Below are 57,522 nucleotides of genomic sequence, written 5' to 3'. Positions count from 1 at the left end.
GACCCGGAGGCCTGGGACTACGTCGCCGCCGAGGTCATCCCGCGATTGCTGGCCGAACGTGGGCCCCACGACCCGATTCGGGTGTGGAGCGCCGGCTGCGCGTCCGGTCAGGAGGCCTACACGCTGGCCATGCTGTTGGCCGAGGCGCTGGGACTCGAGGATTTTCGGCAACGGGTCAAGATTTACGCCACGGACGTCGACGAAGATGCGCTCACCGAGGCGCGCGGCGCGTCCTACGACGCCAAGGCGGTCGAATCCGTACCGCCGGACCTGTTGGGGCGCTACTTCCAGCAGATCAACACCCGCTACGTCTTCCACAAAGACCTGCGGCGCGCGGTGATCTTCGGCCCCAACGACCTGGTCAGGGATGCGCCGATATCGCGTGTCGATTTGCTGGTCTGTCGTAATACGCTGATGTACCTCAATGCGGAAACGCAGCGAAAAGTCTTGGGGCGTCTACATTTTGCGCTTGCGCCCCAAGGCACCCTATTTCTCGGACACGCCGAGATGCTGCTTAGTCATGGCGACCGGTTCAAGCCGCTGAACCTCAAACACCGAATCTTCCGCAAGGCGGTGGGGACCCATGGCGGCGCCGACCGCTACGAACCGGCTGGGGGGTTCTACGAACGCCATGCCGATCTGCCGGGCCTGGCGACGGTCCGTGATATGGCGTTTCGTGCCAGCCCGGTGGCTCAGATCGTGGTGACCGGCGAGGACACCATCGCGATGATCAACCAGCAGGCGGAGACCGTCTTCGGGCTGTCGGCGCGCGACATCGGCCGGCTGCTGCGCGATCTCGAGGTTTCCTACCGTCCGGTTGAGTTGCGTGCCTACCTGGAACAAGCCAAGGTGGAGCGGCGTTCGGCGCGGATCCAGGACGTGAAATGGCAGCGCCCGGGTGCCGAGACGGTGTGGTTCGAGATCCACATCAATCCGCTCGTCGACGCCGAGAATGGCCTGCTCGGCGTGTCGATCGTGTTCTTCGACGTCACAGCGACGCGCGCCCTGCTGGACAAAGTCGTGCAAACCAACCACCAGCTCGAGGCGGCCTACGAAGAGCTGCAGTCCACCAACGAAGAACTCGAAACCACCAACGAGGAACTGCAATCCACCGTTGAGGAACTCGAGACCACCAACGAGGAACTGCAGTCCACCAACGAAGAACTCGAGACGATGAACGAGGAACTGCAGTGCACCAACGACGAACTGCAGACCATCAACGACATGCTGAGTGAGCGCAGTCTGGAACTGGACTACGCAAAGAACTTCCTGGGTTCCCTGGTCGACTCGGTCCGGAGCGGCATGGTGGTGGTCGACCGCGAAATGAACGTCATTTTGTGGAACCGCGGTTGCGAGGACCTCTGGGGGCTACGCGCCGAGGAGACGGTCGGGTCCAGGCTGACGGCACTCGACATCGGCCTGCCGCTCGACGGCGTGCGGCCATTGATCGGCACTGCCTTCGTCGACCCGGACAGTTCCGGTGAAGCGGTAGTGGATGCGGTCAACCGGCGCGGCCGCGCGGCGCGGGTGCGGGTCACGTGCACGCCGTTTCGCTCGAACGAGGGAACGGTCGGCGGAGCCCTGCTGCTGATAGATGTTCTGGACTAGCTGGCAAGACCCGCCGCCGCAACATGCCTCCGGTTGCGCCGTATGACCGCGTTCTGCCGGCTCGCCAGGGTCCAGCGGGCGAACTTTGAGCCTGCAAGCGAAGTGGTGATCTGGGCCGTTTCGCCGGCGCCCGCCAGTGGTATGTCTCCTGGTGTTGGCGAAGCATGTGCGCGGAGGGAATCGCGGTTGAGGATTGCAATTGTCAGCGGTGATGACGTCGTCGGGGAGGACCCCGAGCGGCTGTGCACCGCGTTGACGACCCAGGGACACGATACGACGGTCTGCCTGCGGCAAAGTGGTCGACGGCCGGCCAAAGCGGCCGCCGCCGGCTGCCGTCGTGTTTCGGTTCCCGTCGGCCCGAGCGCGCCGGCATCGCCGACGGACCTGTTGCCCTACGTCGGCGACTGGGCGGCAAAGCTTGAGCGCGTCTGGTCGAAGGAACGGCCCGACGTCGTGCATGCATACGGATGGTTGGGCGGGTTGGCCGCTCAACTGGCGGCGCGACGTCGACGCGTCCCGGTTGTGCAGACGTTCTTGGGCATGGCAGCGGCATCGCGTCCCCGTGGTGCGGCATCCACGCCCAAAAGCGCACGAGAGCGCATAGAGCCGCTTTTGGCGCGCAGCGCGACCTGGGCGACGGGTGAGAGCAGCGTCGAGGTCGATATGCTGGCCCACCTACGTCACAGTCGCGCGCGAGTGTCGGCCTTCACATGCGGTGTGGACTCCGCGCTGTACACCCCGAGCGGTCCGGAGGTTGCTCGGAACGAACGTCAACGCGTTCTATGTGTGGCACCAAATCCACTGCAGCATAACGGTTTTGATATCGCAATCGGCGCACTGTACCGGGTTCCCGGCGCGGAGCTGGTTATTGTGGAAACCGACGCGACCAACGCCGTGCACGACGACGCGCGAGCCCGGCTGCAGTACCTGGCCCGCGAATTCGAAGTCGCCGACCGCGTCCATTTTGCGGGCACAGTCGCCAGTGACGAATTGCCGATGTGGATACGGTCCGCCGACGTGATGGTGTGCACACCTCGCCATCCACCGCGTCCCACGACCGTGTTACAGGCCATGGCCAGTGGGGTGGTAGTGGTTGCGGCGACCGTGGGCGCCCTGGCTGACGTCGTACTCGACGACATCACCGGCGTCGTGGTGCCGCCGGAAAATCCCGTCGGGCTGGCGGCAGCTTTGAGAAGGCTTCTCGCCCAGAGCTTTCAATGCGAGAGCATGGGCGCGGCCGGTCGCAGTCGTGCACAGTCACGCTTCGCATGGCAGCGCATCGCGCTGGACGCACTGAACATTTACCACAGTGCGGGGGCGCAAGATCGGTCACCGACAGATCTGTCATCGCCGGCGCGCGTGATGCCATGACGAGGACGCCCACGGTCTTTCATCCGGGCCGGCCATGACTGCCATGACGAGCGCAACGGACGGGCAGTCGCAGTCCCCCCTGGGTGTGGTCGATTCCGCCGGCGAAGCGCCGGAGGCGCCTCGGGCCGACTTCTGTCCCGCCCGCCCTGTCCTCGGATGTGATCCGGAGTACGAGTTCCCTCCAGCCGCGGTGGAATACAAGCAGTTCCGCACCACTGATGGCCAGGCAGTGCGTCGATTTTTTGCATCGGCCTATCGGCCAGGTTGGCGGCTCCGCGCGCTTACCAATTATTCCGCGGTGTCGCACCGGCGCAGTGCTGCTGGTTCAATGATTTTCGACGAGGTGATGATTCAGGGGCGATCGACCCTTGAGGTTCCGGCGGACGACACCATTGTGGTGATCCAGCCACGCGCCGGGTCGCTGAGCGTCGAGGGCGTGCCCGCGACCGCGGACTCGCCGATTCTCGTCGCCCACAGCATGTCCTGCCTACTGCACTGCAACGGTGCGCGTTTCGATGTCGTCGCGATCGACGCCGAAGTGCTGCACAAAGTCACCGCGCACTGGCACAAGCCGGCGCAGCAGACGCGGTTCGTGAATTCGCGGCCGCGGTCCCGCGCTGCCGTGCGGGCGTGGCATCGGGCTTTGGATTATGTCATTTTGACGTTGGCTTCCGCGGATACCGCCCAGCAGCCGTTGGTTGTCGCGGGCATGGCCAACCTGCTCACCGGTGTGCTGCTCGAGTGCTATCCGTCCACCCTCACCGGGCAGGACGCGGCCAGCGAACTCGCATTACCGGCAACGCTCAAGGAAGCGGTGTCATTCATCCACCGCCATATCACCGACGACATCGGCATCAACGAGGTGGCCGCAGCGGTGCACCTGACGCCCAGAGCGGTTCAATACCTGTTCCGCCGCCAGCTCGACACCACCCCGACCGAGTACATGCGTCGTACCCGGCTCAGCCGCGCTCATCAAGAGCTGACAGCGGCAACGACATCTAACTCGACCGTCACCGAAATCGCCCAGCGATGGGGATTCGCGCACACCGGACGGTTCGCGGTGCTCTACCGACAGACCTACGGCCAAAGCCCCCACACCACGCTGCGCCAACAACCCATGCCGTGACTCGGGGTGGTCACCCCTTCACATGGTGCAGCAGTTGGTCCGCGGCATAGCGGCCGCTGAGCACCGCGCCACTCACCGTGGCCGGATTGTCAACGCCGACAGCCTCACCCGCCAGGTAGAGCCGGTCGCTGATCGGCTGTTGTAGTCGGCTCCGGTCGGCCAAGCCGGAACCGGGCGGGTGAAACGAATAGGCACCGAGTGCGTACGGGTCGACGGTCCAGTTCGACGTCCGTACATCCGCTAGCGAGATGTTGTCGCCGAAGAGCCGGCGGGCGGCCGTCAGCGCGCTGGTCAGCAGATCCTTGGGCGCGCACGACTCCACAAATCGCCCCCGCCCACCACCGTTGAAGGCCAACGCGATTGGACCCGCATCGCTCGGCAAGGTGAACCACTGCGACCACAGCCCGCCTTCCGGGGCGATGTACTGGTAGAAGGCATTGTCTACCTTCCAAGTTCGTTGGTCGAAGCGAAAGAAGCTCTTGGACAACGCCCCGAAGCCCAGGGCGCGTACGGCCTGGGCATGCCCCGGGGGGAGTGGCGGATCGAAAGCGATCGCACCGGATTTCAGCACCCCGAGGGGCACCGTGACGATGGCGGCCGGCCCCTGGAACGACTTGTCCTTGGTCCGCACGATGACGGCGCCGTCGCGCTGCACGATCGCGGTGACCGGCGTATTGAGCTCGATGGTAAGTCCGTCGGCAAGTAACTTCGGCAGGGCGTCATAGCCGTTCGTGATGACGTCTTGATCGCCGCCGGCATAGTCACCCTTGTCAAAGGTGCTGGCCGAGAGCTGATCTGCGTCGGCGGCGTATTCGTCCTCGATCTCGGTGGTGAGGTAGAACGCCAGCTGGGCGCGATCGGACGGGGAGAGCCTCGCGCCGTCGGCGGCGGCGTGCACCGCGGCGCCCAGACTTCCCGCGCCGTCCCGACTGCGCGCCCGTTCGACAAACGATCGCCAGGTTGCGCTCTGGTAATCCAACGGCGCCACGGCGGGATCGACCGCGAGCTTGACCCACCCGTAATAGTCGGTGCTGACCAGCTGCGCCCGCGCTCGCCGGGCCAGCTCGGTCACGGGGTTGTCCGTCGTGCCGTGGATCCACGACGCGCCCAACTCCAGCGGGGTGCCCCAGTCCCGGTCGGTGCAGACCCTGCCGCCGATACGGCCGCGGGCTTCGAGGACGCGTACCGACCGTCCCGCGTCGGCAAGGCTGCGTGCGGCGGTCAGCCCCGCCATCCCGGCGCCGACGACCAGGATCGACTTGGTGTCCGGTGCGGGCGGTGGTTCATCGGACGGACGCCCGGTTGCGCCCGTCGGTCGATTCGGCGCGCAGGCGGCCGCCAGCCCACCACCGGCCACGCCGGTCGCGGCCGCGATGAATGCCCGACGCGACAAAGGCACGGGTCTAAGCGTCTCATAAGAATCGTTTGCCGGATTTCGGTAAAAGCGAACCGAACTTAGGGATAAAATTGTCTCATCCTTAGCTGCGGCAACGGTGCCGCGTTCGAGGAGGGGGAGCGGCGATGAGTGCTCGACGATCGACTCGCACAGCTGACCCGTTCCCCGATGAGCTGCCGCCGAGCGAGACCGTGCCGGTTCGGGCGGCCGACGGCACCCGACTGCACGCGGAAGTGTTCGGCCCAGCCGACGGTTATCCGATTGTGTTGACGCACGGCATCACCTGCGCGATCCGGGCGTGGGCATACCAGATCGCCGACCTGTCCAACGACTACCGGGTGATCGCATTCGATCACCGCGGCCACGGTCGAAGTGACGTGCCCCGGGCCAAGGACTACAGCCTCAAACACCTTGCCTCCGATCTGGATTCGGTGCTGGACGCGACCCTGGCGCCGCACGAGCGGGCGGTGGTGGCCGGTCATTCCATGGGCGGCATCACCATCGCCGCCTGGTCGGAGCGCTACCGGCACAAGGTCTCCCGGCGCGCGGACGCCGTCGCGCTGATCAACACCACCACCGGTGATCTGATCCGCAAGGTGCAGCTGCTGCCGGCGCCGTACGGATTGTCGCCGGCCCGGGTTCTCGCCGGGCGAGCCCTGATCAACGCGTTCGGCGGGTTCGGAGTCCCGGGAGCCGCCCGCCTCCCCAGCCGCTATGTGGTGGCGATGCTGGCCACCGGGCGCGACGCCGATCCGAGTATCGCCAACCTCGTCTACGAGCTCTTCGAGAAGACGTCACCGGCGGGACGGGCCGGCTGCGCCAGGGCACTGGTCGCCTCCCTGGGCTCTCGGTATCTCAACCTGGACGGTTTGACCGTGCCGACGTTGGTCATCGGCAGTGAACGCGACCGGCTGACCCCGATCAGCCAGTCCCGCAGGATCGCGCGCACCGCACCCAACCTGATCGAGCTGGTCGAACTGCCCGGCGGGCACTGCTCGATGCTGGAACACCCGCGCGAGGTGAACCGCCAGTTGCGTGGCCTCGCCGAGATGGCGGTCCACAACGCGGCCACCCGCCGGATCAGCTCATAGCAGGGCGGTGATCTCGGCGGCCGCGCGCTGCCCTGATCTGATGGCCCCGTCGAGGAACCCCGTCCACTCGTCAGCGGTTTCGGTGCCGGCCCAGTGAATCGGCCCGACCGGTTCGCGCAGCCAGGGCCCGAACCGCGTCCACGACCCGGGCGGCACCGCAGCGGTGGGGCCGCCGGGCGCGAATTCCTCTACCCCCCAACGATGATCCACATAGTCCAGGGGTTTGAGCGCATCATCACCGAAAAGCGTTGCGAAGCAGCGCAACGCGTCGCGGCGGCGCTGATCGCTGGGTAGCGAGTCGAACGCGCGGGCGTCCACAAAACCCATCAGGATGCCCGGGCCGTCCGGGTGCGGACTGACATCGAAGGTGATGAAAACGGGGCCCTCGTCGGACAGCGCCTGCCCCGAAAACCCGTTGGTCCGCCAGAACGGCGTGGAATAGGCCGCGTAGGCCTTACTGAGCCGGCCCTGCGGCCAATGCCGGGCGAGTTGCTCATACTCGGCGGGCAGCGGGGGAGTGAACTCGATCGAGGCGCGATGGGCCGGCGGGATGGCCACGATGACAAACCCGGCCTCGGTCTCGCCGAGGTCGGTCGTGACGGTGACGCCTGCGCCGTGCCGCTCAATACGGCGCACCGGGGCATTGAGCATCACCCGGGTGCCCAGTTCGGCGGCCGCGGCCTCGGCGATCTGTTGCGTGCCCCCGGGGAAGCGGTCCTGTTGGGCACCGTCCTGCACATCGAGAAGCCGGTCCAGTCCGCCGGCCGCGTGCGCATAGCGCGCGGCGTGCAGCATCGACACGTCGTCGGGTTCACATCCCCAGGTCACCCGCGCCACGATTGCCAGCAGGTCATGCGAGGAAGCGGTCGCGCGCACCGAGCGCAACCAGCCGCCGAGCGACAGGCCGTCGAGTTCGCGCGCACGGCGGGCATTCCAGGGCGCCGCCAGCGGAATGCTGCGGGCAATCCTGTCGAACTGCCACCGCAGCCGACCGATGTCCAGGAGTCCGGTCAGCGAAAGCTTCGGAATGGTGCCGTGATACGCGTGCGTCCACCCACGCCAATGGATCAGGTTCTTACCGTCGTGGTGTGTCGGGGTGGTCGGTACGTCGAGTTCGGCGGCCATCGCCAAGACGGCGTCTTGGGTGGGCCCGACGAAAGTCCCGCCCAGATCTGCCGGTAATCCGGCGACACTGCCGGTCAGCGACCGTCCGCCGACCCGGTCGCGGCCCTCGAAGACCGCCACGTCATGGCCTTGCTGTGTCAGCTCGCGCGCCGCGGCAAGTCCGGCGAAGCCCGCACCGACCACGACGACGTCGACCATTCGCGGCGGTTTTGACACGCGGTCTAGTGAACCGCATTTCTGCGGTTTTCACGGCGAATTCTGCAAGCTAAGGGGCGAACCGCCCGGCGTTCGCATCACGGAGATGGCAAACATATGCCGACCTCGCTATGTTAATTACGCTGCGACCACGTGCTTCCCACACGTCCTGCCCCCAGTCCGACCAGTTCGGCCGCGGCCGCCGGCACCACGCCCAACCTGCGCACCCGGGGGGCTACCGGCCACGGCGCGATCGTTGAGTTGCTACGGCGCGACCGTCAACCAGTCGGTGAACCCCGACGGGTCGTGCCGGCCCAGCGCCCCGTGCTCGTACAGGCCCCAGCCCTCGACCGGCTCGCCGCCGCCGTCACGGCAGACCGCGCGGCCGACATGGTCTATCACGCCGAAGCCGGCGCGGCCGACGATGGCCGGGTCAGTCATGTCGTAAGTCAGGCGCTCGGCGAACTTTTCGCCCTTCCAGGTGCCGTGTATCCAGTCGGAGTCGCCGCCATAGCCGCCGCCGACGTGGATGGGCACCGGCAGCCTGGACTCGACGTCGAAATGGACCGGGGTTCCGTCGGGGGTGGTGGCGTCGATCGTCGCGCCGGTCGGGATGCGGGTGCCGGAGCGGTAGTGGATCTTGACTCGCGGCCAGCCCAGCTGCTCGACGCGGCCGTCGCGCCAGATCCGGGTGCAATCGTTGAGCGAGCGGAACCCCTTGGGCTCCTCCTGGATGATCAGCACGATCGCGAAATCCTCGAAGGCCATGGGTACATAGAGCCACCACATGCCCTCGAAGGGCGGGTCGGCGGGTCGGCCCGCGGGCTCGGCCTCGCCGATCGGACGGATGCCCCAGGACCGGTCGCGGCTGCCCAACCAGGTATTGGGGTCGACGGTGACTTCCTCGCCGTCGATGACGATGTGCCCGCTCCAGCTGCCGAGCTGTGCGAAGCGCTGCGCATCCAGGGTGACCCGGTTGCCCGACCGCAGGATGTGCGGCTGCTCCTGGACGACGTCGAACAGGCCATTCCAGGTGAGATCGGCTGCGATGCCTTCGGTTTCGTCGAGTACGATCCGGAGCTTGTGCAGCGGTTCGATGACCTCGACGCGGTAACCGTTGACGTGCTGGTTGAGCCGGTCTTGATCGATGGCGTCCGAAAGATGCACGGCGGTCTGGGTATCTGCGCGCCTGATGAGCAGGAATGCATCCTTGACCCCGAGGTTGGGGTAGTAGCCGATGCCGCTGATCACGAAGATGTTCCCGGTGCGGTCGTGGGCGTTGAAGTAGGAGCGGTCGTAGAAGTTGCGGTCCGAGGGGCCCGGCCAAGCGATCGGCTGGGGAATTTGGTGTACCGGGAACTCGTCGAGCGGTCCGAGCATTACTGGTCCTCTCCGATTAACCTTCGCATCAATCCGGCGTGATAGAACAACGATTCGACGTCGTCGGGCTTTTCGGTTTCGCCGAAGTGCACCCGGCGGGCTCCGGTGCGCATGAACACACACGCCCACATCACGCCGGAATACACGTAGAACCAGTGCAAGTCGCCGACTTCGACGCCGGCCACCCGCGCATAGGTGGCGCGCACGTCCTCCTCTCGCATCACTTCGGGCAGCCCCGGTAGCGTCGCCAGGCCCGCGAGTTCTTGAAAGACCATGTGTGCGAATATCATCCACGCCACATCGAGCTCGCGCGGGCCCAGCGTCACCATCTCCCAGTCCAGCACCGCCACCGGCCGGAAGTCGTTGTACAACACGTTGCCGATCCGGGCGTCGCCCCACAGCAGCACCGGCTCGGCGGCGGCCGCCTCGGCCGGCCAGTGGGCTTCCAGCCAGTCGAAGGTCCGCTCCAGCAACGGCGATCGCCCGATGTCGGGTACCGCGAAGTCATACCAGGACCGCACCCAGTTGAAGTGCCTGCGCATCGCGGTGTCACCGGATTGGCCCTCGGTGAGGAAGCCAAAGGTGTTCTGCGCGTCCGGAATCGAGTGCAATGTGGCCAGGACGCCGACGGTGGCGTCCTGCAGTTCGCGCTGCCGCTCGGCGGGCGCGTCGGCGAACCAGTTGCCGCCGAACGTATACGGCATGACGTCGGGCGGCACCTCACCCTCGACGTAGTCCATCACGAAGAACGGCGTGCCGAGCACGGCACCGGTGTTCTCCAGCCAGCGCACCCGGGGCACCGGCACGTCGGTCAGCTCGCCCACTTTGCGGATGACATCGAATTGGTGGTCGAGCCGATAGGTCGGGAAGACCTGCACATCCTCGGCGGTGGGCGCCACCCGCGCCACCAGCTTCTGCTGCCTCGGCTGCCCGTCCTCGTGCCAGCGGGTGGTCAGGATGATGGTCTCCGACGACATGCCCGTCGAGTCCACGCCGCTTTCCACGGTCACCTCGGGTTTTGCGGCGTCCGGCAGTACGGTGGAGAGCCAGCGTGACATGACCGTCGGCAACGTCGTGACGTCGCGGCTGGAGCGCTGGAGCCGGTCGACCTTGTCAAGCGCCGGTTCTGTTGCCATAAGGTGCCTCCTTCGTTGAGGCAATTACGATACGGTAGGTAGCGTTATGAAAGCAGACCCGTCCGGCCTTGACAAGGCCTCCGGCGCCGGCCGCCCGCGCGATCCGCGTATCGACTCGGCCATCCTATCGGCGACCGCGGAACTGCTTGTCCAAACGGGCTATTCCAACATCAGTCTGGCCGCGGTCGCCGAGCGCGCCGGCACCACGAAGTCCGCGCTCTACCGGCGGTGGTCGAGCAAGGCCGAACTGGTGCACGAGGCGGCCTTCCCGACCACCCCGACCGCGCTGGAGTCGCCGGCCGGGGATATCGCTGCCGACATGCGGATGATGATCGAGGCCACTCGTGACGTCTTCACCACCCCGGTAGTCCGCGCCGCGCTGCCCGGTCTGGTTGCCGACATGACGGCCGACCCCGCGCTCAACGCGCGAGTGATGGCGCGATTCGTGGACTTGTTCACCGCGGTGCGGGTACGGCTGCGTGAGGCCGTTGACCGGGGCGAAGCCCATCCCGACGTGGATCCGGACCGATTGATCGAGTTGATCGGGGGATCGACGATGCTGCGCGTGCTGCTGCGTCCGGGAGAAGACCTCGACGATGCGTGGGTGGAGCAGACCACGGCCATCGTCGTGCACGGGGTACGGCGATGACGGGACGGCTTGCGGGCCGCGCCGCGATCGTCACCGGCGGTAGCCGTGGGCTGGGACGGGCGATCGCGTTGACCCTGGCGGCCGACGGTGCCGCGGTGGCGGTTGCCGGGCGTACCGAAGAAGTATGGGACGAGCGGTTGCCGGGAACCATCGGCGAGACGGTCGCCGACATCGCGGCGGCGGGCGGGCGGGCCGTGTCGGTCCGGGCCGATTTGACCGACCGCGATCAAATTGTCCGGTTGGTCGAATCGGCGCGAGACGCATTGGGTCCCGTAGGGATTCTGGTCAACAACGCGGCCTTTACCGCACCCGGCCGACCACCGGGGCCGGGCACGCAACCGCGCGAAAAGGCCGCCAAGCCACGGGGCTCCGCCGCCAAACCCGGCTGGCCGGGATTCGTCAGCACGCCCTTGCACGCGTATCGCCGGCATTTCGACATCGCGGTGTTCGCGGCCTACGAGCTGATGCAGATGGTGTGCCCCGACATGATCGAGGCAGGTGGCGGCTCGATCATCAACATCACCTCGGTCGCGTCCCGGCTGCCCGGCGATGGCCCGTACGCCGACCGCCGCGGCGGGGTGCTGCCCGGGTATGGCGGATCCAAGGCCGCACTCGAACACCTGACCCAGTGCGCGGCATTCGACCTCGCCGACCACAACATCGCGGTCAATGCGCTGTCGCCGTCGAAACCGATCCTCACGCCGGGGCTTTCCTACTATGCCCGCAACTTCGATGACACCGCGTCTGCGGACGAATTCGCCCGTGCAGCAGTCGAATTAGCTCTGGTCGATCCCGGCAAGGTCACCGGCCGCACCATCGGTCACCAACAGGTCCTTGACGGCAGTTTCCGGCCCTTCGCGGTGGACTAGACCGGTGCGGTCGCTGTCACCGCGTGGACATCGCGATAGGGCTGCATAATCTTTGTGCGGATGATCATTCGCGTTCGGGTGGGTCAGGATCGCCGCGCAGGAGCTCATCGGGATGGTGTGCGTGGTTGATGTCGGGCGGTCCCTTCCCATCGGTCCAGCCAAGTCGCCCGTTGCCGGCCACCACGGTGCTCCATTCGCCGCGGCCCACCGCGCTGTGGTCGGATCCGCAGGCGAAAAACAGCTTGTCCGCATCCGTCCGGCCGCCGTCTGCCCATTCGGGTGCGTGGTGAACCTCGCAGTGATAGCCAGGTTCGAGGCAATCGGGGCGGGTACATCCGCGGTCGCGTGCATAGCAGATGAGGCGTTGATCCGCGGTGGCGATGCGCTTTTGGCGGCCCAGATACAACGGCCGGCCGGTGTGGTCGTCGAACACGGCAAGATAGTGAAGGGCCTTGGCGGCCATGCGAATCAGATCCGGCATGGGTAGTCGGGAACCGCCGCCGGTGCGTGCGGGAGCGGGCATCGGAACTGACGAGTCGACCACCGCGTGCGCGGCCTGGTCGAGTTCGGCCAGCGTGGTAGTGGCGATCACAGTGACGGGATGCCCACGGTGCGCCCCGAGATCGCCGGAGGCGACGGCGGTTTCGAGACCGACCTTGAGGGCATCGTGACGGCGTTGGCCCGGTGTGCGGTCATCGCACGCCTGCGGATCGCTGTCGGGACCGCCGGGTCGATGACGGCCGGGCCGCACCGCCGCTTCGAGGGCTTCGAAGTAAGCGCGGGCCTCGGGATCCAGCAGACCGGACAGCCGCGACATCCCGTCGGGCCCTTGTGGGCTCAGGTGCAGCCCACGGCGGCGGGCCCGATCGACTTCGGTGAAACGGCCATCGGGATTGAGATAGTCGGCGATCCGGTGGCCCAGCTGGGTAACCACGGCGGCATCGAGTCTGGTCGCGTGCCGCACCAGCGTGCGCTCGGCGTCCGACGCATCTGAGGGGGAGACGCAGGACGGCAACGTGTCCACAGCGGTACACACGGCGCGGATGTGGTCCTCACCGACCGCGCCGGCGGCCACAGCAGCCGCCAAAGCCGGGAATTCGGCTGCCAATGGTGCACCCGTCAGCGACCGGCGCGGCCGAAGACGGGCCGCGAGCCTGAAGCGGCGCGTGACCTCCTTGGGCGTGATGCGAAGCCGCGCCCACAGCGTGCTGCGCACCACGGGTACGCGCCCTGCCTCGTCCGACGGGTCGGCGATTTCGCCGAAAATCCGATACATCAGCCCGCGATTGACGCGGTCCTGGGACTCCAGCCGTTCGGCAACGTCGACCCGAAAGGCGTTGCCGACCACCTCCGATGAGGTCTGACGCAGCACCTCGTGAGCCGCATCGACCGCGTCGAGCGCGGCGCAGATTCGCTCCCGCGCCTGTGCCGCGTTCAACCAAGGACCCACACCGCCACGGTATCGAACACGCGTTCGAGTTAAGGGCGGAGACGGGAAATATGTGGATGAACTGGCCACTGTGGATAAGCCGCCACGCCCGTCCTGGCCCTAGGGCAGCCTGACGTGCAAGTATGGGGAAAGTCAGTGCCGCAACGGCGGCAGGCAACCAATCGAGTGGTGTGCCAATGCCTGGTATGGACAAGCCGACAGGGCGGGTTGTTGCCCTGATCGTTCTGCTGCTCGTGGTCGCCGCCGCCCTGCGCGGCTACCTTCCCGCTCGCCACGATGTGATGCGCAGCGAGTCGGGCGGCCGGGCGGCGCTGGCCTTCGTGGTGGCGGCTCTCGCCGTGACGCTTGCGCTGATCGCGGTCGCCGTGGTCGCGCGGTTGCGAGATCCACGCGCTCCCGCGCCGGGTGCCGGTGCACTGTCCGACACGCTCGGCACCGGTAAGGGACGACCGAGCTGGCGCGTGTTGTTGATCGGACTCGGCGTGATCGTGGCCTGGCTACTTGTCGCGATACTGCTGGCGCGGCTCTGGCCGCACGGCCTCGCTCCCGCCCCCTCACCACCGCAGCGCGGCGCTGCGCCGGCGACGCACGCGCCCGCACCGCCCCCACAGCAGCATTCACGTCGTCCCCGTGACGGCTCGCAGAACATGCTGGGGATACTGCTTGCTTGCACCGTCGCCATGTTGGTGATGTTGGTCGCCGGAACGGTCGCCACGGCCCGGCGGCGCTGGCGTCCGGCGGCGACCGGCGTCGCCGACGCGCCGGTGGAACCCCCAGCGCCGGCGGCGCGTTCGGAGTCACTGGCGCGGGCGGCCGAACGCGGACTGGCCGAGATGACAGACCTGAGCCGCGAACCGCGCGAGGCGATCATCGCCTGCTATGCCGCGATGGAACGTGAACTCGCACATGTTCCTGGCGCCGTCCCCCAGGAATTCGACACTCCGACCGAGGTACTGGCCCGCGCGGTCGAGCACCACGCCCTGCACGCCGACAACGCTGTCCAGTTGGTCAACCTGTTCGCCGAGGCACGGTTCAGCCCCCACGTGATGAACGAGGACCACCGCGACATCGCGGTGCGCGTCCTTCGATTGGTCCTCGACGAGCTGGGTTCGCGGAGTTTCGCATGAAAAAGACCACGACACTGGGCGTTTTCCTCATCATCGGCATAGAACTGCTGGCCCTGACGCAGCATGATCGACGCTGGGTACTGGCGGCATCCGGTGTCGGGCTGGCTGTTGTGCTGCTGAGCCTCCGTCGTGCCCTGGCGCGTGGATTCGATGCCGACACGGAACCCGGTGCCGACGATCTCGGGGATTCGTTGCGGCGCTGGCTTTCCACCACCGAGACGACGATCCGGTGGTCGGAGTCCACCCGGGCCGACTGGGACCGGCATCTGCGCCCGATGCTCGCGCGCCGGTACGAGATGACAACTGGCCAAAGGCAATCCAAAGACCCGGCGGGTTACCACGCAACCGGGCGCATGCTCTTCGGTGTGGAGCTGTGGGAATGGGTCAATCCCAACAACGTCACCCGCAGCGGTGACCGCGAACCTGGTCCGGGCCGTGCGGCGCTGCAAGACATTCTGCAAAAGTTGGAGCAGGTATGACAGGAGGCGCGATCCGAACATGACGCTGCCGGCCGCAACCACGACCGCCCATTGCGAGGCGATTCTCGACGAAATAGAACGGGTGGTGGTGGGAAAACGCTCCGCGCTGCGGCTTATCCTCACCACGGTCCTCGCGCGCGGTCACATTCTCATCGAAGACCTGCCCGGCTTGGGCAAGACGCTCATCGCGAGATCCTTCGCCGCCGCGCTGGGTCTGCAATTCACTCGGGTGCAGTTCACACCCGATCTGTTGCCCGCGGACCTGCTCGGCTCGACGATCTACGACATGCAGTCCGGTCGCTTCGCGTTCCGGCCCGGCCCCATCTTCACCAACTTGTTGCTGGCCGACGAGATCAATCGCACGCCGCCGAAAACCCAAGCCGCGCTGCTGGAGGCGATGGCCGAAGGCCAAGTCAGCATCGACGGCGAAACACACCAACTGCCAAAGCCTTTCATTGTGTTGGCCACCGACAACCCGATCGAGTACGAGGGCACGTATCCGCTTCCCGAGGCGCAACTCGACCGGTTCGCGATCCGGCTGGAATTGCGCTATCTGAGCGAGCGGGACGAGACGTCGATGCTGCGCCGCCGCCTCGAACGCGGTTCGGCAGAACCGACGGTCAACCAGGTGGTGGATGCCCGCGACCTGGTGGCCATGCGTGAATCGGTCGAGCAGGTGACCGTGCACGAAGACGTCCTGCACTACGTGGTGTCGCTGGCCAACGCGACGCGACACCATCCGCAGGTTGCTGTCGGGGCCAGTCCCCGCGCCGAATTCGATCTGGTGCAACTCGCCCGTGCCCGCGCGCTGCTGCTGGGCCGCGACTACGTCATCCCCGAGGATGTGAAGGCGCTCGCTATCGCGGCGGTCTCACACCGGATCACCCTGCGCCCGGAAATGTGGGTACGAAAGATCCAGGGCGCCGACGTTATCGGAGAGTTGTTGCACCGCCTGCCGGTGCCGCGAACCGGCGCCAGTGCTCAAGAGCCCGGATGAGCCAGGCGTGACTCATAGCGTTGGAGCCGAATTCCGCTGGCGCGCATCGGAATTGACGAAGGCGATCGCCACTTGCGCGGGGTTTGCGATGGCCGCCGCCGTGATCGGCGCCCAGTGGCAGCTGATGGCCTTCGCGGCGCCACTGCTCGGCGTGTTGTGCTCGATCAGTTGGCAACGGCCGGTCCCGACGATTCGGGTGCACGGTGAACCCGACACCCAGCGTTGTTTCGAAAACGAGCAGGCACACGTCAGGGTATGGGTGACGGAAGAAGACGGGGCCTCGGCCGTGCAGCTCACCGTTGCGGACATCGCGGGCATGGAGATCGAAATCACCGAATCCGATGCGGGCCAAGCGAAAACCGTCGCGGCAACCGTGCAGCGCTGGGGTCGGTATTCCATCGCGGTCCGCATCGACGTCGTTGCCCGCGGTGGGCTGCTCACCGGAACGGCCGTCGTCGGGGCCGCCGAGGTCATCGTGTTTCCGTTGACACCGCCGCAACCCACTCCCATTCCGCAGACCGAACTGCTCGACCGGTTGGGTGCCCACCTGACCCGCCATATCGGTCCGGGTGTGGAATACGCCGACATTCGCCTTTACGTGCCCGGTGACCAACTGCGCGCGGTGAATTGGCCGGTGAGTGCGCGTCGCGGCCAACTGCACGTGACACAGCGGTTGACCGACCGCGCCGCCGACGTGGTGGTGCTGATCGATGGGTATCGGCAGCCCGCGGGTCCGGCGACCGAGGCCACCGAACGAGTCGTTCGGGGCGCGGCGCAAGTGGTGCAAACCGCGTTGCGGCACGGTGACCGGGCCGGCATTGTCGCCCTCGGGGGAAACCACCCGCGCTGGCTTGGTGCCGACATCGGGCAGCGCCAGTTCTATCGGGTGCTCGACACCGTCCTTGGCGCCGGTGACGGCTTCGAACACACCACGGGTACGTTGGCGCCGCGCGCGGCGGTTCCCGCCGGGGCGATAGTCATCGCGTTCTCCACCTTGCTCGACACCGAATTCGCCTTGGCGTTGATCAATCTGCGCAAGCGGGGCCATATCGTGCTGGCCGTCGACATTCTCGATAGTTCGCCGTTCGAAGACAAACAGGATCCCTTGGTGGATCGGATGTGGGCGCTGCAGCGCTCCGCCATGTATCGGGACATGGCCACCATCGGCGTGGACATCGTGTCGTGGCCGGGGGATAGCGGACTGGAGCAGTCGATGGGTGTGTTGCCGGATCGACGTCGGCGGGTGCGGGGGAGGTTACGTGGATAGCGGCGGCGTGGTGACGTTGGCACGGGTAGGGGCACCCGTGTTCGCGACGGGTTTCGGTCTGCTGATGGTGGGACTGGCCGCCGACGGGTGGCACGGATCCGCCGTTATCGCCTGGGTGGCGGCGCTGATTGCGGTCGCCGTTGGCACGGTATTGCGTCGCGCCGCAACGGTTGCCGTACTGCTGGCGGCGGTTACCGTCGCGCTGTCCAGCCCGCCGGTGATGTTCGTCGCGCTGTCCGGCTTGTGCGCCGCCGCCTACCTGGTGTGCCGCCACGCGGACGGTACATCCGCCCCGGTGGTGCTGGACAGCTGGCCGACCGCGGTTGGCGCCCTGGGGTTTACGTTCGCCGGATTGGTTGCGACGTCGTTTCCCCTGCAATTGCCGTGGTTGCCGTTGGTCGCCCCGCTGGGGGCGTTGGTGATTTACCTGCTGGCGATCCGGCCGTTCATGAGCTGACCGCTGACGCCCGACGTCAGCGTCAGTGCAGCAGCACCGCGGCCCGGTCGGCAAGATCCAGCAGCGGCTGCGGGAAGATACCCAGCACCACGGTGACCGCGGCGCACACCGCGATCGCGGCCTTGCTCAAGATGCCCGGCGCCACCACGTGCGGGGTGTGCTCGGTCGCTTCGGTGAAGAACATCGACACGATCACCCGCACGTAGAAGTAGGCGGCGACCCCGCTGGCGACCACGCCGACGATCACCAGAGGCGCGGCGCCACCCTGGGCGGCGGCCTTGAACACGGCGAGCTTGCTGACGAATCCACTGGTCAGGGGGATGCCGGCGAAGGCCAACAGGAACATCGAAAACATCACGCCCACAATGGGTGAGCGCTGCCCCAGCCCCGCCCAGTGCGAGAGGGTGGCGTCCTCGACCCCGTCGGCGTCGCGGATCAGGCCGACGATGGCGAACGCGCCGACGGTGCTGAAGCTGTAGGCCAGCAGATAGAACAACGTGGCGGACAGGCCCGTGTGGTTGTCGGCGATGACTCCGGTGAGGATGAATCCAACGTGGGCGACCGACGAATAGGCCAGCATGCGTTTGACGTCGGTCTGGTTCACCGCGGTGATGGTGCCCACCGCCATGGTCAGGATGGAGATGGTCCACAGCACCGGGCGCCATTGATCGTGCAGCGGCGGCAGCGCCACGTAGATCACCCGAAGCAGCGCACCAAAAGCCGCGACCTTGGTGGCGGCGGCCATGAATCCGGTGATGGGGGTGGGCGCACCCTGGTACACGTCGGGAATCCACGAGTGGAACGGAACGGCGCCGACCTTGAACAGCAGACCGACCGACAGCAGCGCCACACCGACCAGCGCCATCGACGTGTCGCCGCGCGCGGCAAGGGCATCGCGGATACCGGTCAGCAGCAGCGTGCCGGTCGCGCCGTAAAGCAGTGCCACGCCGTAGAGGAAGAACGCCGACGAAAATGCGCCCAGCAGAAAGTATTTCATCGCCGCTTCCTGCGAGAGCAGGCGGCGATGACGGGCCAGGCCGCACATCAGGTACAGCGGCAGGGACAACACTTCCAGCGCGACGAACATGGTCAACAGGTCGTTGGATGCGGGGAAGACCATCATGCCGCCGACCGACAGCAGCGCCAGGGGGAACAGCTCCGTCTGGGCGGCTCCGGCCCGCTCGGCCTCCCGCTCGGCGTCGCTGTCGGGCACCGCCGATGCCTGCGAGGTAAAGGAGTCCAGGCCACCCGAGCCGGCCGTGCCGACGCCCACGGAGATCTTGCTGTCCGCCGTGGCTTGGGTGCGTTCGGCGATGAAGATGACCGCCATCACCGCGACCAGCAGCACGGTGCCCTGCAGATACAGCGTCGGCCGGTCGATGGCCATGGCGCCCAAAACCGCGGCGCGCCCGGAGCTCTGAATCGAGCGGCTCACGGCGATGACCGCGACGAACGCCGCGATCAAGCCGCCGAGGGCGAGCGTCACCTGCGCGGCGTAGCGAATTCGCCTGGGCAGGAACGCTTCCGCGAGGACACCCACCACAGCGACGCCGAACACGATGAGTGTCGGGCACAGCAGGAAGTACTCGATGCTCGGGGTAGGGAGGGTCATCGCGGTCCTTCAGCGGTCCGGGGTACGTCGACCGATCTGGGTGTTCCCATCGGGACGGTCGGCTTGGGGTCGTGCTGGCCGATGGTGGTCATGGTGTTCTCGACGGCGGGATTGATGATGTCGAGTACGGGCTTGGGGTAGATCCCGAGCACCAGCAGCAGCGCGATCAACGGTGCGACGACAACCAATTCGCGTGCGCGCAGATCGCCGATCTTCTCGTTGCCGGCGGCCACCGGTCCGGTCATCACCCGCTGGTACAACCACAACATGTAGACGGCCGAGAGCACCAGCGCGGTGACCCCGAATCCGGCGGCCAGCCAGTACCGGTTGAAAGTTCCCAACAGGACCAGGAATTCGCTGATGAACGGCGCGAGGCCGGGCAGTGACAGAGTGGCCATGGCAGATACCAGGAAGGTGCCCGCCAACACGGGCGCCACCTTCTGCACGCCTCCGTAGTCGGCGATTGCCCGGCTGCCGCCGTGCCGCGATATCAGGAACCCGGCGATCAGGAACACCGCCGCCGTGGACAGGCCGTGGTTGAGCATGTAGAGCGTCGACCCGCTCTGCCCCTGGCTGGTCATCACGAAGATGCCCAGGATGATGAATCCGAAGTGCGAGATCGAGGTGTAGGCGATCAGGCGCATGATGTCGGTCTGGCCGATGGCGACGATCGCGCCGTAGATCACCCCGATGACCGCCAGCACGACGATCAGCGGCCGGAAATATGTTGAGGCGCCGGGGAACAGCTGCAGGCAGTAGCGCAGCATGCCGAAGGTGCCGACCTTGTCCATCACCGCCATCATCAGCACCGCGGTCGCCGGGGTGGCCTCGACCGCGGCGTCGGGCAGCCAGCGGTGGAACGGCCACAGCGGGGCCTTGATCGCGAACGCGAACATGAAGCCCAGGAACAACGCCTTGAACACCGCGGAGTCCGCGCCATAACGGCCGGAAGCGACACCGGCCACGATCTCGCGGAAGTCGAAAGTGCCCGAACCGTGCTGCGAGGTCACCACATACAGCCCGATGACCGCGGCCAGCATGATCAGCCCGCCGAACAGGTTGTACAACAAGAACTTCACCGCGGCGCGTGACCTGCCCGAGCCGCCGCCGAAACCTCCGATCAGGAAGTACATCGGGACGAGCATGGCCTCGAAGAACACGTAGAACAGCAACACGTCCAGGGCGACGACCGAGATCAGCACCATCGACTCGATGGCCAGCGTCAGCGCGATGTAGGCCTGCACGCTGCGGCTGCGCTCGCCCCCGTCGTTCCAGCCGGCCACCTGTAGCACCGGAATCAGCACCGCGGTCAGCAGCACCAGCACCACCGCGATGCCGTCCACTCCCAGGGTGTAGCCGGCACCGAAAGCCGGTATCCACTGGTGGCTTTCGACGAATTGATACGGCGCGCCACCGGACTTGAACCCGACGGTGACGACGACCGCCACCGCCAGGGTCAGGACGCCGAAGACCAGACCCGTCCACTTGGCGAGCTGTCGCAACCCGGGCGGCATGAGGATGATCAGCACGGAGCCGGCCAGCGGCACCAGCCACAGCACGCTCAGCCACGGAACGTTATTCACCGGCGCCGCTCCTCTACATCGCTTCGCTTCGCGTGGTCGTCGGCCCGGCTCACCACAGTTTCACCGCCAGGATCAGCGCGACCACCAGCACCGCGCCCGTCAGCATCGACAATGCGTAGTTGCGGGCGAAGCCGGTTTGCAGCCCCCGCAGCCGATTTGACGTCGAACTCACCAGTGCCGCCAGCGCGTTGACCGAGCCGTCGACACCCGCGTTGTCGACGTCGACAAGCGCGTGAGTCAGTTGCGCGCCGGGTCGCATGAACACCTCCTCGTTGAAGGCGTCGCCGTAGAAGTCCTTGCGCACCGCCGTCGTCAACGCGGAGACCGAGAGCGGAGCCACCCGGGGGATCGGTGTGTTCGCGTACAACCGGTAGGCCACCGCGATGCCGATGACGACCACACCCAGTGCCAGCGCGGTGCTCACCCAGGCCGGGGCGGCGTGGGTGACTTCTTCGTGCTTTCCGACGACGGGTTCGAGCCAGCGTTGCAGGGTGCCGCCCACCGCCAGCAGGCCACCGGAGAACACCGAGCCGAGGGCCAGCAGGATCATCGGCCACGTCATCAGGCCCGGCGCCTCGTGGGGGTGGGCGCCCGGCGCCCAGCGCTTCTTGCCGAAGAAGGTCATCAGCATCACGCGCGTCATGTAGAACGCGGTGACGCCGGCACCCAGCAGCGCCGCGCCGCCCAGCAGGTAGCCGCGGATGCCGCCGGTGCCGAGCGCGGCCTCGATGATGGCGTCCTTGGAGTAGAAGCCGGCGAACGGCGGCACACCGATGATGGCCAGGTATCCCAGACCGAAGGTGACGAACGTGATGGGCAGCGCCGCACGCAGTCCGCCGTAGCGGCGCATGTCCTGTTCTTCGTGCATCGCGTGAATCACCGCGCCGGAGCCGAGGAACAGGCCGGCCTTGAAGAAACCGTGGGTTAGTAGGTGCATGATCGCGAAGGCGTAGCCCGCCGGACCCAGGCCGGCCGCGAGCACCATGTAGCCGATCTGGCTCATCGTCGATGCCGCCAGCGCCCGCTTGATGTCGTCCTTGACGCAACCGATGAACGCTCCGAGCAGCAGCGTGACCGCACCCACGATGACCACGGCCAGCTGCGCATCGGGGGACAGGTTGTACAGCGGGTTGGACCGCACGATCAGATAGACCCCGGCGGTCACCATGGTGGCGGCGTGGATCAGCGCGGACACCGGCGTCGGGCCCTCCATGGCGTCACCCAGCCAGGCCTGCAGCGGGACTTGCGCGGACTTGGCGCAGGCGCCCAACAGCAACAGCAATCCCATGGCGGTCAGCGCGCCGCGCCCGGCCGCCGGTGCGCCGGCGAAAACCCCGGCATACGACAGGGTGCCGAAGGTGCTGAACATCAAGAACATTCCCAGGGCCAGCCCGGCGTCGCCGACCCGGTTCATCACGAATGCCTTCTTGGCCGCGGTGGCCGCCGTCGGCTTGTGGTACCAGAACCCGATCAGCAGGTACGACGCCAGCCCGACGCCTTCCCAGCCGACATAGAGCACCACGTAGTTGTCGGCGACGACCAGCAGCAGCATCGAGGCCAGGAACAGGTTGAGATAGCCGAAAAACCTTCGGCGGTCTAAGTCTTCGGCCATATAGGCGACCGAATAGATGTGGATCAGTGACCCGACCCCGGAGATCAGCAGTACGAAACACACCGACAGCTGGTCGATTTGCAACCCAAGGTCCACCCGGAGCTGGCCGACGGGGATCCAGCTGAACACCGTCTGGTGGATGAAGCGGTGGTCGGCGGCGCGGCCGAGCAACTCGCCCAGCAGACTCAGGCCCACCCCGAATGCCGCGAGCGCGGTAGCGCAGCCCAGCCAATGCCCCCACCGGTCGGTGCGTCGCCCGCCGAACAGCAGGATTGCGGCGCCAGCCAATGGCAGCGCCACCAGCAGCCAGGTGGATTGAGTCCCAATAAGGTTCGTCACTGTGGCGCTTCTCAGCCTTTGAGTAGATTCGCGTCGTCGACGGACGCCGATTTGCGGGTACGGAAGATGGTCATGATGATTGCCAGGCCGATGACCACTTCGCAGGCGGCGACGACCATCGTGAAGAACGCGATCATCTGCCCGTCCAGGTGGCCGTGCATCCGCGCGAACGTGACGAACGCGAGGTTGACCGCGTTGAGCATCAGCTCGACGCACATGAACATCACGATGGCGTTGCGGCGCAACAACACACCGGAGGCCCCGATGGTGAACAGCAGCGCCGAAAGATACAGGTAATTAGCCGGATTCACGACGTACCGCCTTGGGAGAGACTCGGGCTCGGCTCGGTGGACGGGGTCTTCTTGCCGTCGGCGCCGCGGCTTTGCAGTATCGGCGACACCGAAAGCTTCGAGTACGAGCCGTCCGGCAGCAACGCGGCCACGTCGACGGCGTTGTGGCGTGCGTAGACACCGGGGCTGGGCATCGGCGTGGGGTGCCCGCCCGGCTGGAAACGTTCCTGGGAGAACTCGCGCTGCGTCTTGCGGCGCTCGAACCGCTCGCGGTGCGCCAGCACCATTGCGCCGATGGCCGCCGTGATCAGCAGCGCGCTGGTCAGCTCGAATGCCCACACGTACCGCGAAAAGATAAGCGCCGCCAGCCCTTCCACGTTGCCGTTGGCGTTGGCGGTGGTCAGGCCGGCGAAACCGCCGGTGGCCACGTTGCCAATGGCGGCGATGAGCAGAATGCCGAACCCCATACCGGCCGCCACGCCGGCGATGCGCTGACCGCGCAGCGCCTCCTTGAGCGATTCCGCGGAGTCCACACCGATGAGCATCAGCACGAACAAGAACAGCATCATGACCGCGCCGGTGTAGACGACGACCTGAACTACACCCAAGAACAGTGCGTCCTGGATCATGTAGAAGACGGCCAGGACGATCATGGTCATCGCCAAAAACATCGCCGAGTACACGGCGTTGACCGCGGTTACCACCCCGATCGCGCCGATCACGGCCAGGACGCCCAGCACCCAGAAGGCGACCGCTTCGCCGGTGGACGTGCGGATGATGGTGTCTTCGGCGAAGCTGGACGCCACGGCAATGGCGTGGCCGGTCAATCCGGTCACCGGGAGTCTCCGGTCTGCTGGATCTCCCGCAAGCCCTGTGCGGTCACATTGCCCTGGTAATAGTCCTTGTCGGTGGCGCCGGCGGTCCTGGGGTGCGGTGGCGCGAGCATGTCTTGCAGCAGCGGCGCCAGCAGCCGGTCCTTTTCGTAGATCAGGTCGGCGCGGTTGTCGTCGGCCATCTCGTAGTCATTGGTCATTGTCAGCGCCCGGGTAGGGCAGGCCTCGATGCACAGTCCGCAGCCGATGCATCGCAGGTAGTTGATCTGGTAGACCCGGCCGTAGCGTTCCCCGGGCGAATACCTGAGTTCCTCGGTGTTGTCCGCGCCCTCGACGTAGATCGCGTCGGCAGGGCATGCCCAGGCGCACAATTCGCACCCGATGCATTTCTCCAGACCGTCGGGGTAGCGGTTGAGCTGGTGGCGGCCGTGATAGCGCGGTGCGACGGGGCCCGGCTTTTCCGGATACTCCTCGGTGACATTCTTTTTGAACATCGATCCGAACGTCACGCCGAATCCGGCTACGGCGTCCAAGAATTTAGCCACGTGCTTTCTCCTTGCTCGCGGCCGCCAGGGATTTCTGGGCTGTCGCTGGCAGCGGCGGTGTCGGGAATACCGAAGTGGGGCCTGGTGCGGCCGGGAGGTTCTTCGCCTCGCGGCGCAGCTGTTTCTCCAGCGCGCGAATACCCGGCGCGCTGAACGGCTTTCGCAGCACCAGCACGAGCACCGTGGCGAACACGATGCTGCTGGCCACCAGGATCGGGGTCCAATGCTGATAACCCTGGTTCTGCAGCGTGCGAATCACGGCGGCGATCAGCACCCAAACCAGTGAGGCCGGGATCAGCAGCTTCCAGCCCAACCCCATGAACTGGTCGTAGCGCAGCCGGGGCAGCGAGGCCCGCAACCAGAAATAGATGAACAGGAAGGTCCACATCTTCGCGGTGAACCACAACACCGGCCACCACCCGGTGTTGGCGCCGGCCCACATGTTAAGCGGCCACGGCGCGTGCCAGCCACCGAAGAACAGGACGGTGGCCAGCGACGAAACCGTCATCATGTTGACGTATTCGGCCAGCATGAACATCGCGAACTTCAGTGACGAGTACTCGGTGTGGAATCCCGCGACCAGCTCACCCTCGGCCTCGGGCAAATCGAAAGGCGCCCGGTTGGTTTCGCCAACCATCGAGATGAGGTAGATCACGAACGACGGGAGCAACAGGAACACGTACCAGACCCGGTCCTGGGCGGCGACGATCTGCGACGTCGACATGGAGCCGGCGTAGAGGAAGACCGCCGCGAACGACAGCCCCATCGCCACCTCGTAGGAGATGACCTGGGCGGTGGAGCGCACCCCGCCCAGCAGCGGGTAGGTGGACCCGGAAGCCCAACCGCCCAGCACGATTCCGTAGACGCCGATCGCCGAAAGCCCCAAAATGAACAGCACCGCGACCGGCAGGTCGGTCAGCTGCAACGGTGTGCGGTGACCGAACACCGACACCACCGGACCGAACGGAATGAAGGCGAAGGCGGTGAACGCCGGAATCGTGGAGATGACCGGCGCCGCGAAGTAGACGAACTTGTCTACCCCGCCAGGGGTGATGGTTTCCTTGAGCGCCAACTTGATTCCGTCGGCCAGGCTCTGCAGGACGCCCCATGGTCCCGCCCGATTGGGTCCGGGCCGCAGCTGCATCCAGCCGAGGATCTTGCGTTCGAGCAGAATCGCCACCAGCACGTTCAGCATGAGGAAGACGAAGATCGCCAGTGCCTTGCCGAGCACCAACCACCAGGTGTCGTGCCCGAAGGCGGTCAAGGCTGTCATTCGCCGGCTCCGATCTTGACTGTGCTGCCGGGGGATACGCCGAGTTTTCGGTGTACCGCCGAACCGGGCGAATGCATCGGAAGCCACACCACCCGGTCGGGCATGTCGGTGATCATCAGCGGCAGGCTGATGGATCCGTGCGACGTGCTGACCGTGACCGCGTCGCCGTCTGCGGCGCCGATTTCGGCGGCCGTATCGGCGGACAACCGGGCGAAGGGTTTGCGCGCGGTTCCCGCCAGATGTGGCTCACCGTCTTGCATTCGGCCGTTGTCCAGCAACATCCGCCAGCCGGCCAATACCGCCTCTCCCGCGGCGGGCTGGGCGGGCTCCGGAGCCGCGACGTCGGGGTTCGCGGCACGCTTGCCGTCCCAGTGCCGCAGCGCGGCCAGTTCTTCGCGGGCCGTCTCGAGGCTGGACATTCCCAGATACACGCCCAACTCGTCGGCCAGCGTATCGAGCACCTGATGGTCGGATTGGCTGGCGTGCTGTGCGGTGCCGCGCAGCGCCGCTTCAAACGGCCGCAAGCGGCCCTCCCAGTTGACGAAGGCACCGGCCTTCTGTGTCGTCGGCGCGACCGGGAACACGACATCGGCGCGTTCGGTGACCGCGCTGTGGCGTAACTCCAAGCTGACCACGAAGCCGACGCCGTCCAGCGCCGCCAGCACCGCTTCCGGATCGGTGAAGTCGTCGGGCTCGACACCGCCTACCAGCAGTGCACCCAGCGTGCCGTCGGTGGCGGCGGCCAGGATTGCGTCGGCGTCACGCCCACTGCCGGAGGGTAATTCGGACACGTTCCACGCCTGGGCGACCTGCGCCCGGGCGGTCTCGTCGTCGACCGGGCGGCCACCGGGCAACAGCCCCGGCAGGGCGCCGGCCTCCAGCGCGCCCCGCTCGCCGGCACGTCGCGGCACCCAGGCCACACGTGCACCGGTGGCGTCGGCAAGCCGGGCCGCGGCGGACAATCCGCCCGGTACCGTGGCCAACCGCTCGCCGACCATGATGACCGCGCCCGGGGTGGAGAGCAGATCACCCACCTCGCCGGTGGCCAACCCGTCCAGCGCCGAAGCTTCGGCGCCGGGAACGGTTTTGATCAGCCGCCCGGACATCTTGGTCAGCGCGCGGGTGGCGAACGGCGCGATCGCGTAGACCGGCAACCCGTTTTTGCGGGCCGCCTTGCGCAACCGCAGGAACACGATGGGCGACTCGTCTTCGGGCTCGAATCCGGCCAGGACGACTACCGGCGCCGATTCCAGATCGGCGTAGCTGACGGTGATCGGTTTGCCGGCGACCCGGGCGGCGAGGAAGTCGGCCTCCTCGGCAGAACTCGGGCGGGCTCGGAAGTCGATGTCGTTGGTGTCCAAGACGATCCGCGCAAACTTGGAGTAGGCGTAGGCGTCCTCCAGGGTCACCCTGCCTCCGACCAGCACACCCGTGCGGCCACGCGCCGCCTCGAGGCCCTTCGTCGCGATGGCGATCGCGTGCGACCACGAGGCCGGTTGCAGTGCGCCGTCGGCGTCGCGGATCAGGGGAGTGGTCAGCACATCGGTCTGGGTTGCGTAGGTGAACGCCCACCGGCCCTTGTCGCAGTTCCACTCCTCGTTGACCTCGGGATCGTCGCCGGCCAGTCGGCGCAACACCTTGCCGCGGCGGTGGTCGGTGCGCTGCGCGCACCCGGAAGCGCAGTGCTCGCAAACGCTGGGACTGGAAACCAGGTCGAACGGGCGGGCCCGGAACCGATATGAGGTTCCGGTCAGTGCGCCCACCGGGCAGATTTGCACGGTGTTGCCCGAGAAGTAGGAGTCGAACGGTTCGTTGGCGTAGATGCCGACCTGCTGCAGGGCGCCTCGCTCCTGCATGTCGATGAAGGGGTCGCCGGCGATCTGCTCAGAGAACCGCGTGCAGCGCGCACACAGAATGCAACGCTCCCGGTCCAACAGGACCTGCGAAGAGATGTTGATCGGCTTGGCGAAGGTGCGTTTGACGTCGGTGAAGCGAGAATCGGCGCGGCCGTTGGACATTGCCTGGTTCTGCAGCGGGCATTCGCCGCCCTTGTCACACATCGGGCAGTCCAGCGGGTGGTTGATGAGCAGCAGTTCCATCACGCCGTGCTGGGCCTTGTCGGCGGCCTCCGACGTGAGCTGGGTGCGCACCACCATGTCGTCGGTGGCGGCCGTGGTGCACGAGGCCATCGGCTTGCGCTGGCCTTCGACCTCGACCAGACACTGCCGGCACGCACCGACCGGTTCGAGCAGCGGGTGGTCACAGAACCGCGGGATCTGAATGCCCATCAACTCGGCCGCCCGGATCACCAGAGTTCCCTTGGGAACGCTGATCTCGTTGCCGTCGATGGTCAGCGTCACCATGTCCGGCGGACGAACCTCGTCGCCGGTTTCGGTTTTGGCCGCACTAGTCATGAGCGCCGCTCCTCCTCATCGCTTCGCTCTGCATCGTCACCGGCGCGGTCATGGGGGCGTCAAGCCTTTCCGTTCGCGCTCAGCATGGAGTCTCGTGGATCGAAGGGACATCCACCGCCCTCGACGTGCGCGATGTACTCGTCGCGGAAGAACTTGATCGATGACATCACCGGGCTGGCGGCACCATCGCCCAAGGCGCAGAACGACTTTCCGAGGATGGTGTCGGAGATGTCCAGCAGTTTCTCAATGTCCTCGCCGGTGCCCTTACCTGTTTCCAGCCGCTCGTAGATCTGGTCCAGCCAGAAAGTGCCCTCGCGGCACGGCGTGCATTTTCCGCAGGACTCGTGCTTGTAGAAGTACGTCCAGCGCCGCACGGCACGCACGACGCAGGTGGTCTCGTCGAAGATCTCCAATGCCTTGGTGCCCAGCATCGAGCCGACGCCGCCGACGCCCTCGTAGTCCAGCGGCACGTCGAGATGCTCGTCGGTCAGCAGCGGGGTCGACGAGCCGCCGGGTGTCCAGAACTTGAGTCGGTGCCCGGCGCGCACGCCGCCGGCGTAGGCGAGCAACTCCCGCAACGTTATTCCCAGCGGGGCCTCGTACTGGCCCGGGCGGGCGACGTGGCCGGACAGCGAATACAGCGTGAAGCCCGGGGATTTCTCGCTGCCCATCGAGCGGAACCAGTCCACGCCGTTGCCGATGATCGACGGCACGCTCGCGATGGTCTCGACGTTGTTGATCACCGTGGGGCAGCCGTACAGCCCGGACACGGCGGGGAAGGGCGGGCGCAATCGCGGTTGACCGCGGCGGCCTTCCAGCGAATCGAGCAGCGCGGTTTCTTCACCGCAGATGTAGGCGCCGGCACCGGCGTGTACCACGAGCTCGAGGTCGAAGCCCGAGCCGTTGATGTCGCGGCCCAGGTAGCCGGCGGCGTAGGCCTCGGCCACCGCATTCTGCAGGCGGCGCAGGACCGGCAGCACCTCCCCGCGCACGTAGATGAACGCGTGGCTGGCCCGGATTGCGTATGCGGCGATGATGACGCCCTCGACGAGGACGTGCGGTGTCGCCAGCATCAGCGGAATGTCTTTGCATGTCCCGGGTTCCGACTCGTCGGCGTTGACCACCAGGTAATGCGGTTTGGCGGCCGCGCCGGTGTCGCCCTGCGGGATGAACGACCACTTCGTCCCGGTCGAGAAGCCCGCACCACCGCGACCGCGCAGGCCGGAGTCCTTCACCATCCCGATCACTTCGTCGGGCTCCATCGCCAGCGCCTTCTTCATCGCCTCGTAGCCGCCGTGGCGGTGATAGGTGTCGAGGGTCCAGGACTCGGGATCGTCCCAGAATCGGCTGATCACCGGAGTCAGCGGCGTCGCCTGTGAGGTGTCAGAAGTTGTTGTCATTACTGGCCTTCCGGCGCGCTGGGCGCCTGCATGCCGTGTTCCCTGGCTACCTTCAGGCCGGCCAGGGTGGCGGCGCCGGCGCCACCCTGCCCCTGGTCGGGACGCTCGTCGGGCAGGCCGGCCAGGATGCGCGACGTGTCGCGGAAGACGCACAGCGGGGCGCCGCGAGTGGGTGGCTGGGGCTCGCCGGAACGCAGCGAGTCGACGAGTTCGCGCGCCGACTCGGGCGTCTGGTTGTCGAAGAACTCCCAGTTGACCATCACCACCGGTGCGTAATCGCAGGCGGCGTTGCATTCGATGTGTTGCAGGGTGACCGACCCGTCTTCGGTGGTCTCGTCGTTGCCGACGCCCAGATGCTCCTGCAGGGCGTCGAAGATGGCATCGCCACCCATGATGGCGCACAACGTGTTTGTGCAGACACCCACCAGATAGTCGCCGGTGGGACCGCGGCGATACATGGTGTAGAAGCTCGCCACCGCGGACACCTCGGCCCCGCTGAGTCCCAGCTGCTCACCGCAGAACTCCAGCCCCGCCGGTGTCAGGTAGGAATCCTGCGCTTGCACCAAATGCAGCAGCGGCAACAGCGCCGAGCGCTTGTTGGGGTAGCGGCCGACGATCTCTTTGGCGTCGACCTCCAGCCGGGCCCGCACCTCGGGTGGATACGTCGTGGGCGCGCCCTCGACGACGAAAGCGTTGGGCTCGTCGGGTGGAGGGCCGAGCCGGATGAAGACCGGCTGTCCCTGCGGCCCGGTCACCGGTCCACCCCGCCCATGACCGGGTCGATGCTGGCGACCGCGGTGATCAGGTCGGCGACCATTCCGCCTTCGCACATCGCCGCCACAGCCTGCAGGTTGGTGAATGAGGGGTCTCGATAGTGCACCCGGTAGGGGCGGGTACCGCCGTCGCTGACCATGTGCACGCCCAGCTCACCGCGCGGCGATTCGACCGCGGTGTAAACCTGGCCGGCCGGAACCCGGATGCCCTCGGTGACCAGTTTGAAGTGGTGAATCAACGCTTCCATCGAGCCGCCCATGATCTTGGCGATGTGTTCCGGGGAGTTACCCATGCCGTCGGGGCCCACCTTCAAGTCGGCCGGCCAGGCGATCTTGCGGTCCTCAACCATGATCGGCCCCGGCTTCAGCTTGTCCAGACACTGCTCGACGATCTTGATCGACTCCCACATCTCGTTGACGCGAATCATGTAGCGCCCGTAAGCATCACACGTGTCTTCGGTGATCACGTCGAATTCGTAGTTTTCGTATCCGCAGTATGGTTCGCTCTTGCGCAGATCGTGGGGCAACCCGGTGGCACGCAGGATGGGTCCGGTGATGCCCAATGCGATGCACCCGGTCAGATCCAGGTAACCGACGTCGCAGGTGCGGGCCTTCCAGATGGCGTTCTCGTTGAGCAGACCGCTCATTTCGCGCAGCACTTGCCTGAGTCCCTTGAGACCTTCGACGATCTCGGTCTCCACGTTGGGTGGTAAGTCCTGCGCCACACCCCCAGGGCGAACGTAGGCGCTGTTCATCCGCAAGCCGGTGATGGATTCGAACAGGGTCAGCACGATCTCGCGTCCCCGGAACCCGACGAACATCGGGGTCATGGCGCCCAGTTCCATGCCACCGGTGGCCAAGGCCACCAGATGCGACGAAATCCGGTTGAGCTCCATCATCATCACCCGGATGACGTTGACCCGCTCCGGTATCTGATCGGTGATGCCGAGCAGCTTCTCAACGCCCAGGCAGTACGCCGTCTCGTTGAAAAACGGTGCGAGGTAGTCCATCCGGGTCACGAACGTGACACCCTGGGTCCAGTAGCGGTATTCGAGATTCTTTTCGATGCCGGTGTGCAAATACCCGATGCCGCAACGGGCGTCGGTGACCGTCTCGCCCTCGATCTCCAGGATCAGCCGCAGCACCCCGTGCGTGGACGGATGCTGGGGCCCCATGTTGACGATGATGCGTTCGCCGGGGTCTGCGCCGCGGGCGGCTTCGACGACCTTGTCCCAGTCCTGGCCGCCGGCGACCACGAAGGTCTCGCCGGCGCCGTCGTGCGTCGATTCAGTGGTGGTGCTCATCAGTTGTACGCTCTCCGCTCGTCGGGCGGGGGTATCTGTGCGCCTTTGTATTCGACGGGGATCCCGCCGAGGGGATAGTCCTTGCGCTGGGGATGCCCGTGCCAGTCGTCGGGCATTTCGATGCGGGTCAGCGACGGGTGCCCGTCGAAAATGATGCCGAAGAAGTCGTAGGTCTCCCGCTCGTGCCAGTCGGTGGTCGGATAAATCCGGAACAGCGAGGGGATATGTGGATCACCGTCGGGCGCAGACACTTCCAGCCGGACGCGGCGATTGTGCGTGATCGACTGCAACGGGTACACCGCGTGCAGTTCGCGGTCCGTCTCGTGGGGGTAGTGCACCCCGCTGACGCCCAGGCACATTTCGAAGCGCAGCTGCGGGTCGTCACGCAGCCGATGAGCGACCTGCTCCAGCGCGTCACGGCGGACGTGCAGGGTCAGTTCGTCTCGGTACACCACGACTTTCTCGATGGCGTCGGTGAATTCGACGTTGTCCTTGTTCAAAACCGCGGCGAGGCGGTCGACCACCTCGTCGAAATAACCGCCGTAGGGCCGCGGGCTGCTGCCCGGAAGCAGGACTTCGCGCACCAGCCGTCCGTAACCGGACGTGTCGCCGGAGCCCTTGGCGCCGAACATGCCGCGGCGCACGTCGATTACTTCCTCGTCGGCGCGGCTCAATGCTTCTTTGGGGTCTTGGTCCGGTGAACTCATCGCAGCAGTCCGCGCATCTCGATCGTGGGCCGGGCCGACAGCGCCGCCTGCTCGGCTTCGGCGATGGCGGTTTCCCGGTTGACGCCCAGCGGCATCTCCTGAATCTTCTCGTGCAGCTTCAGGATTGCGTACAGCAGCATCTCCGGCCGTGGTGGGCAGCCGGGCAGGTAGATGTCCACGGGAACCACGTGATCGACGCCCTGCACCACCGCGTAGTTGTTGAACATTCCGCCGGATGACGCGCATACCCCCATGGCCAGCACCCATTTCGGTTCGGCCATCTGGTCATAGATCTGTCGCAACACCGGAGCCATCTTCTGGCTGACCCGCCCGGCGACGATCATCAGATCGGCCTGCCGGGGGGTTGCCGAGAAGCGCTCCATGCCGAAGCGCGCGATGTCGAATCTTGGCCCGGCGGTTGCCATCATCTCGATGGCGCAGCAGGCCAACCCGAACGTCGCCGGCCACAGCGAGTTCTTGCGGACGTAGCCCGCGACCTTCTCGACTGTTGACAGCAGAATCCCACCGGGTAGCTGTTCCTCAAGACCCACGTCTTACCTCAATCCCACGTCAGGCCGCCGCGGCGCCACACATAGGCGTAGGCCACGAAAACCGTCAGCATGAACACCACCATCTCGACCAGAGCGAACGTGCCCAGCGCGTCGTAGCTGACCGCCCACGGATACAAGAACACGATTTCGATGTCGAAGACGATAAAAAGCATTGCTGTTAGGTAATACTTCACCGGAAAGCGCTGCCCGGCCGTCGCACGCGGGCCGCTCACCGATGTCTCGGTGGGTTCGATTCCACACTCGTAGGCCGCCATCTTCGACTTGTTGAACCGTGACGGCCCGGCCAGGCTCGCGATGGCCACCGAGCCCACGGCGAAGGCAGCGGCAATGGCACCTAGCACCAGGATGGGTATGTAGACGTTCAACTCGCTCCATGATCCGTCGTACGAGCCGCCTGCAGCGGCCAGGCGGTAACCGGGCTGCTGTGACGAACCGGGTCGCACGCCCGTCACAGTGATTTACAACATAGCGTCGCGGTGTGCGGCGCGCTTGCCCGGGGTGGGCGTTTTGCAGTATCGGCGGCGCCATGTCGCGCTGGGCTGCGCAAACTCGATAGCCGGTGAAACCAAGGGCTCGCCGCCAACGCGATCCATCGCGCCCGCGGTTAGGGGAGCACCAGCAAAGCTGCGGCTGCGCGGCTCGCTGTGGCGCTGAAGATCAGCGGGTTGCCAGGGCGGATAGGCCCGTCATCAGCAACGCCGCGACGGCCCTCGGTCACCTCAGCGGCGGATGCCAAAGTGTCAGGACTGCCGCATTCGACGGGCCCGGGAAACAAAGCCGCGGCAAAGGTGTGGCCCGGATGGAGTCAGCGAACCGGGGCTCGCAGCAGATTGAGCACGGTGCGCCCCAGCAGGATGGGGTCGATGGGATGCGGGACGGCGCCCTCGGCGCGCGACCAGGAAGCCAACCACGCGTCGTCGGGCCGCCCGGTCAGTACGACCAGGGGTGGGCACGTCTCGAGTTCGTCTTTGAGCTGCTTTGCGATTCCCATGCCGCCGGTCGGGGTGGCCTCACCGTCCAGGATGGCCAAGTCGATGCCGCCCTTGTCCATCGTCGCCACCACCATGGGCCCGGTCGCCACCTCGACATAGCTCAACTCGGGCAGATCGGGATGGAGCTGCTTGCCCAGCGCCCGCATCACCCGTTCGCGGGTTTGGACGTTGCTGCTGTAGACGAGGATCCGCAGGGCGACGGTGGAGTCGGACACGGTGCAGATGCTACTGGTGTCGCACCGGGTTTAGCGGGGCGCCCGCAGAAATCCTTATTGCGATACCCGCACGAAGATGACGTCCGCCGCGGCCGTTACCGACGAGCTCATCATGCCGAGCCGGTTCCAACCCAGGTCGAACCGGCCCCGATCAAGCTTGGCTTCGCCGGTGATTCGGATCGAGCCGTCCTCGAGCTCGGAGATCGTGACGGGCAGCGGCACCTCCGCGGTGACGCCTTTGATGGTGATGTTGGCGCGAAGGTCGGCGGCCTTGCCTTTCGTCGGGTGCACCGCCGTGACGACGACGCTGATCTCCGCGAAGCGGTCGACGTCGAAGAAGTCGGGCGAACGCAGGTGTTTGTCGCGGCGGCCGATGCCGGTGTCCAGCGAGGCGGCCCGGATGTCGACGCGACCGAAAACCGCTCCCGTGCCGGTCAGTTGGCCGTCGCCGGTGAAGTCGGTGAAGCGGCCCTTGACGTTGAGCAGGCCCCACATGTTCCTGATCTTGAAAGTGATGGTCGAACGATCCGGGGCCAGGTTCCATACGCCGGCCATGTCAGGATCGTGAAGCAGTGTCTCCAATGTCGTCATGGTCACCCCCAATGTGTCGTGGCGAATCTAGCGGTTGTTCATCAACGGCGCGATCCCGGCGGGGTCGAAATATTCGTCGATGCGCTCGATCAGGCCGTCGGTGCCCACTCTGATCACGATGCAGACCCGCAGCGAGATCGACTGCCCGGCATGCCCGGTGGCGTGCAGGATGTGCTGCTGAACGAAGCCCCGGGCGGATCCGTCATCGAAGAGTTGCCGGTCCAGGATTTCGTAGCGGCGCTGCGTGGTCGCGCCGATGAACCAATCGATGACCCGCATGGCGCGGGTCTTGTCGTCGTCGCGTCGCGAGCCGACACGCCACACCGCGATGTCGTTGCTCCACATCGCATCAACCGCGGCGATATCGCTGCGCTCGATCGCCGTGAACAGGCGGTTGGCCACGTCGATGACCGGTTCGGTGCCGGGAGCGGGCATGTCTGGCTCCTGTCTGATCCTCGAGCTATTCGCTGTCGTATCCGGGGTGGGCGACGGCCAATCGGCGTCGCACCAGGGTGCGCAGGCAGGCGGTGACCTCGTCCGTCCGCCCGTCCATCTCGCCGGCCCGTATCGCGGCGGCCAGCTGCTCCTCGTCGGCGAAGCCCACGCCTGCCAGCGCCGCGCGGGCTTCCGCGTCGCTTTCGTCGAGCAGTTCGCGCTCGACGATGCGCAATGCGTTAGCCGCGACCCGGGCGTGGAAGTTGACCTGTCCCTCGGTCGCCCCGCGCACCTCGTTGTCCAAGAATTCGGCGACCGCGGCCACGAGTTCGGCGGCCAGCGGGCGGCCGTATGCGCCTATCATCGGCGCGGCCCCGATCGCCCGCTTCCTCCTCGCGTCGCCGCGCGGCGCACATCATCACCGGGCGCCTCGAGCAGGTTGAGCAGGTCCCATTCGGTTTCACAGACGCGACGGCCGATAGCGGCCAACTCGACCGAGCGGTGTTGTCCGCTCAGATGCCGTTCGGCCTGGAAGCGGCAGATGACGCCCCAGCGCAAGGTGGCCAGCACCAGCCACCAGTGAAACGCCACTCGGTCGACGGTGGTCGCGCTGGCCTGCTCGTAGGCTCGCAGGAAGCTTTCGATGCTGCCCAGGCCGCCGGCACCGAGGCTGGCCGGGGCGCCGAATCGCCAGGCCCGGATGCAGAACCAGGCCAGGTCTTCGTACGCCTGCCCGACGTGCACCAGCTCCCAGTCCAGCACCGCGGCAAGGTTGGATCCGTCGACGATGAGGTTGCCCATCCGAAAGTCGCCGTGCACCAACACCACCGGCGACGGTTGGGGACGGTGCGCGGCCAGCCAGCGGAATCCCCATTCGAAGGTCGCGGTGGTGTCGCCCATGTCGTCGAGGCGTTGACGCCATTGCGCGAGTTGGTCCTCATGGGTCAGGTCCGGAACGTCTGTCTCGGCGCGGTGAATGGCGGCCACCGCTTGCGCGCACTGCTGCAGCAATTGCGCGCGGGCCGCGTGTCCGTCGACGGCGTCGAGCTGACGCTGGATGCGCCGCACGATCGTCTCGCCCTTGATCTCGTCGCAGATCAGAAACGGATTGCCCAGTGTGGCAGGCGAATTATCAGCGATCAGCACGTGGGGGACCGGTGCGCCGGCGGCCGCCGCGGCGGCCTGCGTCCTGGCTTCGAGTTCCATGCCGGCATGTACATCGTCGGGTGGGCCGGTGCGCAAGATCAGCGCACGTCGCCGTGCATTGGTGACGGCCTCGAACGCCCAGGTGGTTCTGCTGGCGCCACCGGTCAGCGCGTGCAGGTTCTCGATCCCGGTGTCGGCGCCGAGCGCCGACGTGAGCAGCGCGGCCAACTTATCGCCCAGTTCTGCCGACTCGACGCTGTCCATCACTTGTTACCGAATTTGAACAGCCGCTGCGCCACCCGGCGAATCTGGATTTCCTCGGCGCCCTCGGTGATCCGGTAGCGACGGTGGTGGCGGTAGATGTGTTCGAATGGCTCGTGGCGGCTGTAGCCGAGACCGCCGAAGATCTGCATGGCGCGGTCGGCGGCATCGCACACCAGCCGGTTGGCGCGGTAATTCGCCATGGACACCTTGTCCGAGACCTCCATGTGGTGGTCGCGGTCCAGATGCCAGGCGGCGTAGGCCACCAGCAGCCGCACCATCTGCGCTTCGGTCGCCAACTCGGCCAACGGCCACTGGACGGCCTGGTTGACCGACAGCGGCTTGCCGAAAACCCTCCGGGTGCCGGCGTATTCGGCGGCACGATCGATGCAGTACTGCGCCGCGCCAAGGCTGCTGGCGGCTTGCCGAATTCGATTCTCGTGCAGGAAGGTTTGCGCAACTTCCAGGCCACGATCCACCTCGCCGAGCACCGCATCGGCCGGCACTCGAACATCGGTCAGCTCCACCTCGCCGTGGTCGGTGGGCATGTTGAACGTCCACCAGTAATAGGGAACGTTGAACCCGGGTGCATCGGTCGGCACCAGGAACGCCGTGATGCCGCGGGCGCCGCCGGGTTCACCGGAGGTGCGTGCGAAGACCAGGTCGTGGGTCGCGCGGTGCACGCCGGTGTTGAACCGCTTGGAGCCGTTGATCACCCAGCTGTCGCCGTCGCGTTCGGCGTACGTCTCCATCCAGGTGGCGTCGGAACCGTGCTTCGGTTCGGTCAACCCGAACGCCATGGAACGTTCCCCGGTAATCAGCGCTTCCGACCATGCCCGGCGCTGCTCGTGGGTGCCGAAGCGCTCCATCATGATCACCTGCGGGAAGTTCCCGACGATCGACGACTCATTCTGTAGGTCGTTGTGCAGGCCAAGGCCCTTGTGCGCCAAGTGTTCCCGTATGACGGCCATGTCGACGTTGCTGCCGTCGCGCCCACCCAGTGCGGCCGGTAGGCCGTAGCGCAGCCAGCCGGCCTTGTCGGCTCGTCGGCGCATCTCGGCAAGCAGGTCCTCCCACTCGCGCGTCGGGATCCCATCGTTGTCCCAGTCGGTGCGCGCATGCTCGCGGCGCTGGTCGAAGTACTGCATGTTCTCGCGTTCCAGCGGCTTGATCTCGGCCTCGATGAACTCATCCATCTCGGCGAGCAGGCCCGGAAGGTGCTCTGGCAGGGTGAAATCCACGTCTTCTCCTACGCTCCGGTTACGCCGCCGTACAGGGTTTTCTTCCAGACCGTCGACAAGGTCGCAATGGCATCTTCGTCGCTGATGTTCACACCGAGGCCTGCTGGCCCGGAGGGCCCGACGAACACGGTGGTGAAGTTCTCGAACAGCAACGCGATGGCCGCCGCGGTGTGCTGAGGGTGCAGCTCGGTGCCGTAACCCTGCTCCTGGGCGCGACGCACCGAAGCCGCCACGAGATCCATTCCGAACCGCCGGAATTCGTTCTGCACGGCGGCGAACCGCTGTTGGGTGGCGGCCAGCTGGGCCACGGCGATCATGATGCCGATGTTCTGCTTGAACATGTTCCAGTAGCCGGTGACCACCGAGGTGAAGAAGGCATCGTCATCCGGGGAGTCCGGCAGGTGAACGCTTAGACCTGACGGCGTCACCACCTCGTGCAGGAACGATTCCGCGAGGGCCGCCAGTAGGTCTTCCTTGTCGGCGAAGTATCGGTAGAACACCGCCGGCGATTTTCCCGCGGCCGACGTGATGTCGGCCAGCGTCGTGCCGTGAAAGCCTCGTTCGGCGAACAGTTTTCGCGCCGCCTGCTCAATGGCCTGCCTGGTCTGGCGGCCCTTGGCGGTCAGCTCGCGTCCGGCGTCCGGGGCGGACATCAGTTCCCCCGCACTTAATGTCTCCGTCGGTCGCCGGCGCGTAACAGGGCGCTCGGCAGCTCGTGGCCCACAACGGACTTCGCGACAGTTGCTGCCGCGATCGCGGCCTGCAGATCGACGTCGACGTCGATGCCGCTGTCGCGCAGCAGATACACCAGGTCCTCGGTGGCGATGTTGCCGGTGGCGCCCGGCGCGAAGGGGCAGCCGCCGAGACCGCCGACGGAGGCGTCCAGCCGGGTCACCCCGGCGCTGACCGCGGCGTAGGCGCTGGCCAGCCCGGAGCCGCGGGTGTTGTGGAAATGTCCGCCCAGCGGCAGGTCACCGATCACCGGAAGCAGTTGCGCGATCAGTGAACTCACGCGGCCCGGGGTGGTGGTGCCGATGGTGTCGGCGATCGACAGGCGGTCGGCGCCGCGGTCGCGGGCGGCCGTCGCGATCTCGAGCACCCGCTGGGGCGGGGTGGGACCTTCGAACGGTGAGTCCCAGGCGGTGGCGACCACCACTTCGACGGTGACGTCGGCGTCGTGGGCGACGGCGACGATCTCGTCGATCTGGTCAGTGGCCTGCGCGCTGGTGCGCCCGACGTTGGCCCTGCTGAACGCATCGTCGGCCGCCACCACGTACTCGATGGAGCGCAGCCCCGCCGCGACGGCCCGCTTGGCCCCGTTGGGGCTGGCCACCAGCGCCGAGAACTCGATGTCGGGGTAGTCGTGCAAGTGGGCGGCCAGTTCGGCGGCATCGGCCATCGACGGCACCTTCGACGGGGAGACGAACGCGGTGACCTCTACCTCGCGGACCCCGGTCGCCGCCACCGCGGCGAGCAGTTCCAGCTTGGCCGACAACGGGATTGGCGACTCGATCTGCAGGCCGTCACGCAGGGACACCTCACGGATGTCGACCCTCATGGGAAAATCGACGCGTGTCATAGCACCTCCTCGGCGCGCAGCTTCTCGAGTTCCTCGGCCGTCTTGCCCAGCAACCCGATGTAGACGTCGTCATTGTGCTGGCCCGGGTGCGCGGGGCCGGCGTTGCGTAGCCGGCCCGGCGATTCCGAGAGCAGCGGCACGATGCCCGGCCCCAGCACATTGCGCTTCAGCCGCTCGTCGTAGTGCTCGACCAGCATGTCGCGGGCGCGCAGCTGCGGGTCGTTCACGACCTCGGCGACCGTGTTGATCGGCCCGGCGATCACCCCTGCGGCGGACAGGGTTTCGATGATGTCACCGGGCTGGCGCTCTGCCGCCCAAACGCCGATGATGTTGTCGAGTTCGTCCTGGTTGCGGCCGCGCGCCACGTGTGTGGCGAACCGGTCGTCGGTGGCCAGCTCCGGTCGGCCCATCGCCTTGCACAACCGGGCGAAGACGGTGTCCTGGTTGGCGGCGATCACCACCCACGAGCCGTCGGCGCTGCGGTAGATGTTGGAGGGCGCGATGCCGTCGAGCCGGGTGCCCGACGGTCCGCGCACCACCCCGCCGGCGTCATAGTCGGGGATGGTGGACTCCTGAACGGCCAAACATGATTCGGTCAGCGCGACGTCGACCACCTGGCCGCGCCCGGTGACGCTGCGTCGATATAGCGCAGCCAGCGCGCCCTGGGCGCCGAACATGCCGGCCAGGCTGTCACCGAGCGAGAGCGCCAGTCGGGGCGGCGGGCCGCCCGGGAATCCGTTGAGGTGTCGCAGTCCGCTGGCCGCCTCGGCGACCGAGGCGTAGCCCGCTTTGGTGGCGTCGGGTCCGGTCTGCCCGTAGCCGGATACCCGGACCAGGATGATGCCCGGATTGCGTTCGCTGAGTACGTCGTAGCCCAGGTCCCACTTTTCCAGGGTGCCCGGACGGAAGTTCTCCACCACGATGTCGGATTTCTCGACGAGGTCGCAGAACAGGTCACGCCCGCGGGGGTGGCGCAGGTCGAGGGTGATCGCCCTTTTGTTGCGTGCGTGCACCGTCCAGAAGACGTGCTGCCCGTCGAGTTCGGCTTGGCCCCAGGTGCGCAGCGGGTCCGGGGCTTTGGGCAGTTCCACCTTGATGACGTCGGCGCCCATGTCTCCGAGCAACCGGCCGGCGAAGGGGCCGGCGATCAGTGTGCCCAGCTCGAGCACCCGAATGCCGTCCAGCGGTCCCGCCGGTGTCACCGGTGTCATGCGCCGCTCCTCCTCATCGCTTCGCTCTGCATCGTCGCCGGCGGCTGCTCACCCATCGCTTGCGAAATCGTGCCGCACCAGCCAGTCTGTGACGATGTTGACGGCGGCCCGCAGCGCGTCGCGCTGGTCGGGACCCGCGTAATAGTGTGTGGCGCCGGGGATTTCGTGCATCTCCTTGTCATCGTGTCCGATCGCCTGGAAAAGCCGGCGGGTATGGCTGGGCGTGCAGGCGTCGTCCGCCAGGTTACCGATCACCAGCGCCGGGATCGCGATGTCGGGCCCGCAGGCTACCGCGTCACCGCGGGCGTCGTCGTAGCTCCACTGCGACAGCCAGCCGCGCAAGGTGGAGAACCGGGCCAGCCCGACGGGGCTCATGTTCACCACCTGAGGATCCCCCAGGTAGCAGGTGCCCGGGGCGCGTTCGTTGGGATCGACGGCCGGATCCAGCCAGCGCGGGTCGGCCATGGTGCCGTGCACAACGAAGCCGAACTCGTCATCAGGCCGCCCGGCGGCTGCCAATTCGGCCAGCTTGTCCCTGACCCAGGCGGTGATGCGGCGGTTGCGGTCGATCTGGGCCTGCCGGTAGCGGTCCAGGAATTCTTGGCTGTAGGGCGGTTGATTGGGGTTGTCGGGGTTGTACAGGTCCAGCTCGGGGTCGCGCTTGGTGGGGTCGGATTCGTCGAGGATCGACGCGTCCAGCCATTCGGTCAGCGTGCCGTGCCGGCTGATGTGCGCGGCGAGCAGCATGATGCCGTCGGCGGCGGGCAGGTCGAGTTTGGTGAGGTCGGGGCCGTCGCCGGTCGGGCTGGACGTGATGGTCGGGTTTTGCGCCTGCTGCTGGTAGAACACCGACAGTGAACCGCCGCCACTCCACCCGGCCAGCACCACCTTCTGGTAGCCCAGGCGCTTCTTGGCGTCCTTGATGCACTCGCCGAGATCCTCGACCACCTTTTCCATCAGCAGGGCCGAGTCGGTGCCGCGGAAGCGGCTGTTGCAGTAGATGACGTGGTGGCCGGCGCGGGCCAGTGCGCCCGTCATCGGCAAGTAGGCGCCGCCGCCGATGGGGTGCATGAACACCAGCACGGTGTCCGACGGCCGGTCCTTCGGCTTGAGCAGGTAGCTCTCCAGCACGGTGATCTCGGCCAGCCCGCCGTAAACGTCGCGTACCCCGGAATTGTTCTGGAAGGCAACGAGATAGGGGATTCGTTCGTATTCATGGCGGTTCGTCATGGTCAGTGTTGTCCTAGGTCGTGGGCCAGTACCTCGGCCGACGGGGTCAGCCGCCGGCGGGTGTCGATGGCGATCACCTGCCAGTCGACGCGTGAGTAGTCGTCGAATTTGCGGCGCGCGCGTTCCCGGGCCTTCTCGGGCGCGCCGTGATGAATGCCTTGGGGCGCATGAGAAATCAAACCGGGTGGCATCGGAATGCCGTACAGCGAGCCGCCGTGGAAGAAGGCGATCTCGTCATAGTCGACGTTGCGGTGATACCACGGTGTGCGTTCGGTGCCCGGAATCCCTTCGGCGGGCTTGGGTAGGAAGTTCATCACGTAGACGCCGGTGGCCTGCATGAACAGGTGCACCGTCGGGGGCAGGTGGACACTGTCGGAGGTAACCACGTTGTAGTCGGCGATGTTGAACGTGAACGCGAAGTTGTCCCCGCGCCAGCCTTCGACGTCAAGCGGATTATGTTGGTAGAACAGCGTTGTCGGGCCGCCCTCATGGATGAGTCGGACCTCGAATTCGCCGTCGGCCTCGTCCTCGCCGGCCGGCGCCGGCTCAGGGATGATGACCTGTGACGGGTCGAATGGGAAGTGCCGGCCCAGCGCGCCAGGCGGCGGCACCCGAAATTCGTCGGTGGCCTCGATCATCAGCATCGTCGTCGCGCTGTCGGGCAGCTGGCGCCACGTGCATGCTTTCGGGATGTACAGCCAGTCGCCCTCCCGATAGCGCAGCGGCCCGAATTCGGTCTCGGCCAGACCGCCGCCCTCGTGGACGAAGCACAGCAGGTCCCCGTCGACGTGGCGGACGAAGAACGGCATCGGTTCGTGTCGGCGGCTCAACAGAATTCGGCAGTCGTCGTTGTTGAACATCAGCAGCGGCACCCCGTCGGCCTCGGCGGCATCGCTGGGCTTGAGCTCGCTGGACAGCACGTCGATGGGCCGCAGCGGGCCGACCGACCGGTAGGCGGTGGGATCGTGGCGCCGGTAGAGATTGGCGGTGCGGCCGGTGAATCCGCCCCGGCCCAACTCGTCGTCCTTGAGGCCTTCGAGGTCGGCGTGCAGGCGGCGCGGTGTTCGGCCCTTCCGCAGGTGCACAAAAGATTCCATGGGACGGCTCCTCCGAGGGGGGACCAGGTGGCTGGCGATCACGATTACAAAACTGAAAGTGACATTACTTTCTCTTTTTGGTCCACACAAGGCCGGTCCACACGTTCGGTGATGGGCGTTGCGCAGCGCCTAACCGCGGACGCGCAGTACGACCTTTCCCTTGGCGCTGCGGTTCTCCAGAGAGGCGACGGCGGTCGCGACTTGCTCCAGCGGGTAGGTCACCGGCTGGGGCGGGGTCAGTTCCCCGGAGGTGAGCAATCGTTCGAGTCCGGCCCACTGCTCGTCCAGCGCGCCCGGATGCGTCCCCGCCCAAGCGCCCCAGCCCACACCGACCACGTCAACGTTGTTGAGCAACAAGCGGTTTACCTTGACGGTGGGAATCTCACCGCCGGTGAACCCGACGACCAGCAGCCGCCCGCCGGGGGTCAGCGAGCGCAGGGAATCGGTAAACCGGTCGCCGCCGACCGGGTCGACGACGATGTCGACACCACGTCCGTGGGTCAACTCCTTCACCGCGTCCTTGAAACCGTCGGCCAGCACCACATCCGTAGCGCCGGACGCCGTGGCGATATCGGCCTTGTCCTGCGTGCTGACCACGGCGATGGTGCGCGAGGCGCCCAGCGCCGGTGCCAGCCGCAGCGCCGAGGTTCCGATGCCCCCGGCGGCGCCGTGCACCAGAACCGTCTCGCCGCGCTGCAGCCGACCCCGAACGGTCAGGGCGAAGTACACCGTCAGGTCGTTGAATAACAGGCCGGCGCCTGCCTCGAAGCTCACATTGTCGGGCAGCTTGAACACCCGGTCGGGGGCCAACACCGCGACCTCGGCCATGCCGCCGGACAGCATCGTGAGCCCGACGACCCGGTCGCCGGCACTCACGTGCGCGCCCTCGGGTGCGGACCGGACCACGCCGGCGATCTCGGCGCCGAGCACGAACGGCAAATCCGGGCGGTACTGGTAGAGGCCCCGGGTGAGCAAGGCGTCCGGGAAGGCCACCCCGGCGGCGTGCACGTCGACGACGACCCCGTCGCCCGAGGGTTCGTCGATGTCGGTCAATTCGACCGCGTCTGGACCATCGAGCCGAGTCACCTGTACCGCGCGCATGCCACCTCCGTCGTCACCGCCATCGGCGCTGCCGTCAATGCGCCCGAACAGCGCTTGGTCAGCCTACTGCCGGCTCAAAAGCCGCCCGCGACCCGCACCACGGCCCGGCCGGAGAATTTGCCGGCGCGCACCTGGTCGATGACGCCGACGACATCTTTCACATCGACGTCGCTGACCAGGGCGTCCAGGTGACGTGGCCGCAACGAATCGCCGAGTTTGGCCCACAATTCGCGGCGTGGTGCGATCGGCATCAGCACCGAGTCCATGCCCAGCAGCGCGACGGCGCGCAGGATGAAGGGCAGCACCGTGGTGTTCAGGGCCGGGCCGCCGGTGAGGCCGCTGGCCGCCACCGCGCCGCCGTAATCGACGGTGCGGAGCACGTCGGCCAGCGTCGCGCCGCCCACACAGTCCACCCCGCCCGCCCAGCGTGCCTTGCCCAGGGGGCGCGGCTTGGCGTCGGGGTCGGCGGGCAGTCGGCCGATAACCTCCGCGGCGCCAAGGGTTTTGAGTCGGCCGGCGGCCTCGGCTTTGCCGGTCGAGGCGACGACCTGGTAGCCGGCGGCCGCCAGCAGGTCCACGCTGACCGAGCCGACGCCGCCGGTGGCTCCGGTGACGACGATGGGACCGGCGTCGGGCGCGATACCCCAGTCCATCAGCGCCCGCACGCTCATCGCGGCGGTGAAGCCCGCGGTTCCGATCGCGGCGCCCTCGTGGGCGCTCAACGCGCCGAGGGCGACGACCTGGTCGGCCGGCAACCGCGCGTATTCGGCGTAGCCGCCGTGGTGGGCGGTGCCGATCGCATACCCGTGCGCCAGTACCTGGTCGCCGACGGCGAAGTCGGCCGATGTCGACCCCACGACCTCGCCGGTCAGGTCGATGCCCGGCACCACCGGGTAGTTGCGCACCACGCCGCCGCCCGGCGTCAATGCCAGGGCGTCTTTGTAGTTCACGCTCGAATACAGGACCCGGATGGTCACATCGCCGGGCGGCAGGTCGGAGTGGTTCAGCGTCTCGACCGACGCGGTTACGCGGTCACCATCTTGTCGCGCGACGAGCGCGTGAAACGTGTCCATGCTTCGACGCTAACCTCACCGTATGGATCCCTTTCCACTCGGTGGGTTTTCGGTCAACCGCGTCGGTTTCGGTGCCATGCAATTGCCCGGACCCAATGCGTTCGGTCCGCCGCGGGACCGCGACGAAGCGCTGGCCGTGCTGCGCCGCGCGGTCGAACTCGGCGTCGACCACATCGACACGTCCCAGTTTTATGGTCCCGACGTCGCCAACGAGTTGATCCGCGAGGCGCTGCACCCATACCCGGAGAACCTGGCGCTGGTCAGCAAGGTCGGTGGGCGCCGCGATGACAACGGGGCCTGGCTGCCAACCGGTGCGCCGCCACAGTTGCGCCGCGACATCGAAACGAACCTGTGCAGCCTCGGTGTCGAGCAACTGGCCGTGGTCAACCTGCGGGTGTTCGAAAGCGACGGCCCAGACCCAGAGTTCGACGACCAGCTTTGCGCCATGGTCGAGGCTCGCGATCAGGGACTGATCGGCGGGATCGGACTGAGCAACGTCAGCCGCGAGCACCTGCTGCATGCTGTGCAGCGCACCGAAATCGCCTGTGTGCAAAACGCATTCAACCTGGTGTACCGGGAGTCGGCCGCGGTGCTCGATTAATGCGCGACGCGGGGGATCGCCTTCGTCCCGTTCTTCCCGCTGGGCGCGGCCTTCATGCAGCCCAACCCGGTGCTCAGCCACCAGGTGGTTCAGGAGACCGCGCAGCGACTGGGCCGCACACCCGCTCAGGTCGCGTTGGCGTGGACGCTCGGTGTGGCGCCCAACGTCCTGCTGATCCCCGGTACTTCGTCGCTGGCCCACCTTGAGGAGAACCTGGCGGCCGCGTCCATCGAACTGGACGACGAAGCCCGCGAGCGGCTGAACGCCGTCGCCGCGTAGCTCTGCCGAACCCGAGCTACTTGAGCTCGGACGAGGACAGCCCCAGCAGGCGGCGCGCGACCACCAACTGCTGAATCTGTTGCGTGCCTTCGAAGATGTCCAGGATCTTCGAGTCGCGCGCCCATTTCTCCAGTAGCGACTGTTCGGAATAGCCCGCGGTGCCTGCCAATTCGACGGTCTTGAGCGTGACGTCGGTGGCCATCCGGCCGGCCTTCGCCTTGCTCATCGACGCCTCTTTGGAGTTGGGGATCTTGTTGTCGGCCTGCCACGCCGCCCGCAGCGACAGCAGATAGGCTGCCTCCCAGTCGGCTTCCATCCGCAAGAACTCCGATGCCGCTGCGCTCTGGGCGTGCGAGGGTTTGTCGTAGGAGATCTCCACGCCGGCCTCGGTGAGGATCTTGCGAATCTCCTCCAGGGCGGCGCGGCCGACACCGACCGCCATGGCCGCGACGATGGGGCGGGTGTTGTCGAAGGTCTCCATCACTCCGGAAAAGCCCTTGCCAACCTCGATTTCGGGATTTCCGAGCAGATTTTCCTTCGGAATGCGGGCGTTGTCGAACCGGATGACTGCGGTATCGGAACCCTTAATGCCGAGCTTGTGTTCGAGCCGTTCGACCGTGACACCGGGATGCTCGCGGGGCACCACGAAGGACTTGATCGCCGCGCGGCCCTGCGACTTGTCGAGCGTCGCCCACACCACGATGTGGGTGGCGCGTGAGCCGGCGGTGACGAAGATCTTCTCGCCGTTGATCACATACTCGTCGCCGTCCAGGGTGGCGGTCGTCGACACCGCCGCCGAGTCCGATCCGAAGCCGGGTTCGGTGATGGCCATCGCCGCCCACACCTTGCCCAGGCGTTGCAGCTGCTCCTCATTGGCGACGGCGGAGATTGCCGCGTTCCCCAGCCCTTGATACGGAACCGACAGCATCATCGCGAGGTCGCCCCAGCTGGCTTCCAGCGTCTGCAGCAGCGCGGCCATGTTGGCGCCGTTGTGGTTCTTGTCCCGTTCTTCGTCCTCGCCGCCCAGCGCGTTCGCTCCCGCGAATTCGATTGACTCCGAGGCTCCTTCGAAGAGGCTGAACAGGGTGTCGAGCTCGACCGGGTACGCGTGCTCTTTGAGGTCGTACTTGCGGGCGATCGGCCGCATCAACTCAGCGGCGCCCTGATGCGTCTTGGTCGCCACCGCTTGCATCTTGCGGGGAAGTTCCAGATTGATTGCCATGATTGAACTTTCAGCTCGAGTGAGATAGCGACTTAGATGACGACGACGCCCTCGGCGACGCCGATTGCCCGCAGGTCGCGGTACCAACGTTCGACGGGGTGCTCCTTCGTGTAGCCGTGGCCGCCGAGCAGTTGAACACCGTCGAGGCCGATCTGCATGCCCTTGTCGGCGCCGAGGCGCTTGGCCAGCGCCGCTTCACGGATGAAGGGCAGACCTTGCTCGGCGCGCGCCGCGCCACGCCAGGTGATCAGCCGCAGCCCGTCCAATTCGATGGCGATGTTGGCGCACATGAAGGCCACCGCCTGCCGGTGGGCGATCGGCTCACCGAAGGCCTCGCGTTCCTTGACGTACGGGACGACGTAGTCGAGCACCGCGTGCGAGGTGCCGACCGTCAGCGCCGCCCAACCCAACCGGGCAAGCGCGATCGCCTCGGAGTAAGCCACGTCGTATTCGGCGTCGTTCGCGTCTGGTTCGCCGAGCCGCGCGCTCAGCGGCACCGTCACCCCGGATAGTTCGACGTGGCCCAGGGCCGCCGCGCGAATCCCCATGCTCGGATCCGCTTTCACGGCAAGGCCTTTGGTCGAGGACTCGACGATGAACAGGGCCGGCTTGCCGTCCAGCTGCGCACCGATGATGAAAAGCTCGGCGTCGGCCGCGGCCGGGACCAACGACTTCACCCCGTCGAGGCGGTATCCGGTCGGGGTGCGCACCGCGGTGGTCTTCAGCCGGGTGGGGTCGAAGAGCGGTTGCGGCTCGGCGATGGCCACGCAGGCTTGGGGCACGTTCTCACCGGCGAACTCGGGCAGGTAGGTGGCCTGCTGGTCGGCGCTGCCCCAATGCGTCAACGCGGAGGCCACGCCTCCCGGGGCCAGCAGCGGCAAAGCCAGCCCCATGTCGCCGTAGGCCAGCGCCTCGGCGACCAGCACATTGGTCACGCTGGACCGGTGCGCGGCGATGCCGTCGAAATCCTCCGGGATGTTGATCGCGGTGATGCCCAACTCGGCGGCCTTGGCGATCAGCTCGCGGGGGTAGGTCGCCGCCTCGTCGGCATCGTGTGCGGCGGGCCGCAGCACTTCCTCGGCGAACTCGTCGAGAGTGTCGACGATCATCTTCTGCTCGTCGTCGGGCGTCAGGTCGAAGTAGTCCTTGCCGCTGGACTTGAGTCGGGTCGGGCCGCCGCGCAGGTTCTGGATCCGCTTGAATTCCCGGGAGGAGGCGGCGGCGGTGGAGAAGACCGTCTTGGTGCCGTAGCGCAGCGCGCGGTTGAGCGGGTCACGCAGCTGGTACTTGTCCAGGAACTCCTGCCCCACGAGCGGGGTGAGGAGCGCGATGGCGATGTCCACGCCGGTGCGCTTGTGTTGTTGCAGCCCGACAGCGGACTTGTGGTCGCGCCGTTTGACACGCGAGCGGGCGGTTTTCGAAGTCTGTTTGGAACCGGAAACGGTCATCTTCAGCAGCCTCAGGTTGTTGGCGATGCGGATATCGCCGATCTTACTCCGGAGTAAGATCGCGGAGAACACTTGTTAACTAATTCACAGTGAGGCCGGCGAGCACCTGCTGTTGGAGCAGGCCGTTGGTGGCCACGGCGCTGCCGTGATGCGGTCCCGCGGAGCCGTCCAACGCCGTCAGCGTCCCGCCCGCTTCGCGCACCAGGATGTCGAGTGCCGCGAGATCCCATACCGACACTTCCGGTTCGGCGGCGATGTCGACGGCCCCTTCGGCCACCAGGCAATAGGACAGAAAATCGCCGAAGGCGCGCACCCGCCAGACCGCGTCGGTCAGCGCGATGAACCGGTCGCGCACACCGAGCTGCGACCACCCGGACAAGCTGGAGAACGAAAGGCTGGCCGAACTCAGTTGCGCCACTGACGAAACGGACAGCCGGCGCGAGGGCGCTCCGCTGACCGCGACGAAGGCACCTTGACCGTGCGCGGCCCACCACCGGCGCTGCAGAGCCGGGGCGCTCACGACACCGACGACGGGGACACCGTCTTGCAGCACCGCGATCAGGCTGGCCCACACCGGCACCCCGCGGACGAAGTTCTTGGTGCCGTCGATCGGGTCGATGATCCACTGACGTCCGGTGAAAGTGGTGTCGCCGCCGAACTCTTCGCCGACGATGCTGTCATGCGGCCGTTCGCGCGCGAGCACCTCACGCAGCTCGGTTTCCACCGCGCGGTCGGCGTCGGTCACCGGCGTGAGGTCGGGTTTGGTGTCGACCAGCAGGTCGAGCGCACCGAATCGGGCGGAGGTCAACGTGTCCGCGCGGTCTGCCAGCGTCAGTGCCAACGCCAGATCGTCCTGGCTTGTGCGCACTGCTCCTCCTCATCGCTTCGCTCGGAATCGTCGCCGGTGCGACTCTGACGCAGTCTTATCACGGTCCTACCATGACCTCATGTGGGAATTCGGACTGCTGCTCCTGCTGATTGCCGTATTGGGGGTGTTTCTCGTCCAGCGGTTCGTCCCGCGTGGCCCGCGAGGTGAGCTGCTCAGCGGCACCCTGCTGGTCACCGGCATAAGCCCCCGCCCCGACGCCACCGGCGAGCAATTCGTGACCATCGCCGGGGTCATCAATGGACCCACCGTCAACGAACACGCGGTGTATCAGCGCATGGCCGTCGATGTGAATCAATGGCCGACCATCGGCCAACTGTTTCCGGTGCACTATTCGTCCAAGAATCCGGACAACTGGAAATTCGCGCCCGCCGTTCCGCCGGCACCACCCGGGCAGTCCGAGCGGCCGGAGCCGCCCGCGAGCTGAGCGTCGTCAACCGGCCGCCGGCGGGCGTGCCATGACCGTGATGCGAACGCCGTAGCGGGGCACCACAAGCGCGGCCCGCCTGACCGTGCCTCCCGGTATTCCGGGTATGCCGGACGCGGCGGCGGACCCGGTCCGGGTCACCGCTTCCGTCGCCGTCAGGTCGGACAAGGCGCTGCCCGGCAATGCCGTGTTGCCGGTCGCGGTTGCCCAGCCGGCGGGCACCGACATCGGGCCGATCCGTTCGGCACGCGCGAGCACCGCGTTGACGTTGCCCAGGCCGGATGCGGCACCGCTGAGCGCAGGCGCCTTGGGGAGCGCGGCCGGGACCGCCGCGAGGTTCGGCAGAATTCCCAATGCCTTGTCGGCCTGGATGACTCCGGAAGGGATCCCCTCCGTAGTGAAAACGGCTCTGAACGCGGTCGAGGCCCCCTGGATGGTGTCAAGGATCCGGAAGAATTCCGACGACGAATTGGAAGTCGGGGAATTCACCACCACCACCTGCGATCCCGAGTCCGTACCCGAGCTCGAGGCGTTCGCGGTAGCTTGCGCGACGGCGTCCCGCTGTGCGGTCACCCCATCCGCAGAGGTGTCTTGGCGCGGGGAGGAGAACGGCGAGAACTGGGCTGCTGCAGCAGAACTGGCGGAATAGCTGTACATGGCGGAGGCGTCCTGAGCCCAGTATTGCGCGTACTGAGCTTCGGTGGCCGCGATGGCCGCGGTGTTCTGGCCGAAGAAGTTCGTCGCCACCAGGGTCGCCAATTGGGTGCGGTTGGCCGCGACCGCCGGCGGGGGCACGGTCATGGCATGCGCAAGCTCATAGGCCGCCGCGGCCGACCGAGCCCGCATGGCTGTCTGCTGGGCATGTTCGGCGGTGGCATACAGCCACGCCACGTAGGGGGCGGCACTGGCCGCCATCGCTTGGGCTGAGGGCCCGTGCCAGTACACGCCCGTAAGGCCGGACAGCACCGATTCGTAGACCGCGGCCGTGATGCCCAGCTCGGCCGAGAGCGAATCCCAACTTCCCGCGGCAGCCAGCAACGAGCCCGACCCGGGACCTGCGTACATCCGGCCAGAGTTCACCTCTGGTGGAAGAAAACCGAATTCCATGTCTTACAGCTCTAAAAGCTGCGTAAAGCGAAACTGCTTGCGGCGAAAGGTTCTTCCTATAACCGATAGCAGTTGGCGGATTGGCGGCACGTCACCCGGCGGCCGGCGGGCGTGGCATCACGGTGAGCCGCACGCCGTAACGGGGCGGCACGCCCGCGCCGGCGGACCGCGCGGCACCGCCGCCGGGCATGCCGGGGTAGCCGGGGTACCCGGCGGCCATCGGCTCCTCGGTCCCCGGCAGCGTGGTGAAGCCGGCGGGTTCTAACGGCGAGATATGGGTGCTCGTGGGTGCGGCCCAGCTTGCGGGCACCGACATCGGCCCGATCGTGCCGGCGTGCGAAAGGGTCGCGGTGACGTTGCCCAGGCCACCACCGAGGCCCGATGTGGCGCCGCGGAGCGCGGGCGCTGCGAGCGCGGGTGCGAGACTGGCCGCGGCCGCCCCGGGCTTGGCTAGGATGCCCAAATTGTTTTCCGCACCGATGATTCCGGACACGAACTGCTCCATGTTGTAAGGAGCGCTGAAGCCCAGGCCCGTCCCCTGAATGGCGTCGAGGACCCGGAAGGCGTTGTTGCCCGAACTCGCCGATGCGTCAAGGTAGGTGATGTCGCCGTAGCTGTTGTAGGTGTCGCCCGTTCCCGTTTGCTGTGTGGATAGCGGTGAAAATGTCTGCGCAGCAGCCTTATTCACACTCGCATTGGTGTTGGCCGCGGTCACGGCATCGTTTTGGGCGCTTACTCCCGACTCGTTGGTGGATTTGGTCGCGGTGGCGAACCGCGGCAACTGCGTCGTCGCCGCCGTCGACGACACGGAGTAGCCGGCCATGGCAGCGGCGTCCTGCGCCCAAAAATCGGCGTACTGCGCCTCGGTGTCGGCGATGGCCGCGGTGTTCTGGCCCACGATGTTCGTCGCCACCAGCGATGCCAACAGCGTGCGGTTGGCGGTGATCACCGGCGGGGGCACTGTCATCGCATACGCCTGCTCATAAGCCGCGGCGGCCGTCCGCGCCTGCATGGCCGTCTGCTTCGTCTGTTCGGCGGTCGCTTGCAGCCAGCCCATATAGTGGGCGGCCGCGTAAGCCATCGACTCCGCGGCGGCGCCGCGCCATTGCAGGTCCAGGCCCGCCAGCACCGACTCGTAGGACTCGGCGGTGGAGGCCAACTCGGCCGACAACGCGTCCCAGCTTCCGGCGGCGGCCAACAGTGAAGCCAACCCGGGACCGGTGTACATTCGGGCGGAGTTGACCTCGGGTGGGAAAAAAACCCAATCCATGTGTGATATCCCCTCAAAATTGCGGTTTTCGGACAAACGCGATGGCGCCGGCACTCGCCGCATCGGCGTGTTATTCAAAATGAGTGGTTGCTCGTGAATTCGCTCTGCAGATCGGCAAAGCTCACCCCGCGTCAGGTAGAGGCGGCCCGGCGCGATCACACCACGGCCGCTTGGCGGGCGGCGTGGTGCTCAACGGGGCGGCGGGGCGTGCGCGCAGGGCATGACGAAAGACCTTCGGTTTTTCGGGCCCCTTAAACGTGGCAGGTACGGCCAGTGCTTGCGGGGTTTTGCCTATTTCACCGCGGCGACCAGGCAGAATTCAGCAACCAGTCGTCTTGTGTTCATCTGTTGTTAACCAACAGCCGAGCGTAAATTTGCGCCTGTTGGGCCAAGGATCTGTGCCACGCGGGTCGCTGCGTGCTCGCGATACGTTGCGGCAACCTGTAACTGGGCGTTGAATCGATGCCGTGGTTTGAACATGCTGCTCTGCAACAGAATTCATGGAGCCGAGTCGTCGTACCGGGCCAGCCGGATCGCGTGGGCCATAGACTGGCGACTGACCGGTGTCGATGCGCCCGAGCTCTCGTCACGCAACGGGCTCGTGACGATCTGGCTCCGGACCGAACCGGAAACGGCGACCGGTGACTTCGGTCGGGGTGATGCGCACATAGTGCGGTTTGAGCGTCGCCGTCCACGGCAACAACTGCGCCCGTTCGGCATGTTCAATGTCCGCATCGGTCTTCAGCAGTCGCGCGCGACCGCGCACGATGACGCTCCAGCCTTCGATGACGTTGTGGTCGTCGACCTCGAAGACCACCGCGTGATTGGCCACGGCCGAGAACAACTTGGTGCCCTCCGCGGTGCGGAACAGCACGCTGCGGTCCTGCGCGACGAAGTTCACCGGGAAGATCTCGGGCTCACCGGCGAAGTTGGTGACCAGCCGGCCCAGCGTGACACTGCCCAATAGATTCCAATTTTCGCGCTCGGAAAGAACGGTTACTGGTTGGTCGTTATCCACGCTCTCAACGCTACGGAGGATGGACGTTGTTGAGTAGAGCCGTTCGTACCCTCTGGGGAGACTCAGCCGTGGCTGACCCGCAGCAACTTGGACAGACTCGGCAGCTTGACGCGGGGACGTCCGTGCGGTTCGCCGGCCGCTCGCTCGTGGGCGTCGATGAGATCCCAGTGCTCGGAGGTGACGAGTTTGGGCTGGCGCGACGCCAGCCAGTCGGCCAGCTGGTCGGCGTGGTCGTCCGGAAAATCCGCGAGACCGTCGCCGGCGCCGGACAAATCGGCGAGCAGCGTGTCCACGGTCTCCTGGGAGTCCTTCTTATTGGTGCCGATGACACCGGTCGGTCCGCGCTTGATCCACCCGACCACGTATTCATTGCGGCCGCCTTCGATGCGGCCGCCACTGTTGGGGATCGTCGCGGTCTTCTCGTCGAACGGCAGCCCCGGGGTAGGCACACCGCGGTAGCCGACCGAGCGCACCACCAGCTGGACCGGTAGCTCCTCGCGCTCGCCGGTGTCCTTGGCCGAAACCCACCCGTTGTCGTCGGTGACAAGCTCGTTGCGGCCGAGCACAATCCCTTCGACCCTGTCCTCACCCTTGATTTCGATCGGGGAGGTCATGAAGCGCAGCACGATGCGGCGGTGGCCGGGGCGTGGGTCGCGCTTCGCGTAATCGCGCAGCACATTGATGTTCTGCTTCGCGGTCTTGCCGGCGGCAGCCGCATCGTCGTCGCTCACGCCCTCCAGCTGGGCGGGGTCGACGATCACGTCGACATTTTCCAGTTCTCCCAGCTCACGGAGCTCGAGGGTGGTGAACGCGGTCTGCAGGGGCCCGCGTCGACCGATGACCACCACCTCGTCAACCCCGCACGGGCGCAGCGACTCCAGGGCATGGTCGGCGATGTCGGTCTGCCCCAGTGTGTCGGGGTCGGTGACCAGAATGCGTGCGACGTCGAGTGCGACGTTGCCGTTGCCGACGACCACGGCCCTGGCACCCGAGAGATCGGGCGTGGCTTCCTCGAAGTTCGGGTGCGCGTTGTACCAGCCGACGAAATCGACGGCGGCGATGCTGCCCGGCAGCTCTTCACCGGGGATGTTCAGCGCACGGTCGGATTGTGCCCCGACCGCATAGACGACGGCGTCGTAGCGTTCGGCGAGCTCGTCGGCCTGCACGTGTTCACCGACCGAGATGTTGCCGAAGAAACGGAAGCGCGGGTCCTTGGACGTCTTCTCGAATTGCTTGCTGATCGACTTGATTTTCGGGTGATCGGGAGCGACGCCGGAACGCACCAGCCCCCACGGAGTGGGCAGCATCTCCAGCATGTCGACGGCGACATCGATGTCCTCGGATCCGTCGGCCGCCTTCAGTAAGGAGGACGCGGCGAAGAAGCCCGACGGTCCGGAGCCAACGATTGCAACGTGGTAAGGGCGCATACTCGACCTTCTATTCGTGCCCGATTAGCGCCGGGGGTTCCCAAGAAAGGCCGGCGCGCAGAGCGGGGCGCACATGATCGTGACTCGATGCTAAACGCATGACCGCTGGTCGTGACCTGGACACACGCTGCGAGCTGAGCTGCTTGAAGGGCCCCGGGTAACGTTGTCGGCTGTGGAACCCGACCGTCAAGCCGATATCGCTGCACTCGACGCCACCCTGACCACGGTGGAGCGGGTGCTCGATGTGGACGGTCTGCGCACCCGCATCGAGAAGCTCGAACACGAGGCATCCGATCCGAAATTATGGGATGACCAAGCGCGCGCCCAGCGGGTGACCAGCGAGTTGTCTCACGCCCAGGGCGAGCTGCGCAGGGTCGAGGAGCTGCGCGGGCGCCTGGACGATCTGCCGGTGCTCTACGAGCTGGCGGCCGAAGAAGGGGGAGACGCCGCCAGCAAAATAGACGCGCTGGCCGAGGCCGACGCGGAGCTGAAGGCGCTGCGCGCGGAAATCGAAGCCACCGAGGTGCGCACCCTGCTGTCGGGCGAGTACGACGAACGCGAGGCGTTGGTCACCATTCGTTCCGGCGCGGGCGGGGTGGACGCCGCCGACTGGGCCGAGATGCTGATGCGGATGTACATCCGGTGGGCCGAACAGCACAAGTATGCAGTTGAGGTGTTCGACACGTCCTATGCCGAAGAGGCCGGCATCAAGAGCGCGACGTTCGCCGTGCACGCACCGTTCGCCTACGGCACGCTGTCCGTCGAGCAGGGGACCCACCGGCTGGTGCGAATCAGCCCTTTTGACAACCAGAGCCGACGTCAGACATCGTTCGCTGAAGTCGAGGTGCTCCCGGTGGTGGAGACCACCGACCACATCGACATACCGGAAGGCGATGTGCGCGTTGACGTTTACCGTTCGAGTGGTCCTGGAGGTCAGTCGGTGAACACCACCGACTCTGCGGTACGTTTAACGCATATCCCAACGGGTATCGTCGTGACTTGCCAGAACGAAAAGTCGCAGTTGCAGAACAAGGTCTCGGCGATGCGAGTGCTTCAGGCAAAGTTGTTGGAGCGCAAGCGATCCGAAGAACGCGCTGAGCTAGACGCGTTAAAAGGCGAAGGTGGCAGTTCGTGGGGCAACCAAATGCGCTCCTACGTTCTGCAGCCGTATCAGATGGTCAAGGACCTGCGAACCGAGTACGAGGTTGGCAATCCGGCGGCCGTCCTGGATGGAGACATCGACGGATTTCTGGAAGCGGGAATCCGTTGGCGCAACCGAAAAGATGACGAATAACACAAGTATTCTCGCCGCAGCTATGACGTCAGCGACGCACCGCTGGCACGACTTTTGGCGTGGCGAGATCGGTGAGTGGATCATCGCCAGGGGTCTGCGCATCGTCATGGTGCTGATTGCGGCGATGCTGGCTGCCCGGTTCGTCAACTGGGTCGCGCAGCAGGTGACCCGGCAACTCAACGTGGGCTTCGCCGAAAGCGACGCGCTGGTGCGCTCGGAAGCATCCAAACATCGCCAAGCCGTGGCGTCGGTGATCTCGTGGGTGTCGATCGTCATCATCGGCATCTGGGTGATCATGCAGATTGCCGAGGTGCTGCAGTTTTCCGTCGGGGGGCTGGTCGCGCCGGCCACCGTGGTCGGGGCGGCCCTGGGTTTCGGCGCGCAACAGTTGGTCAGGGACCTGCTGTCCGGCTTCTTCATCCTGGTGGAGCGCCAGTACGGGTTCGGAGACCTGGTCACCCTTACCGTCGTTTCCGCAACCGAAGCCACCGGCACGGTCGAGAACGTGACGTTACGAGTCACCCGACTGCGCTCAACGGAGGGCGAAGTGTTGACCATTCCCAATGGTCAGATCGTCAAGGTGGTCAACCTGTCCAAGGACTGGGCACGCGCGGTGGTGGACATCCCGGTGTCGACCAACGCCGATCTCAACCGCGTCAACGAGGTCTTGCATCAGGAATGCGATCGCGCAATGGACAACCCCATGCTGGGCGAATTGCTGCTGGATGCACCCACAGTGATGGGTGTGGAAAGCATCGAAGTCGACACCGTCACGCTGCGTATGGTCGCCCGCACCCTGCCCGGCAAACAGTTCGAGGTCGGCCGGCTGCTGCGCGTCCTGGTCATCCGGGCGCTGGCCCGCGTCGGGATCGTGACCGCTGCGGACGCGAAGGTCGGCCTGGTTGAAGACCCCTCCGTGCCGGCCGCCCGCGCCGCCGAACAGCAAACCGACGATGACGTCCAAGGTGCGGTGCAGAAGCGTTGAAGTTCACCCTGAACATCCTCGAGAAGCGCAGCGACGGCGACGACACGGGTGCGGAGCATCGCTGGCCCAATTACGTGTTCGGCGGGCGGATGCGCACGTCGACGTTGGTATTGATCATCGTTTTCGTCCTGGCGTGGTGGGTCTACGACACCTACCGCCCGGAACCAGCGCCCAAGCCCCCGGCGCAGCAAGTGGTGCCGCCGGGCTTCGTGCCCGACCCCAACTACACCTGGGTGCCACGCAGCCGCCTGCAGGCCCCACCGACCCTCACCTACACGCCCACCCCGACGAGCACCTGTCTCTTATACACATCTCCGAGCCCACGAGACGCGTAGTAATCTCGTATGGCGTCTTCTGCTTGAAAAAAAAAAGGGGGGGGGGGGGGGGGGGCGGGGGGGGGGGCGGG

The 57,522-nt window shown here is 66.3% G+C and carries 53 protein-coding genes and 2 pseudogenes (1 of these 55 only partly in view); 16 read left to right on the top strand and 39 right to left on the bottom strand.

Annotated features, from left to right (window positions below; translation table 11 throughout):
- From A5782_RS21545 to A5782_RS21535, 3 genes are all read left to right on the top strand, one after another.
- Positions 1–1,608, top strand: partial view of a CheR family methyltransferase gene (locus A5782_RS21545; RefSeq protein WP_082943048.1) — the 3' portion only. 234 nt of this gene lie to the left of the window's left edge; the window shows 1,608 of its 1,842 coding nt (coding positions 235–1,842); the start codon falls outside the window, past its left edge; its stop codon occupies positions 1,606–1,608.
- A 186-nt stretch (positions 1,609–1,794) separates the two neighbouring features.
- Positions 1,795–2,979, top strand: coding sequence for a glycosyltransferase (locus tag A5782_RS21540; protein ID WP_067104118.1), 1,185 nt, complete (start codon positions 1,795–1,797; stop codon positions 2,977–2,979).
- A 43-nt stretch (positions 2,980–3,022) separates the two neighbouring features.
- Positions 3,023–4,105, top strand: a complete 1,083-nt coding sequence (locus tag A5782_RS21535) for an AraC family transcriptional regulator (RefSeq protein ID WP_067104117.1) — start codon at positions 3,023–3,025, stop codon at positions 4,103–4,105.
- A gap of 10 nt (positions 4,106–4,115) precedes the next feature.
- Here A5782_RS21535 and A5782_RS21530 read toward each other — a convergent pair whose 3' ends face one another.
- The gene (locus A5782_RS21530) at positions 4,116–5,504 is read right to left on the bottom strand and encodes a flavin monoamine oxidase family protein (protein ID WP_369815664.1); all 1,389 of its coding nucleotides are present in this window, start codon (positions 5,502–5,504) and stop codon (positions 4,116–4,118) included.
- 122 nt (positions 5,505–5,626) lie between these two features.
- Here A5782_RS21530 and A5782_RS21525 point away from each other — a divergent pair, with 122 nt between their 5' ends.
- The gene (locus A5782_RS21525) at positions 5,627–6,592 is read left to right on the top strand and encodes an alpha/beta fold hydrolase (RefSeq protein ID WP_067104116.1); all 966 of its coding nucleotides are present in this window, start codon (positions 5,627–5,629) and stop codon (positions 6,590–6,592) included.
- Here the strand turns inward: A5782_RS21525 and A5782_RS21520 are convergent.
- From A5782_RS21520 to A5782_RS21510, 3 genes are all read right to left on the bottom strand, one after another.
- On the bottom strand, positions 6,587–7,915 hold the full coding sequence (locus A5782_RS21520) for a flavin monoamine oxidase family protein (RefSeq protein WP_369815665.1): 1,329 nt from the start codon (positions 7,913–7,915) through the stop codon (positions 6,587–6,589). The two genes, A5782_RS21525 and A5782_RS21520, sit on opposite strands and share 6 nt — an antisense overlap.
- A 261-nt stretch (positions 7,916–8,176) precedes the next feature.
- Complete coding sequence (locus tag A5782_RS21515) at positions 8,177–9,292, bottom strand: hypothetical protein (RefSeq protein WP_067104114.1); 1,116 nt, start codon at positions 9,290–9,292, stop codon at positions 8,177–8,179.
- A complete protein-coding gene (locus A5782_RS21510; protein WP_067104113.1) occupies positions 9,292–10,428 on the bottom strand; it encodes a phosphotransferase family protein in 1,137 nt (378 codons plus the stop codon). The genes A5782_RS21515 and A5782_RS21510 overlap by 1 nt, the downstream gene beginning before the upstream one ends.
- A gap of 46 nt (positions 10,429–10,474) precedes the next feature.
- Between A5782_RS21510 and A5782_RS21505 the strand changes: the two genes are divergently transcribed.
- On the top strand, positions 10,475–11,077 hold the full coding sequence (locus A5782_RS21505; RefSeq protein ID WP_067104112.1) for a TetR/AcrR family transcriptional regulator: 603 nt from the start codon (positions 10,475–10,477) through the stop codon (positions 11,075–11,077).
- Positions 11,074–11,946: an SDR family NAD(P)-dependent oxidoreductase gene (locus tag A5782_RS21500; RefSeq protein WP_067104111.1), complete on the top strand. Its 873-nt coding sequence runs from the start codon at positions 11,074–11,076 to the stop codon at positions 11,944–11,946. Before A5782_RS21505 ends, A5782_RS21500 begins: the two co-directional genes overlap by 4 nt.
- Positions 11,947–12,010: 64 nt before the next feature.
- Here the strand turns inward: A5782_RS21500 and A5782_RS21495 are convergent, their stop codons facing one another.
- On the bottom strand, positions 12,011–13,396 hold the full coding sequence (locus tag A5782_RS21495) for a 13E12 repeat family protein (protein ID WP_067104110.1): 1,386 nt from the start codon (positions 13,394–13,396) through the stop codon (positions 12,011–12,013).
- Between the two features lie 185 nt (positions 13,397–13,581).
- Here A5782_RS21495 and A5782_RS21490 point away from each other — a divergent pair, with 185 nt between their 5' ends.
- From A5782_RS21490 to A5782_RS21470, 5 genes are all read left to right on the top strand, one after another.
- The gene (locus A5782_RS21490; protein WP_067104109.1) at positions 13,582–14,523 is read left to right on the top strand and encodes a DUF4129 domain-containing protein; all 942 of its coding nucleotides are present in this window, start codon (positions 13,582–13,584) and stop codon (positions 14,521–14,523) included.
- On the top strand, positions 14,520–15,002 hold the full coding sequence (locus tag A5782_RS21485; protein WP_067104108.1) for a hypothetical protein: 483 nt from the start codon (positions 14,520–14,522) through the stop codon (positions 15,000–15,002). The genes A5782_RS21490 and A5782_RS21485 overlap by 4 nt, the downstream gene beginning before the upstream one ends.
- A gap of 19 nt (positions 15,003–15,021) precedes the next feature.
- Positions 15,022–15,999: a MoxR family ATPase gene (locus A5782_RS21480; RefSeq protein ID WP_067104107.1), complete on the top strand. Its 978-nt coding sequence runs from the start codon at positions 15,022–15,024 to the stop codon at positions 15,997–15,999.
- An 88-nt stretch (positions 16,000–16,087) separates the two neighbouring features.
- A complete protein-coding gene (locus tag A5782_RS21475) occupies positions 16,088–17,266 on the top strand; it encodes a DUF58 domain-containing protein (RefSeq protein ID WP_231986754.1) in 1,179 nt (392 codons plus the stop codon).
- Positions 17,267–17,273: 7 nt separating this feature from the next.
- Positions 17,274–17,723, top strand: coding sequence for a hypothetical protein (locus A5782_RS21470; protein WP_067104163.1), 450 nt, complete (start codon positions 17,274–17,276; stop codon positions 17,721–17,723).
- A gap of 22 nt (positions 17,724–17,745) precedes the next feature.
- Here A5782_RS21470 and nuoN read toward each other — a convergent pair whose 3' ends face one another.
- The 27 genes from nuoN to A5782_RS21335 all read right to left on the bottom strand — a co-directional run bounded on the left by nuoN (position 17,746) and on the right by A5782_RS21335 (position 45,152).
- Positions 17,746–19,335 carry an NADH-quinone oxidoreductase subunit NuoN gene (gene nuoN, locus A5782_RS21465; RefSeq protein WP_067104105.1) on the bottom strand — a complete coding sequence of 530 codons (1,590 nt, stop codon included), beginning with the start codon at positions 19,333–19,335 and terminating at the stop codon, positions 17,746–17,748.
- The gene (locus tag A5782_RS21460) at positions 19,332–20,918 is read right to left on the bottom strand and encodes an NADH-quinone oxidoreductase subunit M (protein ID WP_067104104.1); all 1,587 of its coding nucleotides are present in this window, start codon (positions 20,916–20,918) and stop codon (positions 19,332–19,334) included. The genes nuoN and A5782_RS21460 overlap by 4 nt, the downstream gene beginning before the upstream one ends.
- A 49-nt stretch (positions 20,919–20,967) precedes the next feature.
- On the bottom strand, positions 20,968–22,869 hold the full coding sequence (gene nuoL, locus A5782_RS21455) for an NADH-quinone oxidoreductase subunit L (RefSeq protein ID WP_067104103.1): 1,902 nt from the start codon (positions 22,867–22,869) through the stop codon (positions 20,968–20,970).
- 11 nt (positions 22,870–22,880) lie between these two features.
- The gene (gene nuoK, locus A5782_RS21450; RefSeq protein ID WP_007772892.1) at positions 22,881–23,180 is read right to left on the bottom strand and encodes an NADH-quinone oxidoreductase subunit NuoK; all 300 of its coding nucleotides are present in this window, start codon (positions 23,178–23,180) and stop codon (positions 22,881–22,883) included.
- On the bottom strand, positions 23,177–23,965 hold the full coding sequence (locus A5782_RS21445) for an NADH-quinone oxidoreductase subunit J (protein ID WP_197694304.1): 789 nt from the start codon (positions 23,963–23,965) through the stop codon (positions 23,177–23,179). Before A5782_RS21445 ends, nuoK begins: the two co-directional genes overlap by 4 nt.
- A gap of 26 nt (positions 23,966–23,991) precedes the next feature.
- Positions 23,992–24,537 carry an NADH-quinone oxidoreductase subunit NuoI gene (nuoI, locus tag A5782_RS21440; protein WP_067104101.1) on the bottom strand — a complete coding sequence of 182 codons (546 nt, stop codon included), beginning with the start codon at positions 24,535–24,537 and terminating at the stop codon, positions 23,992–23,994.
- Positions 24,530–25,801 carry an NADH-quinone oxidoreductase subunit NuoH gene (gene nuoH / locus A5782_RS21435; RefSeq protein WP_067104162.1) on the bottom strand — a complete coding sequence of 424 codons (1,272 nt, stop codon included), beginning with the start codon at positions 25,799–25,801 and terminating at the stop codon, positions 24,530–24,532. Before nuoH ends, nuoI begins: the two co-directional genes overlap by 8 nt.
- A 5-nt stretch (positions 25,802–25,806) precedes the next feature.
- Positions 25,807–28,224: an NADH-quinone oxidoreductase subunit G gene (locus A5782_RS21430; protein ID WP_067104100.1), complete on the bottom strand. Its 2,418-nt coding sequence runs from the start codon at positions 28,222–28,224 to the stop codon at positions 25,807–25,809.
- 59 nt (positions 28,225–28,283) lie between these two features.
- Positions 28,284–29,624, bottom strand: coding sequence for an NADH-quinone oxidoreductase subunit NuoF (gene nuoF / locus A5782_RS21425; protein ID WP_067104099.1), 1,341 nt, complete (start codon positions 29,622–29,624; stop codon positions 28,284–28,286).
- Entirely contained in the window at positions 29,624–30,379 is a 756-nt protein-coding gene (nuoE, locus tag A5782_RS21420) for an NADH-quinone oxidoreductase subunit NuoE (protein WP_067104098.1), read from the bottom strand. Before nuoE ends, nuoF begins: the two co-directional genes overlap by 1 nt.
- Positions 30,376–31,701, bottom strand: a complete 1,326-nt coding sequence (gene nuoD / locus A5782_RS21415; RefSeq protein WP_067104097.1) for an NADH dehydrogenase (quinone) subunit D — start codon at positions 31,699–31,701, stop codon at positions 30,376–30,378. Before nuoD ends, nuoE begins: the two co-directional genes overlap by 4 nt.
- Positions 31,701–32,408, bottom strand: a complete 708-nt coding sequence (locus tag A5782_RS21410) for an NADH-quinone oxidoreductase subunit C (protein ID WP_067104096.1) — start codon at positions 32,406–32,408, stop codon at positions 31,701–31,703. Before A5782_RS21410 ends, nuoD begins: the two co-directional genes overlap by 1 nt.
- Positions 32,405–32,959 carry an NADH-quinone oxidoreductase subunit B family protein gene (locus tag A5782_RS21405; RefSeq protein WP_007772881.1) on the bottom strand — a complete coding sequence of 185 codons (555 nt, stop codon included), beginning with the start codon at positions 32,957–32,959 and terminating at the stop codon, positions 32,405–32,407. Before A5782_RS21405 ends, A5782_RS21410 begins: the two co-directional genes overlap by 4 nt.
- 8 nt (positions 32,960–32,967) lie before the next feature.
- Entirely contained in the window at positions 32,968–33,345 is a 378-nt protein-coding gene (locus A5782_RS21400; protein WP_067104161.1) for an NADH-quinone oxidoreductase subunit A, read from the bottom strand.
- Between the two features lie 440 nt (positions 33,346–33,785).
- Positions 33,786–34,187 (bottom strand): hypothetical protein, encoded by a 402-nt coding sequence (locus tag A5782_RS21395; RefSeq protein ID WP_067104095.1) that lies wholly within the window; start codon positions 34,185–34,187, stop codon positions 33,786–33,788.
- 54 nt (positions 34,188–34,241) lie between these two features.
- Positions 34,242–34,778 carry a YceI family protein gene (locus A5782_RS21390; RefSeq protein WP_067104160.1) on the bottom strand — a complete coding sequence of 179 codons (537 nt, stop codon included), beginning with the start codon at positions 34,776–34,778 and terminating at the stop codon, positions 34,242–34,244.
- A gap of 27 nt (positions 34,779–34,805) precedes the next feature.
- Positions 34,806–35,213, bottom strand: a complete 408-nt coding sequence (locus A5782_RS21385; protein WP_067104094.1) for a nuclear transport factor 2 family protein — start codon at positions 35,211–35,213, stop codon at positions 34,806–34,808.
- Between the two features lie 25 nt (positions 35,214–35,238).
- Positions 35,239–35,577: a DUF6285 domain-containing protein gene (locus A5782_RS21380; protein WP_067104093.1), complete on the bottom strand. Its 339-nt coding sequence runs from the start codon at positions 35,575–35,577 to the stop codon at positions 35,239–35,241.
- Entirely contained in the window at positions 35,574–36,623 is a 1,050-nt protein-coding gene (locus A5782_RS21375) for a phosphotransferase family protein (protein ID WP_067104092.1), read from the bottom strand. The genes A5782_RS21380 and A5782_RS21375 overlap by 4 nt, the downstream gene beginning before the upstream one ends.
- On the bottom strand, positions 36,623–37,861 hold the full coding sequence (locus tag A5782_RS21370) for an acyl-CoA dehydrogenase family protein (protein ID WP_067104091.1): 1,239 nt from the start codon (positions 37,859–37,861) through the stop codon (positions 36,623–36,625). The genes A5782_RS21375 and A5782_RS21370 overlap by 1 nt, the downstream gene beginning before the upstream one ends.
- 8 nt (positions 37,862–37,869) lie before the next feature.
- Entirely contained in the window at positions 37,870–38,514 is a 645-nt protein-coding gene (locus tag A5782_RS21365) for a TetR/AcrR family transcriptional regulator (RefSeq protein ID WP_067104090.1), read from the bottom strand.
- Between the two features lie 14 nt (positions 38,515–38,528).
- On the bottom strand, positions 38,529–39,440 hold the full coding sequence (locus A5782_RS21360; protein ID WP_067104089.1) for a hydroxymethylglutaryl-CoA lyase: 912 nt from the start codon (positions 39,438–39,440) through the stop codon (positions 38,529–38,531).
- Complete coding sequence (locus tag A5782_RS21355; RefSeq protein WP_067104088.1) at positions 39,437–40,651, bottom strand: CaiB/BaiF CoA-transferase family protein; 1,215 nt, start codon at positions 40,649–40,651, stop codon at positions 39,437–39,439. The genes A5782_RS21360 and A5782_RS21355 overlap by 4 nt, the downstream gene beginning before the upstream one ends.
- A 48-nt stretch (positions 40,652–40,699) precedes the next feature.
- Positions 40,700–41,881: a S9 family peptidase gene (locus A5782_RS21350; protein ID WP_067104087.1), complete on the bottom strand. Its 1,182-nt coding sequence runs from the start codon at positions 41,879–41,881 to the stop codon at positions 40,700–40,702.
- Positions 41,882–41,883: 2 nt separating this feature from the next.
- Positions 41,884–42,978, bottom strand: coding sequence for a homogentisate 1,2-dioxygenase (locus A5782_RS21345; RefSeq protein WP_067104086.1), 1,095 nt, complete (start codon positions 42,976–42,978; stop codon positions 41,884–41,886).
- Positions 42,979–43,107: 129 nt separating this feature from the next.
- A complete protein-coding gene (locus A5782_RS21340; RefSeq protein ID WP_067104085.1) occupies positions 43,108–44,079 on the bottom strand; it encodes an NADPH:quinone oxidoreductase family protein in 972 nt (323 codons plus the stop codon).
- Between the two features lie 74 nt (positions 44,080–44,153).
- Positions 44,154–45,152, bottom strand: a complete 999-nt coding sequence (locus A5782_RS21335; protein ID WP_067104084.1) for an acryloyl-CoA reductase — start codon at positions 45,150–45,152, stop codon at positions 44,154–44,156.
- A 22-nt stretch (positions 45,153–45,174) separates the two neighbouring features.
- On the opposite strand from A5782_RS21335, the pseudogene A5782_RS21330 reads away from it, so the two are divergent.
- Positions 45,175–46,032 (top strand): annotated as a pseudogene (locus tag A5782_RS21330) (oxidoreductase).
- A gap of 16 nt (positions 46,033–46,048) precedes the next feature.
- On the opposite strand, the gene A5782_RS21325 reads toward A5782_RS21330, so the two are convergent.
- From A5782_RS21325 to hisN, 3 genes are all read right to left on the bottom strand, one after another.
- A complete protein-coding gene (locus A5782_RS21325) occupies positions 46,049–47,254 on the bottom strand; it encodes an acyl-CoA dehydrogenase family protein (RefSeq protein ID WP_067104083.1) in 1,206 nt (401 codons plus the stop codon).
- A 32-nt stretch (positions 47,255–47,286) separates the two neighbouring features.
- Positions 47,287–48,702: an acyl-CoA dehydrogenase family protein gene (locus tag A5782_RS21320; protein WP_067104159.1), complete on the bottom strand. Its 1,416-nt coding sequence runs from the start codon at positions 48,700–48,702 to the stop codon at positions 47,287–47,289.
- A 79-nt stretch (positions 48,703–48,781) separates the two neighbouring features.
- Positions 48,782–49,570, bottom strand: a complete 789-nt coding sequence (gene hisN / locus A5782_RS21315) for a histidinol-phosphatase (protein WP_067104082.1) — start codon at positions 49,568–49,570, stop codon at positions 48,782–48,784.
- A gap of 79 nt (positions 49,571–49,649) precedes the next feature.
- On the opposite strand from hisN, the gene A5782_RS21310 reads away from it, so the two are divergent.
- Complete coding sequence (locus A5782_RS21310; RefSeq protein WP_067104081.1) at positions 49,650–50,015, top strand: hypothetical protein; 366 nt, start codon at positions 49,650–49,652, stop codon at positions 50,013–50,015.
- 6 nt (positions 50,016–50,021) lie between these two features.
- Here A5782_RS21310 and A5782_RS21305 read toward each other — a convergent pair whose 3' ends face one another.
- The 4 genes from A5782_RS21305 to A5782_RS21290 form a co-directional block, all read right to left on the bottom strand.
- A complete protein-coding gene (locus A5782_RS21305; RefSeq protein WP_067104080.1) occupies positions 50,022–51,122 on the bottom strand; it encodes a PPE family protein in 1,101 nt (366 codons plus the stop codon).
- A gap of 91 nt (positions 51,123–51,213) precedes the next feature.
- A complete protein-coding gene (locus A5782_RS21300; protein ID WP_067104079.1) occupies positions 51,214–52,392 on the bottom strand; it encodes a PPE family protein in 1,179 nt (392 codons plus the stop codon).
- Positions 52,393–52,978: 586 nt separating this feature from the next.
- The gene (locus A5782_RS21295) at positions 52,979–53,410 is read right to left on the bottom strand and encodes a pyridoxamine 5'-phosphate oxidase family protein (RefSeq protein ID WP_067104078.1); all 432 of its coding nucleotides are present in this window, start codon (positions 53,408–53,410) and stop codon (positions 52,979–52,981) included.
- A gap of 62 nt (positions 53,411–53,472) precedes the next feature.
- Positions 53,473–54,837 (bottom strand): FAD-dependent oxidoreductase, encoded by a 1,365-nt coding sequence (locus A5782_RS21290; RefSeq protein ID WP_067104077.1) that lies wholly within the window; start codon positions 54,835–54,837, stop codon positions 53,473–53,475.
- A gap of 172 nt (positions 54,838–55,009) precedes the next feature.
- On the opposite strand from A5782_RS21290, the gene prfB reads away from it, so the two are divergent.
- The 3 genes and pseudogenes from prfB to A5782_RS21275 all read left to right on the top strand — a co-directional run.
- Positions 55,010–56,131 (top strand): peptide chain release factor 2, encoded by a 1,122-nt coding sequence (gene prfB, locus A5782_RS21285; protein WP_067104076.1) that lies wholly within the window; start codon positions 55,010–55,012, stop codon positions 56,129–56,131.
- Positions 56,121–57,116 carry a mechanosensitive ion channel family protein gene (locus A5782_RS21280; RefSeq protein WP_231986750.1) on the top strand — a complete coding sequence of 332 codons (996 nt, stop codon included), beginning with the start codon at positions 56,121–56,123 and terminating at the stop codon, positions 57,114–57,116. The genes prfB and A5782_RS21280 overlap by 11 nt, the downstream gene beginning before the upstream one ends.
- Positions 57,113–57,412, top strand: a pseudogene (locus A5782_RS21275) (hypothetical protein); the annotation flags it as partial. The gene A5782_RS21280 and the pseudogene A5782_RS21275, both read left to right, overlap by 4 nt.
- Positions 57,413–57,522: the final 110 nt, after the last annotated feature.

It is taken from the genome of Mycobacterium sp. 852002-40037_SCH5390672, assembly GCF_001665875.1.
GTDB lineage: Bacteria > Actinomycetota > Actinomycetes > Mycobacteriales > Mycobacteriaceae > Mycobacterium.
This window is presented reverse-complemented; position numbering and strand designations above follow the sequence as displayed.

Excerpts from the sequence above, each read along its gene's own strand:
- A5782_RS21490 (WP_067104109.1), top strand. The coding sequence starts at position 13,582 with ATGGACAAGCCGACAGGGCGGGTTGTTGCCCTGATCGTTCTGCTGCTC.
- A5782_RS21380 (WP_067104093.1), bottom strand. The coding sequence starts at position 35,577 with ATGATAGGCGCATACGGCCGCCCGCTGGCCGCCGAACTCGTGGCCGCG.
- A5782_RS21345 (WP_067104086.1), bottom strand. The coding sequence starts at position 42,978 with ATGGAATCTTTTGTGCACCTGCGGAAGGGCCGAACACCGCGCCGCCTG.
- A5782_RS21365 (WP_067104090.1), bottom strand. The coding sequence starts at position 38,514 with ATGTCCGCCCCGGACGCCGGACGCGAGCTGACCGCCAAGGGCCGCCAG.
- A5782_RS21300 (WP_067104079.1), bottom strand. The coding sequence starts at position 52,392 with ATGGATTGGGTTTTTTTCCCACCCGAGGTCAACTCCGCCCGAATGTAC.
- A5782_RS21385 (WP_067104094.1), bottom strand. The coding sequence starts at position 35,213 with ATGCCCGCTCCCGGCACCGAACCGGTCATCGACGTGGCCAACCGCCTG.
- A5782_RS21515 (WP_067104114.1), bottom strand. The coding sequence starts at position 9,292 with ATGCTCGGACCGCTCGACGAGTTCCCGGTACACCAAATTCCCCAGCCG.
- A5782_RS21310 (WP_067104081.1), top strand. The coding sequence starts at position 49,650 with ATGTGGGAATTCGGACTGCTGCTCCTGCTGATTGCCGTATTGGGGGTG.
- nuoF (WP_067104099.1), bottom strand. The coding sequence starts at position 29,624 with ATGACAACAACTTCTGACACCTCACAGGCGACGCCGCTGACTCCGGTG.
- A5782_RS21390 (WP_067104160.1), bottom strand. The coding sequence starts at position 34,778 with ATGACGACATTGGAGACACTGCTTCACGATCCTGACATGGCCGGCGTA.
- A5782_RS21430 (WP_067104100.1), bottom strand. The coding sequence starts at position 28,224 with ATGACTAGTGCGGCCAAAACCGAAACCGGCGACGAGGTTCGTCCGCCG.
- A5782_RS21305 (WP_067104080.1), bottom strand. The coding sequence starts at position 51,122 with ATGGAATTCGGTTTTCTTCCACCAGAGGTGAACTCTGGCCGGATGTAC.
- A5782_RS21360 (WP_067104089.1), bottom strand. The coding sequence starts at position 39,440 with ATGACACGCGTCGATTTTCCCATGAGGGTCGACATCCGTGAGGTGTCC.
- A5782_RS21350 (WP_067104087.1), bottom strand. The coding sequence starts at position 41,881 with ATGACGAACCGCCATGAATACGAACGAATCCCCTATCTCGTTGCCTTC.
- A5782_RS21500 (WP_067104111.1), top strand. The coding sequence starts at position 11,074 with ATGACGGGACGGCTTGCGGGCCGCGCCGCGATCGTCACCGGCGGTAGC.
- nuoD (WP_067104097.1), bottom strand. The coding sequence starts at position 31,701 with ATGAGCACCACCACTGAATCGACGCACGACGGCGCCGGCGAGACCTTC.
- A5782_RS21340 (WP_067104085.1), bottom strand. The coding sequence starts at position 44,079 with ATGCGCGCGGTACAGGTGACTCGGCTCGATGGTCCAGACGCGGTCGAA.
- A5782_RS21335 (WP_067104084.1), bottom strand. The coding sequence starts at position 45,152 with ATGGACACGTTTCACGCGCTCGTCGCGCGACAAGATGGTGACCGCGTA.
- A5782_RS21520 (WP_369815665.1), bottom strand. The coding sequence starts at position 7,915 with ATGGTCGACGTCGTCGTGGTCGGTGCGGGCTTCGCCGGACTTGCCGCG.
- A5782_RS21475 (WP_231986754.1), top strand. The coding sequence starts at position 16,088 with ATGGCCGCCGCCGTGATCGGCGCCCAGTGGCAGCTGATGGCCTTCGCG.
- nuoN (WP_067104105.1), bottom strand. The coding sequence starts at position 19,335 with ATGACCCTCCCTACCCCGAGCATCGAGTACTTCCTGCTGTGCCCGACA.
- A5782_RS21505 (WP_067104112.1), top strand. The coding sequence starts at position 10,475 with ATGAAAGCAGACCCGTCCGGCCTTGACAAGGCCTCCGGCGCCGGCCGC.
- A5782_RS21290 (WP_067104077.1), bottom strand. The coding sequence starts at position 54,837 with ATGCGCCCTTACCACGTTGCAATCGTTGGCTCCGGACCGTCGGGCTTC.
- A5782_RS21535 (WP_067104117.1), top strand. The coding sequence starts at position 3,023 with ATGACGAGCGCAACGGACGGGCAGTCGCAGTCCCCCCTGGGTGTGGTC.
- A5782_RS21320 (WP_067104159.1), bottom strand. The coding sequence starts at position 48,702 with ATGACCGTTTCCGGTTCCAAACAGACTTCGAAAACCGCCCGCTCGCGT.
- A5782_RS21485 (WP_067104108.1), top strand. The coding sequence starts at position 14,520 with ATGAAAAAGACCACGACACTGGGCGTTTTCCTCATCATCGGCATAGAA.
- A5782_RS21525 (WP_067104116.1), top strand. The coding sequence starts at position 5,627 with ATGAGTGCTCGACGATCGACTCGCACAGCTGACCCGTTCCCCGATGAG.
- A5782_RS21325 (WP_067104083.1), bottom strand. The coding sequence starts at position 47,254 with ATGGCAATCAATCTGGAACTTCCCCGCAAGATGCAAGCGGTGGCGACC.
- A5782_RS21410 (WP_067104096.1), bottom strand. The coding sequence starts at position 32,408 with ATGAGTTCACCGGACCAAGACCCCAAAGAAGCATTGAGCCGCGCCGAC.
- A5782_RS21375 (WP_067104092.1), bottom strand. The coding sequence starts at position 36,623 with ATGGACAGCGTCGAGTCGGCAGAACTGGGCGATAAGTTGGCCGCGCTG.
- A5782_RS21480 (WP_067104107.1), top strand. The coding sequence starts at position 15,022 with ATGACGCTGCCGGCCGCAACCACGACCGCCCATTGCGAGGCGATTCTC.
- A5782_RS21280 (WP_231986750.1), top strand. The coding sequence starts at position 56,121 with ATGACGAATAACACAAGTATTCTCGCCGCAGCTATGACGTCAGCGACG.
- A5782_RS21510 (WP_067104113.1), bottom strand. The coding sequence starts at position 10,428 with ATGGCAACAGAACCGGCGCTTGACAAGGTCGACCGGCTCCAGCGCTCC.
- A5782_RS21355 (WP_067104088.1), bottom strand. The coding sequence starts at position 40,651 with ATGACACCGGTGACACCGGCGGGACCGCTGGACGGCATTCGGGTGCTC.